The 40,952-nt window shown below is 59.2% G+C and carries 43 protein-coding genes and 2 rRNA genes (1 of these 45 only partly in view); 28 read left to right on the top strand and 17 right to left on the bottom strand.

The annotated features are described in order from the left end of the window. Positions 1-159 (top strand): 23S ribosomal RNA (locus RAE04_RS09450); the annotation flags it as partial. 141 nt (positions 160-300) lie between these two features. After that, positions 301-418: ribosomal RNA gene (gene rrf / locus RAE04_RS09445) — 5S ribosomal RNA — on the top strand. A 344-nt stretch (positions 419-762) separates the two neighbouring features. Here the strand turns inward: rrf and RAE04_RS09440 are convergent. After that, positions 763-1,773 (bottom strand): pseudouridine synthase, encoded by a 1,011-nt coding sequence (locus RAE04_RS09440; protein WP_408933169.1) that lies wholly within the window; start codon positions 1,771-1,773, stop codon positions 763-765. Between RAE04_RS09440 and RAE04_RS09435 the strand changes: the two genes are divergently transcribed. From RAE04_RS09435 to RAE04_RS09420, 4 genes are all read left to right on the top strand, one after another. Further along, complete coding sequence (locus RAE04_RS09435; protein ID WP_317027202.1) at positions 1,754-1,897, top strand: hypothetical protein; 144 nt, start codon at positions 1,754-1,756, stop codon at positions 1,895-1,897. The two genes, RAE04_RS09440 and RAE04_RS09435, sit on opposite strands and share 20 nt — an antisense overlap. Positions 1,898-1,938: 41 nt before the next feature. Further along, positions 1,939-2,838, top strand: coding sequence for a universal stress protein (locus RAE04_RS09430; RefSeq protein WP_049377497.1), 900 nt, complete (start codon positions 1,939-1,941; stop codon positions 2,836-2,838). Positions 2,839-2,957: 119 nt separating this feature from the next. Continuing rightward, positions 2,958-3,206 carry a GlsB/YeaQ/YmgE family stress response membrane protein gene (locus tag RAE04_RS09425; protein ID WP_049377498.1) on the top strand — a complete coding sequence of 83 codons (249 nt, stop codon included), beginning with the start codon at positions 2,958-2,960 and terminating at the stop codon, positions 3,204-3,206. Positions 3,207-3,284: 78 nt separating this feature from the next. Next, a complete protein-coding gene (locus RAE04_RS09420; RefSeq protein WP_049377499.1) occupies positions 3,285-3,893 on the top strand; it encodes a TetR/AcrR family transcriptional regulator in 609 nt (202 codons plus the stop codon). On the opposite strand, the gene yidC is transcribed toward RAE04_RS09420, so the two are convergent. After that, positions 3,850-4,794 carry a membrane protein insertase YidC gene (gene yidC / locus RAE04_RS09415; RefSeq protein WP_317027201.1) on the bottom strand — a complete coding sequence of 315 codons (945 nt, stop codon included), beginning with the start codon at positions 4,792-4,794 and terminating at the stop codon, positions 3,850-3,852. The two genes, RAE04_RS09420 and yidC, sit on opposite strands and share 44 nt — an antisense overlap. Positions 4,795-4,827: 33 nt before the next feature. Here yidC and RAE04_RS09410 point away from each other — a divergent pair, with 33 nt between their 5' ends. Both RAE04_RS09410 and RAE04_RS09405 read left to right on the top strand, forming a co-directional pair. Next, positions 4,828-5,490 carry a class E sortase gene (locus tag RAE04_RS09410; protein WP_317027200.1) on the top strand — a complete coding sequence of 221 codons (663 nt, stop codon included), beginning with the start codon at positions 4,828-4,830 and terminating at the stop codon, positions 5,488-5,490. Beyond that, complete coding sequence (locus tag RAE04_RS09405; RefSeq protein WP_269954033.1) at positions 5,490-5,642, top strand: hypothetical protein; 153 nt, start codon at positions 5,490-5,492, stop codon at positions 5,640-5,642. Before RAE04_RS09410 ends, RAE04_RS09405 begins: the two co-directional genes overlap by 1 nt. Here RAE04_RS09405 and RAE04_RS09400 read toward each other — a convergent pair. After that, the gene (locus RAE04_RS09400) at positions 5,639-6,175 is read right to left on the bottom strand and encodes a DUF2020 domain-containing protein (protein WP_317027199.1); all 537 of its coding nucleotides are present in this window, start codon (positions 6,173-6,175) and stop codon (positions 5,639-5,641) included. The genes RAE04_RS09405 and RAE04_RS09400 overlap by 4 nt on opposite strands. On the opposite strand from RAE04_RS09400, the gene RAE04_RS09395 reads away from it, so the two are divergent. After that, positions 6,174-7,337, top strand: a complete 1,164-nt coding sequence (locus tag RAE04_RS09395) for a sensor histidine kinase (protein WP_317027198.1) — start codon at positions 6,174-6,176, stop codon at positions 7,335-7,337. The two genes, RAE04_RS09400 and RAE04_RS09395, sit on opposite strands and share 2 nt — an antisense overlap. 37 nt (positions 7,338-7,374) lie before the next feature. Beyond that, the gene (locus RAE04_RS09390) at positions 7,375-8,013 is read left to right on the top strand and encodes a LuxR C-terminal-related transcriptional regulator (protein ID WP_040425341.1); all 639 of its coding nucleotides are present in this window, start codon (positions 7,375-7,377) and stop codon (positions 8,011-8,013) included. On the opposite strand, the gene RAE04_RS09385 is transcribed toward RAE04_RS09390, so the two are convergent. Continuing rightward, the gene (locus RAE04_RS09385) at positions 8,010-8,321 is read right to left on the bottom strand and encodes a histone-like nucleoid-structuring protein Lsr2 (RefSeq protein WP_049377504.1); all 312 of its coding nucleotides are present in this window, start codon (positions 8,319-8,321) and stop codon (positions 8,010-8,012) included. The genes RAE04_RS09390 and RAE04_RS09385 overlap by 4 nt on opposite strands. A gap of 188 nt (positions 8,322-8,509) precedes the next feature. Beyond that, positions 8,510-9,142 (bottom strand): DUF6474 family protein, encoded by a 633-nt coding sequence (locus RAE04_RS09380; protein ID WP_317027197.1) that lies wholly within the window; start codon positions 9,140-9,142, stop codon positions 8,510-8,512. Between the two features lie 69 nt (positions 9,143-9,211). On the opposite strand from RAE04_RS09380, the gene RAE04_RS09375 reads away from it, so the two are divergent. Continuing rightward, the gene (locus RAE04_RS09375; RefSeq protein WP_317027196.1) at positions 9,212-10,645 is read left to right on the top strand and encodes a TM0106 family RecB-like putative nuclease; all 1,434 of its coding nucleotides are present in this window, start codon (positions 9,212-9,214) and stop codon (positions 10,643-10,645) included. On the opposite strand, the gene RAE04_RS09370 is transcribed toward RAE04_RS09375, so the two are convergent. Further along, positions 10,632-11,930: a copper oxidase gene (locus RAE04_RS09370; protein ID WP_317027195.1), complete on the bottom strand. Its 1,299-nt coding sequence runs from the start codon at positions 11,928-11,930 to the stop codon at positions 10,632-10,634. The two genes, RAE04_RS09375 and RAE04_RS09370, sit on opposite strands and share 14 nt — an antisense overlap. 10 nt (positions 11,931-11,940) lie before the next feature. Beyond that, complete coding sequence (locus RAE04_RS09365) at positions 11,941-13,092, bottom strand: MFS transporter (protein WP_239274062.1); 1,152 nt, start codon at positions 13,090-13,092, stop codon at positions 11,941-11,943. 71 nt (positions 13,093-13,163) lie between these two features. On the opposite strand from RAE04_RS09365, the gene RAE04_RS09360 reads away from it, so the two are divergent. Further along, positions 13,164-14,018 carry a LysR family transcriptional regulator gene (locus RAE04_RS09360; RefSeq protein ID WP_317027194.1) on the top strand — a complete coding sequence of 285 codons (855 nt, stop codon included), beginning with the start codon at positions 13,164-13,166 and terminating at the stop codon, positions 14,016-14,018. A 42-nt stretch (positions 14,019-14,060) separates the two neighbouring features. Here RAE04_RS09360 and RAE04_RS09355 read toward each other — a convergent pair whose 3' ends face one another. After that, positions 14,061-14,663: a superoxide dismutase gene (locus tag RAE04_RS09355; protein WP_005325362.1), complete on the bottom strand. Its 603-nt coding sequence runs from the start codon at positions 14,661-14,663 to the stop codon at positions 14,061-14,063. Between the two features lie 164 nt (positions 14,664-14,827). On the opposite strand from RAE04_RS09355, the gene msrA reads away from it, so the two are divergent. Next, positions 14,828-15,475, top strand: coding sequence for a peptide-methionine (S)-S-oxide reductase MsrA (msrA, locus tag RAE04_RS09350; RefSeq protein WP_317027193.1), 648 nt, complete (start codon positions 14,828-14,830; stop codon positions 15,473-15,475). Here the strand turns inward: msrA and RAE04_RS09345 are convergent. Further along, entirely contained in the window at positions 15,472-17,214 is a 1,743-nt protein-coding gene (locus tag RAE04_RS09345) for an alpha/beta-hydrolase family protein (RefSeq protein ID WP_317027192.1), read from the bottom strand. The genes msrA and RAE04_RS09345 overlap by 4 nt on opposite strands. Positions 17,215-17,301: 87 nt before the next feature. Here RAE04_RS09345 and RAE04_RS09340 point away from each other — a divergent pair, with 87 nt between their 5' ends. From RAE04_RS09340 to RAE04_RS09330, 3 genes are read left to right on the top strand one after another with little or no spacing between them, the layout of a single operon-like run. Next, positions 17,302-18,249 carry an L-lactate dehydrogenase gene (locus RAE04_RS09340; RefSeq protein WP_198492210.1) on the top strand — a complete coding sequence of 316 codons (948 nt, stop codon included), beginning with the start codon at positions 17,302-17,304 and terminating at the stop codon, positions 18,247-18,249. Beyond that, complete coding sequence (locus RAE04_RS09335; RefSeq protein ID WP_317027191.1) at positions 18,249-18,953, top strand: glycerophosphodiester phosphodiesterase family protein; 705 nt, start codon at positions 18,249-18,251, stop codon at positions 18,951-18,953. Before RAE04_RS09340 ends, RAE04_RS09335 begins: the two co-directional genes overlap by 1 nt. 20 nt (positions 18,954-18,973) lie before the next feature. Continuing rightward, a complete protein-coding gene (locus RAE04_RS09330) occupies positions 18,974-19,894 on the top strand; it encodes a DUF5926 family protein (protein ID WP_179387160.1) in 921 nt (306 codons plus the stop codon). A gap of 48 nt (positions 19,895-19,942) precedes the next feature. Here the strand turns inward: RAE04_RS09330 and RAE04_RS09325 are convergent, their stop codons facing one another. The 3 genes from RAE04_RS09325 to RAE04_RS09315 all read right to left on the bottom strand — a co-directional run bounded on the left by RAE04_RS09325 (position 19,943) and on the right by RAE04_RS09315 (position 23,075). Continuing rightward, positions 19,943-21,181: an LCP family protein gene (locus RAE04_RS09325; protein WP_317027190.1), complete on the bottom strand. Its 1,239-nt coding sequence runs from the start codon at positions 21,179-21,181 to the stop codon at positions 19,943-19,945. Between the two features lie 62 nt (positions 21,182-21,243). Further along, positions 21,244-21,942, bottom strand: a complete 699-nt coding sequence (locus RAE04_RS09320; RefSeq protein ID WP_317027189.1) for a CPBP family intramembrane glutamic endopeptidase — start codon at positions 21,940-21,942, stop codon at positions 21,244-21,246. After that, positions 21,939-23,075, bottom strand: coding sequence for an amidase (locus RAE04_RS09315; RefSeq protein ID WP_317027188.1), 1,137 nt, complete (start codon positions 23,073-23,075; stop codon positions 21,939-21,941). Before RAE04_RS09315 ends, RAE04_RS09320 begins: the two co-directional genes overlap by 4 nt. 33 nt (positions 23,076-23,108) lie before the next feature. On the opposite strand from RAE04_RS09315, the gene pheA reads away from it, so the two are divergent. Together pheA and RAE04_RS09305 are read left to right on the top strand one after the other, a co-directional pair. Next, entirely contained in the window at positions 23,109-24,005 is an 897-nt protein-coding gene (gene pheA / locus RAE04_RS09310) for a prephenate dehydratase (RefSeq protein WP_284836941.1), read from the top strand. A 9-nt stretch (positions 24,006-24,014) separates the two neighbouring features. Beyond that, a complete protein-coding gene (locus RAE04_RS09305) occupies positions 24,015-24,668 on the top strand; it encodes a histidine phosphatase family protein (RefSeq protein WP_239274049.1) in 654 nt (217 codons plus the stop codon). Here RAE04_RS09305 and RAE04_RS09300 read toward each other — a convergent pair. The 3 genes from RAE04_RS09300 to RAE04_RS09290 are packed head-to-tail and all read right to left on the bottom strand — an operon-like array spanning position 24,665 to position 26,871. Continuing rightward, positions 24,665-25,012 (bottom strand): metallopeptidase family protein, encoded by a 348-nt coding sequence (locus RAE04_RS09300; RefSeq protein ID WP_049377520.1) that lies wholly within the window; start codon positions 25,010-25,012, stop codon positions 24,665-24,667. The two genes, RAE04_RS09305 and RAE04_RS09300, sit on opposite strands and share 4 nt — an antisense overlap. Further along, positions 25,012-26,085: a septum formation family protein gene (locus RAE04_RS09295; RefSeq protein ID WP_317027187.1), complete on the bottom strand. Its 1,074-nt coding sequence runs from the start codon at positions 26,083-26,085 to the stop codon at positions 25,012-25,014. The genes RAE04_RS09300 and RAE04_RS09295 overlap by 1 nt, the downstream gene beginning before the upstream one ends. Before the next feature lie 36 nt (positions 26,086-26,121). Beyond that, the gene (locus tag RAE04_RS09290) at positions 26,122-26,871 is read right to left on the bottom strand and encodes a GntR family transcriptional regulator (protein WP_225746288.1); all 750 of its coding nucleotides are present in this window, start codon (positions 26,869-26,871) and stop codon (positions 26,122-26,124) included. Positions 26,872-26,936: 65 nt separating this feature from the next. Between RAE04_RS09290 and serS the strand changes: the two genes are divergently transcribed. From serS to RAE04_RS09260, 6 genes are all read left to right on the top strand, one after another. Then, positions 26,937-28,193: a serine--tRNA ligase gene (gene serS / locus RAE04_RS09285; protein WP_301716219.1), complete on the top strand. Its 1,257-nt coding sequence runs from the start codon at positions 26,937-26,939 to the stop codon at positions 28,191-28,193. 101 nt (positions 28,194-28,294) lie between these two features. After that, the gene (locus RAE04_RS09280) at positions 28,295-29,830 is read left to right on the top strand and encodes a lysophospholipid acyltransferase family protein (protein ID WP_317027186.1); all 1,536 of its coding nucleotides are present in this window, start codon (positions 28,295-28,297) and stop codon (positions 29,828-29,830) included. A gap of 298 nt (positions 29,831-30,128) precedes the next feature. After that, complete coding sequence (locus RAE04_RS09275; RefSeq protein ID WP_239278608.1) at positions 30,129-31,853, top strand: glycerol-3-phosphate dehydrogenase/oxidase; 1,725 nt, start codon at positions 30,129-30,131, stop codon at positions 31,851-31,853. Between the two features lie 3 nt (positions 31,854-31,856). Then, entirely contained in the window at positions 31,857-32,594 is a 738-nt protein-coding gene (locus RAE04_RS09270) for an MIP/aquaporin family protein (protein WP_225746291.1), read from the top strand. 28 nt (positions 32,595-32,622) lie between these two features. Next, a complete protein-coding gene (gene glpK / locus RAE04_RS09265) occupies positions 32,623-34,170 on the top strand; it encodes a glycerol kinase GlpK (protein ID WP_317027185.1) in 1,548 nt (515 codons plus the stop codon). 22 nt (positions 34,171-34,192) lie between these two features. Beyond that, positions 34,193-35,023 (top strand): HAD family hydrolase, encoded by an 831-nt coding sequence (locus tag RAE04_RS09260; protein ID WP_317027184.1) that lies wholly within the window; start codon positions 34,193-34,195, stop codon positions 35,021-35,023. Here the strand turns inward: RAE04_RS09260 and RAE04_RS09255 are convergent. Continuing rightward, positions 35,020-36,918 carry an N-acetylmuramoyl-L-alanine amidase gene (locus RAE04_RS09255; RefSeq protein ID WP_317027183.1) on the bottom strand — a complete coding sequence of 633 codons (1,899 nt, stop codon included), beginning with the start codon at positions 36,916-36,918 and terminating at the stop codon, positions 35,020-35,022. The genes RAE04_RS09260 and RAE04_RS09255 overlap by 4 nt on opposite strands. Before the next feature lie 145 nt (positions 36,919-37,063). On the opposite strand from RAE04_RS09255, the gene glf reads away from it, so the two are divergent. The 3 genes from glf (at position 37,064) to RAE04_RS09240 (ending at position 39,153) form a co-directional block, all read left to right on the top strand. Beyond that, complete coding sequence (glf, locus tag RAE04_RS09250; protein WP_317027182.1) at positions 37,064-38,260, top strand: UDP-galactopyranose mutase; 1,197 nt, start codon at positions 37,064-37,066, stop codon at positions 38,258-38,260. Between the two features lie 40 nt (positions 38,261-38,300). Further along, entirely contained in the window at positions 38,301-38,489 is a 189-nt protein-coding gene (locus RAE04_RS09245; protein WP_239274028.1) for a DEAD/DEAH box helicase, read from the top strand. Positions 38,490-38,565: 76 nt separating this feature from the next. Next, positions 38,566-39,153: a three-helix bundle dimerization domain-containing protein gene (locus RAE04_RS09240; protein WP_317027181.1), complete on the top strand. Its 588-nt coding sequence runs from the start codon at positions 38,566-38,568 to the stop codon at positions 39,151-39,153. Here RAE04_RS09240 and RAE04_RS09235 read toward each other — a convergent pair. After that, positions 39,150-40,412, bottom strand: a complete 1,263-nt coding sequence (locus RAE04_RS09235) for a hypothetical protein (RefSeq protein ID WP_317027180.1) — start codon at positions 40,410-40,412, stop codon at positions 39,150-39,152. The genes RAE04_RS09240 and RAE04_RS09235 overlap by 4 nt on opposite strands. Before the next feature lie 106 nt (positions 40,413-40,518). Here RAE04_RS09235 and RAE04_RS09230 point away from each other — a divergent pair, with 106 nt between their 5' ends. Continuing rightward, positions 40,519-40,952 carry the 5' portion of a glycosyltransferase gene (locus tag RAE04_RS09230; RefSeq protein ID WP_317027179.1) on the top strand. It continues 1,519 nt past the right edge of the window, so the window shows 434 of its 1,953 coding nt (coding positions 1-434); it begins with the start codon at positions 40,519-40,521; the stop codon falls past the right edge of the window.

Here is a 40,952-nt window from a genome sequence, read left to right as displayed (position 1 = left end):
GTACGGAAGGGATAACCGCTGAAAGCATCTAAGCGGGAAGCCTGTTTTAAGATGAGGTTTCGTTAAGGTCCCCTAAAGACGATAGGGTAGATAGGCCAGACCTGGAAGCACTGCAAAGTGTGAAGGCTACTGGTACTAATTGACCACAACAAACACCAACACACAATGTGTGTACAGGCAAAAACAACAAAGAGAAGAAAAATAGTCACCGTCGTGACCGCGTCCACTATGCAGTATCTGACACAACACCCACCCTACGGGTGGGCACCCAAAAAGAAGGGGTTTGTGCTTTACATGTTTGTCGGTGGTCAATAGCTGCAGGGAAACGCCCGGTCCCATTCCGAACCCGGAAGCTAAGCCTGCACACGCTGATGGTACTGCAACCGGGAGGTTGTGGGAGAGTAAGTCACCGCCGACACCAAACAACAACAAACAACAAAATACAAAAAACAAGGAGAAGGAGACGGTCAACCACCGCCTCCTTCTCTTTTTACGTTTTTCCGTAACAGGCGCCACACGACGGAACTCGTGGCGAGCTGCATGTCGCCGCCCTTGGTAGTCGCTAAAACTTAAAGGAATTAGGCGCCCCAGGAGGACACTTTAGGACTCGCAACTGGTTGTGTCCCCGCTCCCGGCAGGCTCTTTCTGGGATCTACACACAAGGAATGGTCCGGCGACTTTCCCTTATCCACTGGTAAATAACGCCCGCTTTGGTTCTATCTTTCGCCACGTGACAGTTTCAAGGTCTACACAATATGAAGGCTATGTGTGGTCGATTAGGCGGTGCGTGTAGAGAGGAAGGGCGGACTCGAACTCCCGGTACTTCCCGCTGAGGGGGTCAGTAAATTCGATGTGGGTTGCTGTGAGATGCATTGGGATACGCATATCCTCCGCGTCTTCAGGATAGATTTCTGGATAGACGGGATCACCTAGGATGGGTATTCCAGCTTGCCACATGTGTAGACGCAATTGATGGGTCTTGCCCGTGGTGGGTTTAAGTGTGTATTTTCCTAATTGCGGCAGGGCACCGTGGATCCTTTCATATGGGGCGTTATCTATTAGTTCTACTGCGGCCAGAGTAGTAAAAGCGTTGGGGGCGCCATCACCTATTCGTCCTTGGATTTCGCCTGGGGTTTTGGTGAGGTGGGAGGCCCACTGGAGGGGCGTCGGAAAGCGGCGGTATTCGGCGATTGCCTGATAGGTCTTTTGTACCTTCTTTTCCGCAAAGAGGGTTTGGTAGGCGCCGCGAACCTCGCGATGTTTGGTGAATAGCAAAATTCCGGAGGTAAGTCTGTCTAGGCGGTGCGCCGGGGCGAGTTCGTTGTTTCCCGTCATTCGCCGTAGCTGGACTGTAGCGGTCTGTACGATGTGGCGTGCGCGTGGCATGGTTGCCATAAACGGTGGCTTATCTGCGACGAGGATATGTTCATCCTCGAAGAGGATGGGGACGTCGTAAGGCACCGGTGTTTCGGGCGCCGGCATGCGATAGAAAAAGACGTCCTCGTCGTTGCTTAATATGGAGTCGGGTCGAAGCTTGGTTTGATTGCGTAGTACTACCTCGCCGGAGTCGAAACGCGCCTGGAGTGCCGAGGCGTCGTCGTCGGGGTGTCGGTGGCGTTGTGCCGAAATGACTGCTCTAAGAAATTCCCAGGCCGTTATGCCTGCCTCGGAGGTGCGCACGCGCGTTGGATTCAGGCCGTCTTTAATCGGCAAAGGCGTGAAACCTTTTCGGCGATGTATTAGTGTTTTATCCATGGATTTTAACTCTCTCATTGAACCGGTTGTTGCCTTTTTCTCTGAAGGTATTGGCGCCGTAATTCGCAACGTCTTGGAGTTCGTGTACACCGTTATGTTCCCGTCGAATTCCGAGGCTGCAACCGTCAACCCTCGAGCCTAATCCGTACTACAATTAAGGTATAACCATCGAAAGGACACATCATGGCTAAGGAAGACATTGTAGTCGTTGCCGTTGACGGTTCGGATGCATCGAAGAATGCAGTACGTTGGGCCGCAAATACGGCTATGAAGCGCGAGATTCCACTGCGAATCGCATCCAGCTACACCATGCCACAGTTCCTGTACGCAGAGGGCATGGTTCCGCCAAAGGAGCTTTTCGACGACTTGCAGGCCGAAACGCTCGAGAAGATCGAGGAAGCTCGCGCCATCGCTCATGAGGTAGCCCCAGAGCTGAAGATTGGTCACACTGTGGCCGAGGGCTCCCCGATCGACATGCTGCTAGAAATGTCGCACGATGTCACCATGATCGTCATGGGCTCCCGCGGCATGGGTGGCCTGTCCGGCATGGTGATGGGTTCTGTCTCCGCTTCGGTTGTGTCCCACGCCTCTTGCCCGGTGGTCGTCGTTCGAGAGGATAATCATGTTACGGATTCCACCAAGTACGGCCCTGTCGTCGTTGGTGTGGATGGTTCCGAGGTATCGCAGAAAGCTACTTCTTACGCATTCCGAGAGGCACAGGCCCGCGGTGCTGCTTTGATTGCCGTGCATACTTGGATGGATATGCAGGTGCAGGCTTCCTTGGCGGGTCTGTCGGCCGCCCAGTCCGAGTGGGCTGATATTGAAAAGGAGCAGAGCGAGCTTCTGACCGAGAATCTGAAGGAGCCGCGTGAAGAATACCCAGAGGTTGAGGTAAAGAAGCTCATTACCCGTGACCGTCCAGTGAGCGCTTTGACCGAGGCTGCAGAAGGCGCGCAGCTATTGGTTGTTGGTTCGCACGGTCGTGGCGGCTTTAAAGGCATGCTCTTGGGCTCGACCTCTCGCGCACTGTTGCAGTCCGCACCGTGCCCGATGATGGTTGTCCGCCCAGATGAGGAAGACTAAAAGCTGCTGTTCATAGAGCGCTTCGCCCACAAGGGCGGAGCGCTCTTGTTGTGTGGAGCCGCCTTAGGTAGTGTGCCCTCGTGTACGCTAAGGTATACCCGCTATTTTAGGAGGATTGCATGAATTTGGGCCTGGGGCTTATTAGCTCGATTGTTATTGGTATCATTGCCGGCTGGCTGGCAGAGAAGATTATGAAGCGCGATCACGGCCTGCTGACCAACCTTATTGTTGGTGTGCTGGGTGGCGTCATCGGTGGCATGATTATCCACTTCCTGAACATTGAGGAAGGTGGATGGATCTTCTCCTTGATTGCCGCTACGGGTGGTGCTTGTATCCTGTTGTGGATCGTGGGGCTCATCAAGAAGTAGCCCGAATTTAATTCGCGTACAAACCGGTTTGTCTATAAAGTATAGATGAACCGGCTTTGTCGTTTTAGAGAGGAACCCATGGCAGAGAAGAAGTCGCGCCGTAATCGGCCCAGTCCGCGCAGCCGGCTGCTGGAATCGGCGACCAAGCTTTTTACCACCGAGGGCATTCGCGTTATCGGAATTGACCGCATCCTACGCGAGGCAGATGTGGCTAAAGCTTCTTTGTACTCCTTATTTGGTTCCAAAGATGCGCTCGTTATCGCTTATGTAGAAGCTTTGGATGAGAAGTTCCGCCAAGATTGGGAACAGCGTACCGCGGAGATGACGGACCCGGATCAAAAGATCCTGGCCTTTTTTGATAAGGCGATCGAGGAAGAACCCACGCAGGAATTCCGCGGCTCGCACTTCTTGAATGCGGCCGGAGAGTATCCGCGCCCCGAAACCGAGGCGGAACACGGTATCGTGGCTGCCTGCGTTGAACACCGTAATTGGGTGCATTCCACTCTGACGGCCTTGCTAACTGAGCGCAATGGTTACCCATCGTCCTCGCAGGCGAGCCAGCTGTTGATTCTCTTGGATGGCGGCCGTGCGGGTGCTCGGCTCACCAAGGAGATCGGGCCGCTGCAGACGGCCCGCGACCTGGCTACTCAGATGCTTTCTGCTCCCCCTGCTGATTATTCGATTTAAGGTACTTTCGCGCCTCCATACGTAGCTGGTTGACCCGCTTCTTCTCCTCCTTTGAGAGGGCGGGTTCTTTTTCGCGCTTGCGCCAGCGGCGAATGCTTTCGCGGCGCATAGCGTGGACATCCTCAGTAAGCGGGTAGTCGCGGTGCAAAATGATCTCAAAGATAGCGGTTTGGATCAGCGTGAAGAGATAGGCGCAGCCCCAGTAAAGAATGATTGCTACTGGGATAGGTCCGGTTTGGGCTAGGTGCCACAGGAAGAAAGGGATTACCAACAGCAAAAAGCCCATGAGTATGAAGACGCGGCGGTTGACCTCCTGATCAAATTGAGTGGTGCGGAAACTGCGCACGAGGGAAATGACGGAATTAGCCATGGTAAAGGCGATGGCGGCAATGAGGATGGGGTTGATGAGGTCGCCGTGCTCGCGGGCGAAATCCGTCAGCGGAGCGCCGTAGAAGGTGGTTTCGCGGAAGGCCGAAACATCGGAGGCATTCAACATGCCCACGGTGGTGGAGCCGCTCTCAATATTGGACATGCGCAGGAGCACTTGATAAAGGCCGATGAAGGCCGGAATCATGATGAGCGGGGGAAAACAACCAGCTGCGGGGTTGTAGTTATAACTCTTCATGAGGTTCTTTTCCTCTTGCATGAGCTCCGCCATCTCCTCGGTGGTGGTGGCGTTATTCATCTGCTTTTTGATGCGGTTATTCTCCGGGCGGATGAGTGCGCCGATACGGGCGGAGCGTACGGAAATCCAGTTCAGGGGAACAACGATGCCGCGCACGGTGATAACCAGCAAGATGATGGAAATCAGCCAGGCCGTAGATTCACCGACGAAGCTGCTGATGAGCCAGTGCCAGAACTTCATGATTCCGGAAACTGGGTACATGAAGACTTCGTACATGCTTAACCTTTCATGGGCAGTATGGTTTAAGGCATGACTAAAGTTCTTGGGGAACTCATGCTAACCATTGGCGTGGTTCTTTTACTCTTTGCATTCTATGAAGCCTATTGGACAAATGTAGAATCCGGTCAGCTGCAGGAGGAGGCGAGCGCCCACCTCGAAGAGCAATGGCGAAATCCCCGGCAGAAGCTAGAGCCGGAGTTGGGTGAGGCGTTCGCGCAGCTTTATATTCCCACGTTCGGTTCTGACTACCGCTTCGCCATTATTGAGGGCACTAATGAAGATGACCTGCTGCGCGGCCCGGGCCGCTACGTGGATTCCCAGATGCCGGGAGAGATGGGCAATTTTGCGGTTGCGGGCCACCGCGTGGGCAAGGGAGCTCCCTTTAATGACTTGGGCAAGCTAGAGACCTGCGATGACATCGTAGTGGAGACGCACAAGGAGCGAATTACCTATCGCGTATTGCCCATCGATGGCGAGCAGGTGGACTGTTTCAATGGAATTCCGCGGGAGTATTCCCATGTGGCTGGTCGGCATATTACGACGCCTGGCGACGTCTCGGTGACCAACCCCGTGCCAGAGTCGGACGCCAAACCGAGCCGCGAGATATTGACCTTGACCACGTGCCACCCGCAGTTTTCCAACGCGGAGCGCATGATTGTGCACGCTATGGAAGTAGAAAAAGAGGAGAAATAATGTATCGCGCTTTGTGGAATCTCTTGCCGGGGCCGACGCCGGTGAAGGTCGTCTTGGCCATTGCTATTGCGGTGGGAGTCTTCTTCCTACTTATGGAGGTTGTATTCCCGTGGCTGTCGCCGATGATGCCGTATAACGACGTCGCGGTTTAAAGGCCCAAGTTGGTGATCGCTTCGTGGGCGATTTGCTCTGACTTAACGGTTTGTTGCTGGTTGCTCCACACCAGCACCGCGTGCGTGTCCTTCTGTACGGCGTACACGGCGTGCTCATTGACCACGCCCCGGCCGCCTTCCCAGCCGTCGAAGGAGGCCGGTTCGGTGGCGTCGATAGGCGCGGCCCAATCCACTGCGGCGCGGGCGTCGTCGACCGTGGGCATATCGCGCACGATGACGGTGGCCTGTGGCTCGTCCTGGTAGGACCAAAAGACGCAGGCCGGGGTGGGAAAGCGCGTGTCGATGCCCTGCTTGGTCAGGCGCTGGCCGTTGGTTTCTTCGAGCCAGCCGGGGCCGATGTAAGGGCAATCGCTCCAGTCATTGACTTCCGCGGTTTGGGCGACGTTAACCTCCGGTGCCTCCGAAGCCTCCGGAGTGACCGTAGTAGTTGGTGCAGGGGTGGGTGCGGATGAATCGCAGCCGGCGATCCCAAAAGTGGCTAGGGCGAGTAGGGGAAGTAGGCTTTTGCGCATGAGCTCCACAATAGACCGGGATACCGATGCGTTGCGCACCGGCATCCATATCCTGACCGCTGGCCTGCTGGTGGTGGGCATTTTTACCTCCGCGCGGATGCCGCTTTCGCAAGCGATCATCAACCTGCTGCTTTTGGTGGGCTTTGCGGCCGTGTACTTCGCAGGCTCGGTATACGGGGAATATTGGGCCCAGCCTGTGCGTTACCTGTGGTTGTGCATACTCTCGGTGCTGTGGGTTGCGGATCTGTTCGTGGCCCCAGCGGCAATCTATCTGGTCTTCGCCATGTTCTTTTTGTACCTTACGGTGCTGGACATGGCGGCGGGCATCGCGTGCGTCATCGTTGCCTCGATCATCACCGTGGTGGTGCAGATTCCGCAGGGCCTGACCTTCGGCGGTGTCATGGGGCCGGCGGTCTCGGCGCTGGTGACGATAGCGATCACCTACGCCTTCCGGACGCTATCGCGGATGAATAAAGAGTTGATTGAAACCCGTTCGCAGCTGGCAGCCACGGAGCGCGATGCCGGCATGGTGGCCGAACGTCAGCGCATTGCGCACGAGATTCATGACACCCTTGCCCAGGGGCTGTCTTCCATTCAAATGCTCCTGCATTCGGCGGACCGTGATCTGGATAAGCAGGACGCGGGCAAAGCGCGAGAGCGCATCGAGCTGGCTCGCAGGACGGCCGCGGATAATTTGCACGAAGCGCGGGCAATGATTGCCGCTTTGCAGCCGCCGACGCTCAATGAGGCATCCCTTGAGGCCGCGTTGACCCGTATGGCGGAGAATTTCGGTGCTACCGAAGATATCCACGTCGAGGTGGAATCCGAAGGAGAGGTACAGCAGCTGCCCATGAAGGTAGAGGCGGCGCTGCTGCGGATTGCGCAGGGCGCTGTGGGCAACGTCGTCAAGCATGCAGAGGCAAGCCGCGCTCGGATCACGGTGACCTATGAGGGCGATGAGGTGCGCCTGGATGTGGTGGATAACGGCAAGGGCTTTGATCCGACCGCGGTGGAAAGTACCCCGGCTGGACTGGGGCATATTGGGCTGGCCGCAATTAGGCGCCGTGCACAAGAGCTAGGTGGGGAGGTCATTATTGAATCCGCGCCGGGGGAGGGCACTGCCGTGTCAGTTAGTATGCCCTTAGGCAACCGGGTAGATTAAACTTTTGGTTGACAATGACATCGATAGGAGGAATGTCGTGATTCGGGTCCTACTGGCAGATGACCACGAAATCGTCCGCCTGGGTCTGCGCTCCGTGCTTGAGGGCGCAGAGGATATCGACGTCGTAGGGGAGGTCGCTACGGCCGAAGCTGCGGTGTCGGCAGCGCAGGCGGGCGGCATCGATGTCATATTGATGGACCTGCGCTTCGGCGCGGGCGTGGAAGGGACCCGCGTTATGGGTGGCGCGGAGGCAACCGCGCAGATTCGCTCCGCGATGGCCACCCCGCCCAAGGTTCTCGTGGTTACCAACTATGACACTGATGCGGATATCCTCGGCGCTATCGAAGCCGGTGCCGTGGGCTATTTGCTCAAGGATGCACCACCGCACGAGCTGCTGTCCGCAGTGCGCTCGACTGCGGAGGGTGATTCGGCGCTATCTCCCATCGTGGCCGATAGGCTGATGACTCGCGTGCGTACGCCACGCACCTCCCTCACGCCGCGTGAGCTCGAGGTCTTGCAGCTGGTAGCAGCGGGGGCGTCGAACCGGCAGATTGGCCAAGACCTCATGCTGTCTGAGGCCACGGTAAAGTCCCACCTTGTGCACATTTATGACAAATTGGGTGTGCGCTCGCGCACCTCTGCGGTGGCAGCCGCCCGCGAGCAGGGCGTGCTTTAATTAGCGGCGTTATACGCCTCGATGACGTCCTGCGGGATTTTTCCGCGGTGCGCCACTGGTAGCCCTTGGGCGCGGGCCCATTCGCGGATCTGGCTGGGATTGGCGCGCTGTGCATTGATGTCCGGGGCAATGCGGGCGGCGTCCACGTAGGGGGCCAGAAGATTATGGAAGTGACGCGCGTTATCCACGGAGAGATCGATGAGGTAATTTTGACCGTTTACGCTGAAGCGAACGACTTCTAGCTGATCTTCGGGGATTAGGGTGTGGTCCAAGTCGTCGTAAAATTGGGTCACTTCACGGCGGGACATATTTCCTCCAATTTTAAAAATTGCACACCAAGCACAGAGAACATAAACGGTGTTAAAGGGGTAGGGCGGTTAGAAGAGTATCAGCAACTTTTTCTGGCCGAAAATACTTTTCCCGAAAAACCCGGATCTTTATAGAAAATAAATAAACGCCACCACCGAATAGGGGGCGGTGGCGGCGTGTAGCTCTTTTACTGGGCCAGGTGCTGCTGGATTTCCGCAGTAATGGAGTTAATTTCCGAGCTAATGGTCTTGTGAGCGCGGCGGCGCTGCTGCTCGGTCATGAACTCGGCATTATCGATGGCGGAGTCTACTTCTTGCAGGCGGTCACGCACATCGCGCTTGAAGCCGGCTGGAACGTCCGTGTTATCGAGGGAGTTGCGGATGCCGGCGGTGCGGGCCTTGAGCGGCGCACCGTAGCCGGAGAAGGAAGCCATCTGCTCCGAGCTCACGCCCGCCTTAGCGGCCTTGCGCTTTTCGCCTTCGGTCTTCAGGCCCACGTAGCCGCGGTAGAGGAGCGGTAGCAGCAGGGGTGCGGCGGTGCGCAGTGCACCGGCATAGCGCTTGACGTTATCGGAGTTAAAGCGGCCGGCCTTGAGCTTGGCTAGCTCGTTCTTGGCCATCTTCTCCTCGTGCTTGCGGCGCTTCTTGAGGCCCTTTTCCTCCGACTTAATGAGGCGTTTTTCCTGCTTGGCCAGGAGCTTTTGCTGGCGGCGGCGGTCCTTAGACTGGGCCTTTACCTCTGCCTTGGCGCGGGTCTTGGCGGCCTTTGCCTGTGCGCGTGCTTCTTGGCGGGCCTTTTTAACTTTCTTCAGAATGCTCATTAAATTTCCCTCACGTTTGATCGAGTCTGGATTCAACTTTACCTTGCCGTTCTATTAAGCTCACCCGGTGTGGAGGATGTGGTTGTTGCTTCGGACCTTGTGGGGTGCCGCTACCGCTTAGTACAGCGGCGCGCGCACCCCGAGATGCCGCGCACCCATGCCTCGATTGCCCGGGCGGAGCGCCACGCGGCTGCAGTGGAGGCCGTCATGGAGATGTTTCCCCGCAAGGGCTCTGGCAGGTTTCGCCGCATCGATCTGGAAGGCGAGGAGTGGGAGCGCTCCATGCGCACCCTTGAGGCCTTAGCTTCCGGGTATACGCACATCACCAACGCGGTCTTCGCCACCGAGGAGTGGATGGTGCGCGTAGATTTGCTTCTGCGCGAAGGCGATAAGTACACCCCGATTATCGTGTCCAACCACCGTGTGGCCCGCAAGAATGACACCAAGACGACGCCGGCGGTGCCTACCCATCGCTTGGGCCTGAGCGAGCCGCTCGAGGTGCCGTATAAGCTGCGCCATCATGCGGTAGATGGTTACCGCTTAGCGTTTGCCGCCCGTGCTTTGCGGGATCTCGGGCTCGATTCCGGCCGGGGCGGGGCCATCGGCCAGGACCGCACCCGGGCATTTTTTACGGAAACAGCCAAGTTTGATCTGGAACGCGCTTGGAATCAGCCGCTTCCTACCGCCCCGGTGCGAGTCAAGGAGTGTGCGAGCTGCCGCTTTTGGTCTTTGTGCGAGCAAGAGTTGGTGGCGGCGGATGATATTTCGCTCTTCCTATCCGGCGACCGCGCTAAGCCTTATCGCGAGCGCGGGATTACTACCGTGCAGGCGCTTATCGACGCCGACCTGGGCGAGCCCTCCCGCCTTGCTGCTGCCTGGCGCGCCGGGGAAGTGTTGCTGCGCCGCGGCGGCGTGCAGGTCCCGCGCGCAGACGTGGAGGTAGACGTGGATATGGAAGCCTACCTGGACCAGGGCGCGTATCTATGGGGAGCCTGGCACGACGGTAACTACGTCCCGTTTGTTACGTGGGAGCCGTTGGGCGGCCGCGCCGAGGCAGAGAACTTTGCGGCATTCTGGCGCTGGTTGATGGATGTGCGTGCGCAAGCCCATGCGGAGGGCAAAACCTTTGCTGCATATTGCTACTCGTCCCACGGTGAGAACCATTGGATGCGCATGTCCGCGCAGCGCTTCCGCGAGGTAGATGAGCGGGAAGTAGAAGAGTTTATCTCCTCACCGGAGTGGGTGGATATGTTCGCCCACGTCAAACGATCCTTCGCCGGCCCCTTCGGCCTAGGCCTGAAGGTAGTCGCCCCGGAAGCGGGTTTTGCCTGGCCAGAAGAAGACTTCGACGGCGAAGAATCGGTGAATGCGCGCCGCGAGGCGCTAGCCGGTGACTTCGTGGCGCGGCAGCGCTTGCTGGACTATAACTCCGGCGACGTCCAGGCCACCCGCGCGGTCCGCGAGTGGATGGATGCCGGCGCGCCGGGTACTACAGCGCTGTAAATAGGGCGTAGATGACCGCGAGGATCGCTATGCCCGCGTAAACTTGGTTCCACTCTGGCCCCGGCTTCGGATCCGGGCCCTCCGCCTTTTTCATCAGGACCTGCTTTTGGGCCTTCACCGCTCGGGCGATGAGCACGGGGTAGACCGCTAGGGGCAGGATGCACAGGAGGGAGGCGACCACCTTAAGCAGGGAAATATCGGTGCCGATCCAGATGAGCAGGCCACCATTGACGAAGGTGGCGCGCAGGAGGCCGAGTTTGTCGAGTTGTTGCAAGCCCGCCCGGACGGCAGCGGGACCGCCACCCATGGTGCTGGGCAAGAGGTAGCTCATCACGCCGATGAGCAGTTGACCGGCAAACCCCACCAGCAAGGCGAGGGTGGGCAGCGCCGGCTCGGGCATAAAGAAATGCTGCACCGTGTAGTACACCAAAGACAGCACCAGCCATAACGAGGCCATGAGCACGGAGAGCGAGGAAAAGGTGATGCGATCGCGCGGGTCCTTAGCCACCGTCAGCACATTAGTGAGCCACTGCTGCAAGCTCAGCGCCCAACCGCAGCAGTAGGCGATAAGTCCCAACTCGGGGAAGCCGAGGAAAGCGCCCACGATGGTGACAACCACACCGACTGCGAGCAGCACAAAGGAGGATTGCATGTGGCGATTAATACCTTGGGTGCGCCAGATGGAGGGGAAAAGGATGGTGAGAGAACCGGCCGCGGCCAAGCCGATGAATCCGCCGATATTGGCGGCGATATGGGCGAGTAGCAGCGTGGGATGGCCGGGATAGACGGCCAGCAGGCCGCCAAAGATGGCACCCACCGGCAGGCACAGGGCGGAAAATACATAAGCGCCCACCACGGGGCGGAAGCGCTTCTCTTTGGCACCGCGCCATTGCTGGAAAAGCGATGCCGCATGCCAGAGCATCATCAACGCAATGAGTGTGGCGCCCACCTGAGTAACAATCCAGTGCTGGGACCAGAACTCCATGAGGATTTGACCGATTAACGCGAGGATGATTCCGGCATTGAGGCCATAGATGCGGGCCAATTGGGCAGGTCGAGTGGATTCGGGGAGGCGCTGTTGGGTGAATTTCTCCGTTAGGTGCTGGGACCACACGATGATGCTATTGCTCACCAGTCCGAGGGTGAATAGGTGGATGAGTACCCACCGGTAGTTCGGGACCAAGGTATGCGTTGCCCCCACGAGGATGAAAACCATCATCCATAGGGATACGGGACGGGAGGCCTTGCGGTGCCATGTCCGCGCCGACCACTTATTCTCAGGCATAAAACCGATTTTAGTCGGATTTAATCTTGGTCCAAGTCAGCGCAGTAAGGGCGAGGGCTACGGCGGTGAAGAAGACAATGAAGAGGGGCCACGATAGGGCGTCGAAAAGCAGGCCGGCACATGCGCCCACCACAGAAGAGCCAAAGTAATAGCAGAACACATACATCGAAGAAGCCTCCGCGCGGTCGTGGGTGGCAATTTGGCCCACCCACCCGGAGGCGGTGGAGTGTACGGCGAAAAAGCCCACGGTAAAGGCGATCATGCCGAGAAGCGTCATCGGTAGGTTGCCGGCGCACAGCGCGATGCCAAGGGCAAAAAGCACGGCAGAGGCGAATAGGGTTTTCCCATGGCCTATGCGTGCGACAAGGGAACCTGCCCGTGCTGAGGACCATGTGCCGGTGAGGTAGAACAAAAAGGCCAAGCCGGCTAGCGAAGGGGCCAGACCAAAATCATCGATGAGCCGGAAGGTTAAGAAGTTATACATGGAGACAAACGTGCCCATGGACAGGAATGCGGTGAGAAAGAGCAAGGCCAAATCCCGGTTGGCCCAATGGCCCAAAAGCGCCCGGCTTTCGGCCTTGAGATGGATGGATTTAGGCCGGAAATTGCGTTGGGTAGGAAGTAGCAGCCAAGACGTAATGGCAAAGGCGAGTGAGACCAGCGCCGAGCCGAAGAGCGCCCAGCGCCACGTGGAAATCTCCACCAGTCCGGTGGGAATGAGGCGGCCGGTAAGGCCACCGACGGAGGTGCCTGCAATGTATAGGCCCATAGCCCGCGGCAGGGCTTTGTCATCGAGTTCTTCAGAAAGCCATGCCATTGCCGTGGCGGGGGCGCCGGAGAGCAGCGCACCCTGCAGGCCGCGTACCATGATGAGCTGCCACCCCTCCTGGGCGAGGGGAACAATGAGCCCCACGCCGGTCGCGGCAACGGCCGAAATGAGCAGGATACGTCCGCGGCCGAAACGCTCGGAGAGAATCGATGCGGGCACCACGCATAGGGCCAGCGCGCCCGTGGCGGCCGATACGGTCATGGCCGCTTCAGTGGAAGAAAGGCCCATGTTGTGTACCAGCGTGGGAAGAATGGCTTGGGTGGAATACAGGCTGGAGAATATAGCCAAGCCCACCAGGAGCATGGCTACCGTTGCGCGCCGCGTTCGAGTCATATCATTTAGCCTGCCCGGACATGCAGCATGTGTAAAATGTGGAAAAATACACTAAACGATGCGGAGCATGCATGAATGTGGAGGATGTCCGCGGCTTCCTCGCCGTGGTGGATCAAGGTCGCGTGGGTGCTGCGGCCGATGAACTGGGAATCTCCCAATCCGCGCTGATCCGCCGCGTACAGCGCGTAGAAGCTAGTCTTGGCGCCCGCCTTTTCGAGCGCACTGGGCGCACCCTGCACGTGAATTCGCGCGGGAGGGCCTTCGCTGCGGCTGGGCGGGAAATGCTCCGCGCCTACCAGGTAGGGCGGGACGATGTTGCCCGCCTCATGGATCCAGAACGCGGCACCGTGCGCCTAGATTTCATGCACTCGCTGGGCACCTGGCTAGTTCCGGACCTGCTCAAGAGCTATCGCGCGCAGCACCCGCACGTAGATATTCGCCTGCATCAAGGCGCGGCGCAGGAGCTGGTGAGCAGGGTGGAAAACGGCGAATCCGACCTTGCCCTCGTGGGCCCACGGCCTGATGCAGCCCTGGGCTGGCACCAGATTAAGGTGCAGCGACTAGGCCTTGCTGTGCCGGAAGACCACTGGGCGGCGAACCGGCGGGAGGTGAAACTAGCGGAATTCGCTGCAGACCCGTTCATCGGCATGCTCCCAGGCTATGGCACGCGCATGCTTCTCGATGCCCTTGCAGACGACGCTGGCTTTAGCCCCCATCTCGTCTTCGAATCGATGGAACTTACTACCGTTGCGGGGCTGGTAGCGGCAGGACTCGGAGTGGCGCTTTTGCCGCTGGATGATCCTTATTTACAGGTGGGGAGCCTGATCCCCCTTACGCCGCCAGCGTACCGCGAGCTCGGTTTAGTGTGGCGCGCCGGCGACGATGCGCCCCCAGTGCAGCAATTCCGGGAATTTATCCGGGCATAGAAAAAGCCGCCCCGAAGGGGCGGCCGAAGTAACTAAAAGGAGTTACTTGGTGGCTGCAGCGAAACGCTCAGCAACGTCATCCCAGTTGAAGACGTTCCATACGGCCTTAACGTAGTCCGCCTTAACGTTCTTGTACTGCAGGTAGAAAGCGTGCTCCCACATATCCAGCATCAGCAGCGGGGTGAAGTTGATGGAGGTATTACCCTGCTGGTCAGTCAGCTGCTCGATGATGAGGCGGCCAGCAATGTGGTCGTAGCCTAGAACCGCCCAGCCGGAGCCCTGCAGGGAGGTAGCAGCAGCGGAGAAGTGAGCCTTGAACTTCTCAAAGGAGCCGAAGTCGCGGTTGATGGCCTCTGCCAGCTCGCCGGTTGGCTCGCCGCCACCGTTCGGGGACAGGTTCTTCCAGAAGATGGAGTGGTTGGTGTGGCCACCCAGGTTAAACGCCAAGTTCTTGGAGAGGGCGCGGATGCGATCCGGGTTAGCCTCACCGTTGCGCTCTTCCTCGAGTGCCTCGAGTGCAGCGTTAGCGCCAGCAACGTAGGTTGCGTGGTGCTTATCGTGGTGGAGCTCCATGATCTCTGCGGAGATGTGTGGCTCCAGTGCGTCGAATGCGTATGGGAGGTCAGGAAGTTCGTAAACAGCCATTTGTTAAATCCTTTCTTCGGGTACGTGTCCCGATGATAGGCACGGTGGAAAGATTTCGCCATGATTAATTCGAATTGTGGAACTAGCGCGAATATTAACTGGCCGCGGAATAGCTTTTCGCAGTACAACGTTGGGAAGAAGGAATAAGGAAGGAGCTATACCTTATGTGGATGTTTAAGCCGGAGCCCAAACTTGTTACTGCAGATGAGGCTCTGTCGGGTCGATCGGAGCCGATCTTGGACCCCGCCCCGCACGCCGTTTTAGGAACACCGATTACCGGGCCGTGGAAGGACGGGCAGCGCTCCATTCTTATTGCGTTGGGATGTTTCTGGGGTGCGGAGAAGATGTTTTGGGAGACCGAAGGCGTGGAATCCACCTCGGTGGGCTATGCGGGCGGCACCACTCCAAATCCCACGTACTACGAGGTGTGCCGTGGGCTAACCAACCATGCCGAGGCGGTGGAGGTGGTCTATGACCCGCAGCGCATCAGCCTGCGCGATCTTGTCGTACAGGCCCTAGAAGCGCACGATCCCACGCAGGGCTTCCGCCAGGGCAACGATGTAGGAACGCAATACCGCTCTGCTTTCTACCCACGTACGGAGGACGAGCGCGCAGAAATCCAGGGCATCGTGGATTCCTATGCAGAGAAACTCAAGGAATTCGGATTCGGGGATACCACCACGGAGGTCAAACTCCTCTCCGAAACTGATTCTGGGGAGTACTACCTGGCTGAGGATGAGCATCAGCAGTACTTATATAAGGTGCCTAATGGGTATTGCCCGCACCACAGTACTGGGGTGAAATGCGACTAAGCGTCGCGCCGAATAAAGTGGGCAATCTTCTTGGCTAACTTCGGTGTGAGCGATTGGCGGGATTGGGATCCTAAGACCTCATCCCAATACCAGAGCATTTCTTCAAAATAGTTGTGTCCGTGCCCGCCAGGGACGTTGAGGGAATTGATCTGGTCCAAGCCAATTTGCCACCAGGTAATAAACGGAACCCAATGCAGCTGCCGGAAGGTATCCGCGTGCAGCGCTTCCGGCTGTGGTTCATGAATCCAGGTGGGCCTGCGTACGAGAAGGTTGAGATCCCACCACACGATGGCGTCGGAAGCATGCTGGGCAATGAGCATGCGGGGTCGGCGCCAGGTATGGGCGTAGTCATTGCCAAAGGCGTCGTGCAGCGTATGGTCAGGAGCCGCCGCGTAGCGCACATGCTTGCCGCCATCGATAACGGGCAGGCGTTCTAGGGAACCAATATCCCGGCGCAGGCGCTGAGTAAAGTGCGTCATGCGCGGGGGGCCGGAAAAAACTGCGCCATTACACGCGGAAAGTAGGTCTTCCACATTATGGTAGTTATCCATAATGGCGTAGGCACCAAGTGATTCACCTGCGAAATAAAGCTGCGGGCGGTTTTCTTTAGGCAGCTTATCTATTTCTTCTTGTATGACCCGAATCAATTCACGAGCCGCCTGCTTCGGTGCGTTCTTATCTACGAGGTAGGAAAAAACCGAAGGCAGGTAGGAGTACTGCATGGTGACGGTGACGCAATCACCGCCGGTCAAAAACTCATAAGAGCAAGCACCCCAATTATTGATCCACCCCGAGCCGGCGGGCATTTGGATGACGATAGTCTCTCGCCGCAGGGCACCGGTGCGTTCGAGTTCGGCGCGGATCTTTTCCGCCGATTGCTGGAAGGAGCGCCCTGGTATGTATCCGGCGTAGATACGGATGGGTTCCTTTGCATCGGTTCCCGTCACTGTGCGGATCTCGCGGGCGCGGGGGCCATTGGAGACAAACCGGCGTCCCTGCTGTCCCAACGCCGACCACGGCTCGAGCGACCACGGGCTGCCGGAGCGCTCCGGCTCCCACGGCATAGAGGTGCCGGGGAAAATCTGTTTATTAATTCGCTGCGCTTGGTGCGATAGTGAGCGCAGCCAGCGTCGAAAGACCACGCGATCAGAAAGTGCAAACGCCGTGAGACTCAGACCTGCGGTAACCACCGGCCAAGCGATGAGTGCAGGCACCCAGTGGCCTAGCTGGCGTGACAGTTTAGTGACGGCAAGCTGCGTGGCTTCCCCGATGAGTAGAAGAGCGCCGTAGCCCGCAGTGCCCGCGGCCAAGCCGATGGCCGCTGTGGCGGGCCCACGCACCAGTTGCTTATTGACCAACTCCGCCTGCTTTTTCTGGTTGCGCAGCGAAAGCACGGCATTAAATGCAGTCCCAGCGCCAATAGCAAGGTGCACAATTTGTCGATGTTGTGGTCCGAGGCGGTCCTGCGGGCGCTTGCCAATGCTATTGAGGACAAAGCTTGTCGACGCCGCCCCAAGATGCCCAATGCCCTGACCAATTGCCACGTTGGCGGCAGTCACCCACCACGGGCGGGGAAGTAAGGAGGGCGAAACAGCAGCCCACGTAGCTAATTCCGCACCCAAAATTCCAGCCGACATATTGGACGGTAAGGTTTGCCGGCTGGTCATACGGACGATGGGCGTGAGATCCGCGGCTACGCCAAGAGCGATTAGTGCAGCGCGGCGGAGAGCGCGTTTCATAATGTCCGATTATCCCAGATTTCGGTGGGAATTTCAGTGTGAGATTTAGCCCGTGCAAAAATCTCCACAAAGTTGCACAATAGGGTCATGGCAAATCATGTTGGAAACAAAGTAGTTCTCATCGGCGCCGGCGATGTGGGAGTCGCTTACGCTTTCGCTCTCATCAACCAAAGCATCGTTGACCACCTGGCAATCATCGACATCGATGAAAAGAAGCTAGAAGGCAACGTCATGGACCTCAACCACGGTGTTGTCTGGGCCCCGACCCGCACCCGCGTCACCAAGGGCACCTACGCCGATTGCGCAGACGCCGATATGGTCGTCATCTGCGCCGGTGCCGCACAGAAGCCGGGCGAGACCCGCCTGGACTTGGTGGGCAAGAACGTCAAGATCATGAACAGCATCGTCTCTGACGTCATGGCGAATGACTTTGATGGCATCTTCTTGGTTGCCTCCAACCCAGTGGATATCCTGACCTACGCTGTATGGAAGGCTTCCGGCCTGGACCACAAGCGCGTCATCGGCTCGGGCACCGTGCTGGACTCCGCTCGTTTCCGCTACATGCTGGGCGAGCTGGAAGATGTTGCACCGAAGTCCGTACACGCCTACATCGTGGGCGAGCACGGCGATTCCGAGCTGCCGGCCGTCTCCACCGCGAATATCGCTGGTGTCCCGTTGTCCAAGAAGCTGGACTCGGATCCGGAGTATGCAGAGCGCATCGAGAAGATCTTCGAAGACACTCGCGATGCCGCCTACTCCATCATTGACGCTAAGGGCTCTACTTCCTTTGGCATCGGCATGGGCCTGGCCCGTATCACCGCCGCCGTCATCCAGAATCAGGACGTGGCGCTGCCAGTATCTGCTTACCTGCAGGGTGAATACGGAGTAGAGGATCTCTACATCGGCACCGCTGCCATCATCAACCGGTCCGGCATCGTGCGCGCGATTGAGCTGGATCTCAATGAGCACGAAAAGGAGCGTTTCGATGCTTCTGCTAAGACCCTGAATGACATCAAGGAAGAGTTCTTCGGCTAGTGAAGATTGTCGCTCATAGGGGATACTCCGGAAAATATCCGGAGCTATCCCCTCTAGCTTTTGAAAAAGCCCTAGATTTGCCAATTCACGGCGTCGAGTGCGATGTGCGCTTGACGCGCGATGGAAAAGTAGTGGTTCAGCACGATCCCACGTTGGACCGCACCGCCGGGCGCCCCGGCCGCATTTCCAAGCTGGACTGGGAAGAATTGCGTGGCGTTGACATCGGTTCGGGCCAGCGCATGATGCTTCTCGACGAACTCTTGGAACTACTCGAGGGCACACCGCACCACCTTTATATCGAGACTAAGCACCCCTCCGGGCAGGGCGACATCCTGGAGGAGCAAACGGTGCTGCGCTTGCGTTATGCGGGGCTTTTTGACGACCCCCGGATCCACGTCATTTCCTTTTCCCACCACGCCATCCGCCGCATGCAGAATTTGGCGCCGCACATGGACCGGATTTATCTCCGCCGCGATTGGGAGCGCCACGTCAACCGTCCCGATCTAATGCTGTCCAAGCCCACCGCGCTCGGCGTATCGTTGCTGCGCGCGAAGCTGCAGCCGGCAATTATCGGCGCGCAGGGATTGCCCACCTACCTGTGGACCGTAGACAAGCCGGAGGATATGAAGTGGGCGTGGGCAAACGGGGTAGATATGCTCGCCACCAATCAGCCCGAAGTGGCCCTGCATGCCATTGAGCTCTAGTAAGCAGGTATCTTGGAGGCATGGCCAAGAAGAAAAAGAACAAGGAACAGCTGCCTGAGGGCATGTCCCGCCGCCAGGCAAAGCTCGCTGCCCGCGCCAAGGAGCGCGCCGCCCTGGAAAAGGATCCCCGCCCCTACGGCGGACTTGCTGCGGAGGCCTCCCTGGTCGCCATGCAGGAGTTCGTCCCCTCCGCTTTTGCCAAGCTTGATGTCAAAGGCTGCGATAAGAACGTGTATGTAGCCACCGTCCTGCCGGGTGCTTCTGCCGCGCTTATTCGGGACACTGAATTTGGCGGAGATGCTTTCGTAGGCCTGCAGGTACAGTCCCACACCCACAACCCAGGCCGCGACCTCGCTTTTGCTCTTAACTGGGTGAAGAATAACGAGCCGGGCGCCACCCTGGAATCCACCGCGGCCGACGGCTCGGAGCCGAAGCTGGAGGAGCTTATCGATGCCTCCGCTACCCTCGACGTGCAGGTTCACCAGGACTTCGAATGGTGGATTCCGGAGGGAGCACAGGTCACCCCGCAGATTGCGCAGTCGCTACGCGCAGCAAATGATTCCGTTATCGAGTCTCACCAGGTGGGCGAGAACATCACTGGTGCAGCCTTCTGGGCAAATGCCGGCGGCGGCAAGGCCCATATTCGTTGGGTCCGCCCCAATGACGATGAATCCGCATTCCTGAACGCACTAGCTCGCGTAGCCGCCCGCGGCGAGCTGAACTTGGGCGAGGGCACCAAGTTCGCCGGTGTTTTCCGCACCCACGGTCTCATCGCTCCGGTCTTCGACTTGGATCCAGAGGTTGACCATGCTTCCTATGAGGATCACCTCACCCGTGTGGACAAGGCCTTAGAGGAAGAAATCTCTAATGATGCCCAGCTGAGCGCCGATGAGCGCAAGCAACTAGAAAACATCAAGTCCCGCCAGGTGACCCTGCGCTAAAGACAAGAATATGGCCCTTCCCAGTAGAGGAAGGGCCATTTTTGATCGCTATTTGAGAGAATCCCACAACTCGGCGGCTGCTCCATCGTCCCAGAGGACTACGTTGCCTACCTCGGTATCTTGGAAACCGCCAATGGGGACGGTCTCGGTGTCTACACCGGAGCCCATGGCAAGTGCCACGCGGGCGAGGTGCCAAACGTGGTCGCCCTCGTCCACGATGAACGAGGAGGCGGTGTGGTTGACCAAGGAGAAGGCGCGGAATGGGTTAATCAGGGTGGCCGGGGAAGCAACCTTATCCAGCAATGCGGAGAAGAATTCGCGCTGTCGCTGCACGCGGTCAAGGTCACCCATAGCGGTGGCGCGGGTGCGCACGTACCCGAGAGCGTCGCGGCCCTTGAGCTTCTGGCAGCCATCTTGGAGATCAATGCCGGCCAGCGGGTCATTGATGGGTTCCTTCACGCATACGTCTACGCCGCCGACGGAGTCGACCACATTGGCTAGGCCGCCCATGCCGATCTCGGCGTAGTGGTCGATGCGCAGACCGGTCGTGCCCTCGACGGTTTGGACAAGGAGCTGCGGTCCACCGTAGGTAAAGGCAGCATTGATCTTGTCCATGCCAAAACCGGGGACTTCCACGTAGCTATCACGTGGGATGGAAACGAGCTTGGCCTTGCCGGTGCGTGGGATGTGCAGCAGCATGATGGTATCGGTGCGGCCCTCGCCCACATCACCACCGGTGCCCAGTTCAGCCTGCTGTTCCTCGCTGAGGCCTTGGCGGGAGTCAGAACCGACGAGCAACCAATTGGTGCCGGCGGTATTAGACACTTGTTCTTCTGGCAGCGCCTCCACGCGGGTGAGGCGGGCATCGGCCCAGAACATGAAGACGAGGTTGAATACCAGCAGGACGACGAGCGCCAAGCCAACGCACCCGAGGGCGCGCTTGGCCGGATTGACCTTTTTGCGACGGCTGTGCGGGCGCTGCCGGGGTGCAGGGCGCGGCGTGGTGCGACGAGGCGGGCGCTGCTGCGCGCGGTACTGGCTGGGGTAGCGGCTCGGTGTTGGCGGCGGAGTGCGGCGCGGGGGCTGTTGCTGTGGCTGTGGAGCGCGGAAGGATTGTTGCTCGGGTTCCACGCGCCGCGGTGCCGGGCGGGCGGAGGAACGGCGTCGAATGGGGCGGCCGTATCGATCCTTGAGGGGACGTCCATCGGCCCCAAGGACGAATTCAGTGGAGGAGTCGTCGCCGGCGCGGCGGGCCTCCCTATGCGGATCTCGTCCTGATTCAGTCATGCGCTATACCTTACAAGGAGCAGCGAGTAACGCCTGCTTCACGACGTCCCCCAAGGGCATTTTCACAGGAAGGAATAACCCACGAAAGCGACGGCGTCGATAAGAAAATGCGCTATGACCAAAGGCCATACCCGCCCCGTGCGGTGGTAGTAATAGCCGTAGATTAACCCCATGATGATATTGCCACATCCAGCGGAAATACCCTGGTAGAGGTGGTAAGAACCGCGGAGAATGGAGCTTGCGGCCAGCGTGGCAGGCAGCGACCAGCGGGCCTGGCGCAAGCGCGTCATAAGCCACATCACCACCACGGTTTCTTCCGCGAAGGCGTTGGCAGCGGCCTTGAGGAGGGAAACGGGGATTTCCACCCAGGCATTGGCGAAGTCGCCCGGGATGACTTCCTTGCTCCACCCAAATTGCACCGCCGCGAAATACAGGGCGAGCCCCGGGATGCCAATGAGGGCGGCAAGCCCTGCGCCTTCGAGCCAGTCGCGGGTGCGGTGGGGCCGGGGCACTATGTGATCCTTGGCCAGCAGGAAAAGCGCTAAGGCTCCATAGGAAAAGAGAACAGCGGCGGAGCACAGCTGCAGGCCCATATCCACCCAGGCAAGAGAGGACTGGCTGGAATTGAGCGTGACCGATTGCTCGTTGAGCCGGTGCGGGGAGGCCAGGGAATTAATGAGGTTTAATACCGCCCGCACCCCGGAAATACCGAAGGTGAGGGTGAGGACGATGAGCAGCTCGGCACGTAAAGACTTGGTCATGGGTGCAGGATGTGGGCGAGGCCGAGGAGGGCGGCGTCGGAAAGCGTAATGCCTCCCAGGTGTACGCCCACCGGCGGGTGATTGGGTACGGCGCACGGCACGGAAATAGCTGGCAGACGGGCCATGTTGAACAGGGAACCCCACGGCGACCACCGGGTCTGGGCCGCGAAATTCTCCGCATGGGGCAGGGACAGGAAAGAACCAATACGCGGCGGGTCCGTGGTCAGCATTGGGGTGAGGATGGCATCGACGCCCCATTCCTGGGCCAGCAAGCCGGGTAGTTGCCGGACATGCGCCCGCGCCGCGGCTAGCTCAGCGGCGCTAACGCGCCGGCCCTGCTGAGCAATCCATTCGGCGTAGCCCGCCGCCGGGTTGAGCCCCGCTAGGCGGGAGGTAAAAGTCGTGCGGAAATGCGCAAAGGTGGACCGGGCCTGCGGATACGGGGAAATGGGCACCACGGTGAAGCCGGCTGCCTGTAGTCGTTGGGCGGCCTCGCGGGTGGCGCGCAGATGGTGGGCATCGACGCTGGCATCACAAAACAGCGGCTCTACCAGCAGACCGATGCGGGCGCGCGGGGTGATCATGCGGTGGCCATGCAGAAAGGCATTATCGGCCACGGTCCGGGTGATAAAGCCCTGCACACCCAGTCCTTTTCCTGCCGGTTTAAAACCCACCACGCCGCAGGCCGCGGCCGGCACTCGGATGGAACCGCCGCCATCGCTGGCGTGCGCCGCGCGCAGCAACCCGCGCGCGACCTGTACCGCCGCACCGCCCGAGGAACCACCAGGGGTGCAGCCGGGATAAAGGGGATTATCGGGATGGGGCAGGCCCACCGGTTCCGTATCCACGCGCAGGCCCAACTCCGGCGTGGAGGACTTACCGATGATGCGCGCACCTTGCTTCTCCAAGGCCTCGATGAAGGCATCGCTGTGCTCGGGGTAATAGGTGCGATCGGTATTTCCCAAGGTCGTGGGCATGCCGCGGACATCGCAGAGATCCTTGGCGGAGAGGACCCAGCCGCTCAGCCGGCCGCGGCCGGAGGGCTCGCGGTTCACATCCAGGTAGGTGAAACCGTGCTCCTCGGGGGTAAGGCCGTGCAGATCCGCGCGGAGTTGTTCTACGGAAAAGTCCATGGGGCACCAGTTTAGTGGGCTAAGGTGACGTGCATGACTACCACCATCGCCTTCCTGGGGCCGGCCGGAACCTTTACGGAAGCGGCCGTGCATAAGTTTGCCGCGCACCTGCCGCAGGTAGAGACCCTGCCGGTTGGCTCGCCTTCGGAGGCCGTGGCCGCCGTGCGCGCCGGGCAAGCCGAGTACGCCTGCGTAGCCATTGAAAATTCCGTCGACGGCGCGGTCACCACGACCTTTGATGCGCTGGTTGAAGCCGAACCAGTGCAGATTTACCGCGAGGTGGATATCCCCGTGGCCTTTAGCATTATGACCCGGCAAGGCGCGGGCGACATTGCGCGGCTGAGCACCCACCCGGTGGCGTTCCAGCAAATCCGCGGCTGGGTAAAAGATAATCTGCCGAAGGTAGAGTTCGTGCCGGCCAGTTCCAATGCTGCCGCGGCCGAGGCTGTAGCCCGTGGGGAAGCGGATGCGGCCGCAGCGCCGGCGCGGGCCGCCGAGATCTTTGGGCTGGAGACCATCGCCCAGGGCGTGGCAGATGTTGAGGGCGCCGCAACGCGCTTTGTCCTGGTAGGGCGTCCGGGAAAACCCACTGCAAGGACTGGCCAGGACCGCACCAGCGTCATCTTCACCCTGCCAAATGAACCGGGCAGCCTGGTGGGGGCGTTGCAGGACTTTGCGCACCGCGGGGTGGACCTGTCCCGGATTGAGTCGCGCCCCACGCGGGAGGCCTTTGGCACGTACCGCTTCTACGTGGACCTTATCGGGCACATTGACGATCAGCCGGTGGCGGAGGCGCTGCGGGCCTTGTGGTTGCGGGCAGAGGACCTGCGTTTCCTCGGCTCCTGGCCGGCGGCAAACCGTGCGGGCAAGCCACCGCGCGATCTGGCAGCGGCGGATGATTGGGTAGCGCGGGCGCGCAGGGGCCAATAATCTAGAAGCATGCCCGGAAGAATTATCCTGCTGCGTCACGGCCAGACCTATTCCAATATTTCCCGCCTCCTCGATACCCGCCCGCCCGGGGCAGAGCTTACCGAGCGCGGGCGCGACCAAGCCACGGAGGTAGGCCGGGAGCTAGCGCAGTTGGTGGGCGAGCGCGAGGTGGAATTTAAATGCTCCATTGCCCTGCGCGCTCAGCAGACCGCGATGCTGGCGGCACGTGCCTTTGAGCAGGAGCGCGGTATGCCGGAATTCTCTCAGCGCGTTGACGTAATCTCCGGCGTGCACGAAATTTTCGCCGGTGACTGGGAGATGGACGGTAGCGAAGATGCCCATCGGTCGCACATGGTGGCTATGCGTGGCTGGTGCGATGGCGAGCGCGGCGCCGGGATGGAGGGCGGCGAGACCTTGGAGGATGTGCTGGCGCGCTACCAGCCGGTGCTGGAGGGCATTGCGAAGCAGCTTGGCGACGACCACGATGTCATTCTCGTCAGCCACGGCGCCGCTATCCGCGTGGTCACCAAACACGCCACGGGTGTTGATGCCGACTTTGCCTATACCGGCTACCTGGCCAATTGCCGCTTTATGGTGATGGAACCGCGCGGCAAGGACTTTGGTGAGTGGACGTTAACCCGGTGGGCGGATACGGAGCTCTAGCCCCAGCCCAAGCGGTGCAGCTCCTCTTCTTCGAGGCCAAAGTAATGGCCGAGTTCGTGGAATACGGTGACCTTAACCTGCTCTGCTAATTCTTCCTCGCTGCCGGACCAGCGCTGCAGCGTGTTCCGGTAAATGAAGATCGCATCGGGCAGGAAACCGGTGTGATCAAAGGTGCGGTGTGGCAGTGCGACGCCCTCGTAGAGCCCTAGCAGCATAGGGTTATCGGGATTTTCATCTTCAACCAAGATGACGAGGTTGCGCATGCGGCGCACGAATTCCTCGGGGACTTGATCCAGCGCCTCGTTGACCATCTCATCGAAGCGCTCTTCTGATACCTCGACCATTAGGGCGCTGGGGCCGGTGCGGGGGCGGCGGACTCGGGTGCCGGACTATTGTCCTTGTCCTCACGCAGTGGATTGCGCTCAGGGCGTTCCTCCGGCGGTTGACCGTCGATAGTCAGCGCTTGGCGACCACCGGTAGCGGAACCGGTGATGGCAGAGAAACCGCCGCCTTCGCGGGCATGCACAAGGGAGCAATTGACGGACTTGGTGCCGCCATTCCACGAGGCCTCGGTGATAGAGCCCCAGAATGGTTGCAGCGTGGACTGGTAGAGCTGCTCCTCGCCGCCTAGGTAGTCCTCAGTAGCGGCGGTACACGTATCGGACAGGAACTTGTCCATATCCTTGCCGTCCGGGTAGCCGTCAGGGAACTGCTTGCCCACATCGATGACGGAAACGGTCTCCATTTGGTGGGGCTTAGCGCAGTCGACGACGTGCGGAACTTGCTTGTCATCGATGGCCAAGCACTCGCCCGGCTTGGCGAGGTTTGCCTGCTCGGAGGCCTCAACGTTGCCGACAGTAAGCTGCGGTACGCCGTGATCATCGGTGGTTTGCAGGCCACACAGCAAGGTGCGGTCGCCGCGATCCCAGGCGGACTGCGGCGGCAGAATGGACGCCACATCGTACTTACCATTCGGATCCCACTTCCCGTGCAGATAGCCCACGGTGGCGGATTCGCACAGCTCATCGCGCAATTGGTGTTGGCGGGTAAGCGCTGGGCGGGTGGCATCAGGGCCGAATTCGCTGGTGGGGTAGACGCTCAGGTCTTCGGTCTTGGAAACCTCGAAGCGGTGCTGTTCGGAGCACGGTACTTCCTTGAACCCGGTGGCGGAGCCATCCTGGGCGATGTCCCACGTCAAGCAAGCGCCGGCGGCCGCAGCGGTGAAGGGCTCTGGCTTAGCGGCGGCAGTCTCAGAGTTATCTCCGCCATCGTGCTGCTGGGCAGCGGTAGTATCTTCGCCACCCGATTTGTGGGAGCTGATAACGCCATAGATGCCCATGAAAACGGCCGCCGCGATTGCCGCAATCAAGACAATCTGGACGGCCACAGCGGAACGCCACGCAGGTGATTTCTTCATAAGGCCCTTAATCTTACCTGTTAAGCAGGGTGCTGGCTAGATACTGTTCTCCCTAGCCACCCGGGTAGTCAGGCGGTAGCGGTCGGTGCGGTAGACGGAGGAACACCACTCCACCGGCCTATCACCCGAGCGGGAGTAGCGCACGATGTGCAGCAGTGGGGTGCCCACGGGGACGTCGAGAAGCGGGGCAGTGTCCGCATCGGCTGAAATCGCCGAGACCGTTTGATCCGCATCGGTGATGGGGACGTCAAAGACGGAGTCGAGGATGGCGTAGACCGAATTGTAGGTGTCATTTTCTAGCAGGCTGGGCGCATACGTGGAGTTATACCAGCCGTCATCAATGGAGTAGGGCTCGCCATCGCCCAAGCGCAGGCGGCGCAGATGAATATGTTCGGTTTGGGCAGGCGTATCAAAAAAGAGGGCGGCATCCTCCGGGGCGCTGCTGCGTCCGCTGGTAAGGATTTTGGAGGAGGCAGTGACGTCTTGTGCGCCCATCTCATCCGAGAATGAGGCTAGGTGGAGCCGGGAGACAAGGGGATTGGGCGCTACGAAGGTGCCCTTTCCGCGGACGCGCCGCAGTTTTCCGGCCGCGACAAGATCCCCGATGGCGCGGCGTACCGTGATCCGTGACACGCCATAGGTTTCTTCAAGAAGCCTCTCGCCGGGCAGGATATCGCCGGGTTTGAGGGTCGTGCGGCACAATTCTTCGAGGATATCGTGCAATTGGGTGTGTTTTGGAACGGGACCGTCCGTAATTGTGCGGGCGGGGAGCTGAACGGCGGACATAAAGCCATCATAATTCGCTGGTTATTACCACCGCAAGAGGTTGCCAATGCGCTAAGCTTACATTCGTGATTGATCTCAAGCTACTCCGCGAAAACCCTGACGTTGTCCGTGCTTCCCAGGTGAATCGAGGTGAGGATCCCTCCCTCGTAGACCAGCTCTTGGAAGCTGATGAGCAGCGCCGCGCTGCTATCCAAAAGGCCGACGAACTGCGCTCTGAGCAGAAGGCTTTTGGCAAGAAGATTGGCCAAGCCTCTCCAGAGGAGCGTCCGGCACTGCTGGAGGGCTCTAATGAGCTGAAGGCCAAGGTCAAGGAGGCGGAAGAGGCACAATCTGCCGCTGAGGCCAAGGTGGAAGAGCTGCAGTACAAGCTCGATAACGTGGTTGAAGGTGCCCCGGCCGGCGGCGAAGATGACTTCGTAGTGGTAGAAGAAGTAGGCCAGATTCCTGAGTTCGACTTCGAGCCAAAGGATCACCTTGAGTTGGGCGAGTCCCTCGGTCTCATTGACGTCAAGCGCGGCGCTAAGGTAGGCGGCGCTCGTTTCTACTACCTTACTGGCGATGGCGCCTTCCTACAGCTGGGAATGCTGATGCTCGCGGCGCAGAAGGCGCGCGAAGCCGGTTTCAAGCTGATGATCCCGCCAGTTCTGGTTCGCCCAGACATTATGTCCGGCACCGGTTTCTTGGGCCAGCACTCCGATGAGGTTTATTACCTACCGGCCGATGATATGTACCTGGTAGGAACCTCTGAGGTGGCCCTTGCCGGTTACCACAAGGATGAGATCATCGACCTCTCCAATGGCCCGCTGCAGTACGCCGGCTGGTCCTCCTGCTTCCGCCGTGAGGCTGGCTCCCACGGTAAGGACACTCGCGGCATCCTGCGCGTCCACCAATTCGACAAGCTGGAGATGTTTGTCTACTGCAAGCCGGAGGACGCGGAAGAAATGCACCAGCGCCTTCTGTCCATGGAAAAGGACATGCTTGCAGCCATGGAACTGCCCTACCGCACCATTGATATTGCTGGTGGCGACCTCGGTTCTTCGGCGGCCCGCAAGTTCGACAATGAGGCTTGGGTTCCTACCCAAGACACCTACCGTGAGCTGACCTCCACCTCGAACTGCACCACCTTCCAGGCTCGCCGCCTGTCCACCCGCTACCGCGACGAGAACGGCAAGACCCAGACCGCAGCTACCCTGAACGGCACGCTGGCGACTACCCGCTGGCTCGTTGCCATTCTGGAAAACCACCAGCAGGCTGACGGCTCCGTCGTTGTCCCTGAGGCTCTGCGCCCGTTCGTGGGCAAGGATGTCCTGACCCCGCAGTAAGTCCGCCGTCGTCCTGGAGAGTTATGAACGCTGCGACGAATTTCCTGTACCGCCAGATCACCCACATTGGCAGGGGGGTGACTCTGGCACAGGGGTTAAAAATGCGCCTTTCGGGGGAAGAAAATATCCCCGATAAGGGCGGCGCGGTGTTGGTCTGCAACCACACCGGCTACATGGATTTCCTTTTTGGCGCCTTTTTGGCCTATCGCAAGAAGCGTCTCGTACGCTTCCTGGCTAAAGCTGGAATCTTTAAAGCCCCAGTGGCAGGGCCGTTGTTGAAGGCCATGCACCACGTGCCAGTTGACCGTATCGATGGCAGCGCCTCCTTCCGCCAAGCGGTACAGCTGGCCAAGGACGGCGAACTCGTGGGCGTGTTTTCTGAAGGCACAATTTCCCGCAGCTTTGAAATCCGCAGCATGAAAAGTGGCGCCTCCCGCATTGCCTATGAGGCGGGGGTGCCGGTAATCCCACAGGTCATTTTTGGTTCGCAGCGCCTGTGGACCAAGGGGCACAAAAAGAACCTGGGACGGACCAAGACCCCTGTCTTTATTACCGCCCTCGAACCGTACTATCCCACCGGCGATGCGGAGGCTGATACCGCGGAGATTCGACGCCGTATGCAAGAGGCGTTGGAAGGACTATGGGAGCAGTACGAAGCCGAATTTGGGCCCATGCCTGCCGGTGAATACTGGGTGCCCGCCCGTAAAGGTGGAGGGGCTCCCACCCTTGAGGAGGCAGAAGCTCACGATGCTGAAGTGGAAACCGAACGCCACCGCGTACGCCGACTGCGCGACGATCTAGTGGGCCTCAAAGAACGCGTCTCCGTTACTACGGTTGACTTGGTGCGCAACCACATGGCCGCCACCAAGGGAACGGACGGGGAGGAGCCAAAGAATAAGGCGCGTACCGCCCCGGAGACCTTGGAGTGGATCAAGCACAACCTCAACGCCGTGGTTGAAGAGGCAACCCGCGGCTTGGATGAAGGTCGCGATAAGGTCGCGGATGTCATGGCGCAGCTGAAGTCGGATGTGGCGCAAACCCAAGCGTCCATCACGGCCAGCAGTAAGGAGATATGGGCCGGTTCCGTAGCAGAGCAGGGCCTGTTGGCGGCAGCTACCCAATCCCGGCTTATCGTCTCGCGCTTGCCGCACCGCATGAAGGCGCAATTCTCTTCCATCCCCCGCGTGGTAGTGGCGCACAGCAGCGCGCTGAATTGGGAAGATGGCGCGCTGACTCCGCGATTGCACAAGGCTTTGGCGGAGATCTACCCGGCGGCCGAAGTCCTGATCGTGATATCACCCGCCGGTGAGGTGGATGTTCCGCAGGCCGTGTGGAGCGTTGTCCTTGATGAGGATGCTGTGCAGCCGCGTCTCGATACCAATGCACTCTCCGTCACTGCCGCGACCGCGGCACAAGGCGTGGAGCGCATCCTCGAGGATCTGCAAGCTAAGCCGGAGGAGGCCCTGGTTTTTGCTAACGAGCCAGGAGATGAGGATTTCCTTGACTGGATGCCGGTGGTGGCTTTGGAAACTGCCCCTATTGAGGTGGTCAAGGGCGCCCAAGCGGTCACATATTCTGCGGAGAAAGCCGGAATGTCCGAAGTGCTTGAAGTGATGGCGCGGTTAGCGCAGAAATAGCGCGGGCTTTGCGTCTGCTTTGCACCCCCGCGAGGGGGTGCTTTTTCTTTTCGGGTGGCTAAGTATTTCAGGAAAAGTTACTGCTTACGGGCCTGAAACCTACGTGTGAGTAACCATCTGTGTAACTGACGTCGGTGACTCCTATCATAGGTTTAAGGAGATAAAATCTCTGCAGCCGCGGTGTGAATCTTTCCGCCGAAACCACAATTTAACTGCTCTTAGCTGTGCTTTTGCCATCTCATTCATGGATTTATGGCGCAGGCACATGCAAGCACCAAGGAAGGAGATGCGGTCAGCAATGACCCAGCAAAGCAACCAATCGTTTAACCCCGAATACTTTGAAAATCTATGGAATGGATACGCGGATGAGGACTATGACGTAGTCATCATCGGGGGCGGTTCCGTAGGCGCTGGTGCGGCAGCGGACGCCGCTACCCGTGGCCTCAAGACCGCCGTCATTGAGGCGCGCGACTTCGCCGCAGGTACCTCTTCTCGCTCCTCCAAAATGTTCCACGGTGGCCTGCGCTACCTAGCCATGTTTGACTTCCGCCTAGTGGCGGAGTCCCTCAAGGAGCGCGAGCTCAATATGTCTACCCTGGCACCCCACCTGGTGAAGCCACTGAAGTTCATCTTCCCGCTGACCCACCACGTATGGGAGCGCGTGATGATGTTCGGTGGCTTTACTCTTTATGACCTCATGGGCGGCTCGAAGAGTGTGCCAATGCAGAAGCACCTCACCCGCAAGGGAGTGCTGAAGGTGACCCCAGGCCTGAAGGACGATGCCATTGTGGGCGGCGTGCGCTACTACGACACTTTGGTTGATGACGCCCGCCACACCATGACCGTGCTGCGTACCGCCGCCGAGTATGGTGCCGATGTACGTACCAATACCGAGGTCATTGGCTTTGACAAGGACCGCGGCGGCCGCATCGTAGGCGCGAAGGTTCGCGATACCGCCACCGGCCGCGAGACCACCGTGCGCGGCAAGGTCTTTATCAACGCCACCGGCGTGTGGAATGACAAGATTCAAGAGATGGCCGGCGTGGAGGGCAAGTTCACCGTTCACGCATCCAAGGGCGTGCACATCGTTGTGCCCAAGGATGCGCTTGATGCAGAGGCAGCCCTGTGCTTCGTCACCGAAAAGTCCGTCCTCTTCGTTATCCCATGGGGCGAGTACTGGATCATCGGTACCACCGATACCGATTGGGAAAAGGGTCTCTCCTTGCCGGATCCGGCGCCGACCAAGTCCGATATTGACTACATTCTGGACCAGGTAAATCAGCGCGTACGCCGCCAGATCACCCGCGATGACATCGTGGGTGTCTACTCCGGCCTGCGCCCGCTGCTGTCCGGCAAGTCCGATTCCACCACTAACCTCTCCCGCAACCACGCCGTCGCACGCGTGGCCCCAGGCATGGTCTCTGTCGCCGGCGGTAAGTACACCACGTACCGCGTCATCGGTAAGGACGCCGTGGACCTAGCGGTGAAGGAACTGGGTACCAAGGTCCCAGAGTCCATCACCGAGCAAACTCCGATCCTGGGTGCCGCCGGCTATCACGCCTTGGCCAACCAGGTCCCGTCCTTGGCTCGTCGCTACAACCTGAGCGAGAAGTTCATTGAGCACCTGCTCGGCCGCTATGGCTCTTTGCTGGGCGAGGTCCTAGCGCCAGCTACTGAGGACGCCTCCCTGCTCGAGCCAGTGCCAGGTGCCGAGTCCTACCTGTGGGCCGAGGTCCGCTACGCCGTCACCCACGAGGGTGCATTGCACTTGGAAGACATCCTGTCCCGCCGACTGCGCATCGCCATCGAGTTCGGCGACCGCGGTGTGAACGCCGCCCCGGCCGTTGCTGATTTTGTAGCACCGCTGCTGGGCTGGAGCGACGCCGACAAGGAGCGCGAGGTATCCCAATTCAAGGCCCACACACAGGCCGAACTTGAAGCAGAAGCTGCGGTAACTGACCGTGAGGCCAATGACATTTTGGTACGCGCAGGATCCGCCCGACCTACCCAAAACGAGGTATAAGTTATGACCGGATTTGATGCATTCCTGTGGGAGTTTATCGGCACTGCGTTGCTGCTCCTTCTAGGTAACGGCGTATGTGCGCTGGTGAACCTGCGCACCTCTGGCGCACGCGGCTCCGACTGGGTCGTTATCGCCCTGGGTTGGGGTATGGGTGTCTTCGTCGGTGCCAGTGTGGCCGATCCCACGGGCGGGCACCTTAACCCCGCCGTCACCGTAATGTTGGCCGTCAATGGCTCGCTCGAGTGGTCTCTGGTGCCGTATTACCTCCTGGGCCAGATCCTCGGCGCTATCCTCGGTGCCATCCTGGCATGGGCTGCCTTCAAGCAGCTTTTCGACGCCAATAATTACGACGACGCCGGAAACGTCACCGGTGCCAATAAGGACACCAACGGTATCTTCTTTACCAAGCCGGCACATCCTAAGAACGGCTGGAATGCGGTGACGGAGTTCATCGCCACCTGCGTGCTGTTGATGTTCATCGCCTTCGGCCCCACCGGCGGCGAGCTTGGCCCAATGAGCTACTTTGCCGTTGCTTTCGTTGTGGTGTCGGTCGGCCTGTCCCTGGGTACCCCTACGGGTTATGCCATCAATCCGGTCCGTGACTTGGGCCCGCGAATTGCTTATGCATTCATCTTGCCCATCCAGGACAAAGGTAGCGCGAACTGGGGCTATGCTTGGGTTCCTATCGTGGCCCCATTGGTCGCGGCCGTAGCCGTTGGCCTGTTGTCCGTTGCGCTCTAATTCCATCTTCGTATAGGAGACTAGACACATGACTAACAAGAAATACGTCGCCGCTATCGACCAGGGAACCACGTCGACGCGCTGCATCATCTTTGACCACAACGGCGAGCAGGCTGCCGTTGGCCAGCTCGAGCACGAGCAGATCTTCCCGAAAAAAGGCTGGGTAGAACACGATCCGGAAGAAATCTGGAGCAATACCCGTCGCGCCGTCGGTGAGGCTCTTGCCAATGGCGACATCACCGTGGAAGACATTGACTCGGTAGGTATCACCAACCAGCGTGAGACCACCGTGGTGTGGGATAAGCACACCGGTAAGCCGGTCTACAACGCCATTGTCTGGCAAGATACCCGTACCACCGCCATCTGTAAGGAACTCTCGGGTGAGGAAGGACCAGAAAAGTGGCGCCGCCGCACCGGTCTGATCATCAACTCCTACCCGGCGGGACCGAAGGTGAAGTGGATCCTCGATAACGTCGAAGGTGCCCGCGAGCGTGCTGAGGCAGGCGACCTGCTCTTCGGCACCATCGATAGCTGGCTGCTGTGGAACCTCACCGGCGGCGCCGAGGGTGATGCCGGCCGCGAAGCACTGCACGCCACCGACGTCACCAACGCCTCCCGCACCCTGCTTATGGACATCGAAAATCTGGAGTGGGATGAGGAATTGTGTAAGGAAATGGGCATCCCGATGTCCATGCTGCCGGAGATTCGCCCGTCCCTGGGCGATTTCCGTACCGTGCGTGAGCGCGGCTCGCTTTCCGGCGTGCCTATCCGCGCCATCCTGGGTGACCAGCAGTCTGCGATGTTTGGCCAAGGCTGCTTCCGCGCTGGCTCTGCGAAGAATACCTACGGAACCGGCCTGTTCCTCCTGCTGAACACGGGTACCACCCCGAAGTTCTCCGAGAACGGCCTGCTGACCACCGTCTGCTTCCAGCGCGAGGGCGAGCGCCCCGTGTATGCCCTCGAGGGTTCTGTATCCATGGGCGGTTCCTTGGTGCAGTGGCTGCGCGATAACCTGCAGATCATCCCCAACGCTGCGTCCATCGAAAACCTCGCGCGCGAAGTTAAGGACAACGGCGGCGTTTATATCGTGCCGGCCTTCTCCGGACTCTTCGCTCCGTACTGGCGCCCAGATGCTCGCGGCGTCATCGTGGGCCTGACCCGCTTTGCTAACCGCAAGCACTTGGCTCGTGCCGTGCTCGAATCCACCGCGTACCAGACGCGCGATGTTGCCGACGCTATGGTGGCGGACTCCGGCGTGGAGATTACCGAGCTGCGCGTGGATGGTGGCATGACCATGAATGAACTGCTGATGCAGTTCCAGTCCGATATCCTCGGCGTGGAAGTACACCGCCCGAAGAATATCGAGACCACCGCCACCGGCGCGGCCTTCGCGGCAGGCTTGGACAATGGCTTCTGGGAGGACCTGAGCGTTTTGGGTAGCCAGGAAGGAGACATGAAGGTGTTTAAGCCGAAGCGCGAGAAGGAAGAGGTAGAGGCCCTCTACCGCGACTGGAAGCGCGCTATTAAACGTTCCTTGGACTGGGAGGATAATGAGGACGAGGACCTGAACATCTAAGTCCTGACGTAAACTCGCGGGTATGGAGAATTTCCCTGCCCGCGCTCCTCGCCTCATCGCGAGCGATATTGACGGCACCCTGCTGGACCGCAACCACCGTGTCCCGCGTCGCAACCGTGACGCAGTGGCGCGGGCGGTCCAACAGGGTGCCTATTTTGCGCTTTCTACCGGCCGTCCGTTCCGCTGGATTGCCCCGGTGCTGGAGCAGCTGCCCGCGCGGCCGGTATGCGTGACCTCGAACGGCGCTGTGTTGTATGACTCCGCGGAGGATCGGGTGATGTCCGCCCACGAGCTTTCGCCCGCCGCGTTGGCGGAAGTGGTGGATGTGGCCCAGACCGTACTGGGCACCGTGGGCTTTGGCGCGGAGCGGGCTGGAGGCTCGCTTGCCGACGCCGTCGAGGACCTCTTCGTAGTCGAGCGCCACTACTCCGAAAACGCCCTGTTTGAGGGCTTTGGCGTGGTCAGCATGGGTGAGCTAGTGGGGCAGCCGGCGGTGAAGTTCCTCATCCGCAACACGGACTACTCCGCCCCAGAGCTCTATGAGCTCATTGCGCCGCACATCGATCCGGAGCTCGCGCACCTGACGTATTCCATGCAAGAGGGAATTTTGGAGGTTGCCGCGCCCAATGTGACTAAGCGCCGCGGGGTGGAATGGCTGGCGCAACACACCGGCGTCGCTCAGCAGGAGACGATCGCATTTGGGGATATGCCCAACGATATCGAGATGCTGACGTGGGCTGGCTGCGGCGTGGCCATGGAAAACGCCCACCCAGAGGTTAAGGCGGCCGCGGATGCGGTCACCGTGGCTAACCACCAGGCGGGCGTCGCAAAGGTGCTAGAGCGCTGGTTCTAGTCGGTGAAGATGTCTACCTTTTCCGTTTCGGTGTTGTAGACAATCTCGCCACCCTGGAACTTCACGCGGATTTCCTTGCCATTCTTTTCCTCGTTGGAGACAGGCAGGCCGAGCTTGGAGGCATTATCGCCCTCGGACCACTTCTTGGCGATCTCACCCGTCAACGCCTTGGTGCCGGACTCCTTGGAGGAAAGCACCACGCCATTCTGGAAGAGCTGGTAGAGGATCTTGCCGCCATCGGTGGTATCCGGGCCGCCGACTGCTAGACCCAAGACCGGGCCGAAGGCATTGAGCACGGAGGTCCAGGATTCCTTCAAGCCCTCGTTGTTGGAGACTTGGACAACCTTGTTGACAATCTCCGGGATATCCCCGGTGGTCAAGTTGCCCGCCACCTTCTGATCGGTATCAGGCTTCTGCAGGCGGTCATTGGCGATGAGCACGCCGAAGACTGCGGCAGCGATTCCAGCGAGGGCGGAGATGGTCGAGACTGGGACCTCGACGTCGCCAAGCGAGGACATGATTTCTTCGCCCGCCTGCTGCGGGGTCTTGGGAGTATTAGACTCGGGAGCCTTCTGCCAATTCAGATCCGTACTGTTTTTACCGGACTTGACGGCGTCTGCCTTGCGCTTGGTGTTCTTACGGATTTCATCCCATTGGCGCGTGGTGTACTGGCCCGGGCAGGCCGTGTAGTGAAAATCATTATGGCCCGCGAACGCCGGCACGGTGGCCATGGTTCCTGCAGGGAACTTGGAGCCGTTGAATCCGCCGGAGTACAAGCTGGCCTTGCCCATTGGATCGATGCCAGAAATAGCGGCCTTCCAGCCAGCAATCTCGGCCACGGAGTTGAGCATCTCGCGGGAAGGCTCAGCCTGCTCGTAGTTGCCAATCATAGAAATGCCCCAGTTATTGGAATTGAAGCCACCCACGTGGGCACCTTGTACGGCCTTGTCCAAGCCGCCGTAGCGGCCTTCATAGATAGTACCGAACTTATCTACCAGTACGTTGTAGCCGATATCGCACCAGCCCAGGGTCTGCGCATGGTAGTCGTAGGCACCGCGTACCTGTGCCGCCGCCTGCGCACGGGTGTAGTTATTGGTACCCGCGGTGTGGTGCAGGGTCATGGCCTTGATGCCATCGTCATAGGTTGGCTGCTGGCAGCGCTTAGATTCGTCTGCTCCCCAGCCGGCGCGGGTGACTACCTTGGGCATGCCCGCGGTTTCTGCGGTGGGCTCGATGGCTTCGCCTTCTTGGGCGTTGCCGTCGATAAACACGGCGTCGAGATCCGCAACCTGGGTGCGCTCATCGGCCACGGGGGAGATATCGCCGACGTTGTACGCAAGCGGCGCGGGGCGGTTGGCATCAGCGCCCTTGGCGGCCTTGTCCAGGAGGGAGTCTTCCTTCTTGTCGAGGTTGGAACCGGTCACGAGGTCAACGTTGGCCATAGAAACCTGCACATCGTTGGTATCGCCCACGAAGATGAGTTCGGTGCCGTTCTTGCCCTCGGTGTAATTCATTGCATCCATGGGCAGCCACTCGCTCCAGGAACCGTCCTGCTGCTTGGAGCGGACGAAGGAGTTGATATCTCGCTTGCCCTCCCAGGTGACGGCGAACATGTTGAAGGTTTCGTCGCGGTGGAATTGCTTGACCGCGCGGCGGCTTTCGCCTTCGCCCTGAGCGGCTACGGCTGGGTCATCGACGACGATGGATTCGCCGTCACTGAAGCTAGAGGAGGAATTTTTGACCTCAATGGGACCGCCGTTGCCGGAGTCTTGGGTCTTGAGAACTTGCTGTCCGCCGAATGCGGCCGTCACGGCGAGCGCGATGGAGGTGACCGCCGCGATGACGGGGGTGGACCATTTTGACCTGGTGGGTACTAGTCGACGTCGTTGTTGCACTGTTATCTCCCTAGGGTTGTGCAGCTGTAAAAACCGTTGCCAAAGTTAAGAGTTGATAGTGATGGTACGTTTGTGACTTCTGTGAAATCTGTTGCGACACGCCGATGCACCGTGTCAGCTGCCGTAGTGCAATAAAGTGGAGGCCATGACTTCTTATGACCTCATCGTTGTTGGCTCTGGATTTTTTGGTCTAACGGTTGCCGAGCGCGCCGCTAGCCAGCTGGATAAGAAGGTGCTCATTGTGGAGCGCCGCAATCACCTCGGCGGCAATGCCTACTCCGAGGCCGAACCCACCACCGGAATCGAGGTGCACAAGTACGGCGCGCACCTCTTCCACACCTCTAATAAGCGCGTGTGGGATTACTGCAATAAGTTCACCGATTTCACCGACTACCAGCACCGCGTGTTTGCCATGCACGATGGCACCGCCTACCAATTCCCGATGGGTCTGGGTCTTATCAACCAGTTCTTCGGCCGCTATTACTCCCCGGATGAGGCCCGCCAGCTCATTAAGGATCAGGCCGGCGAATTCTCCCCGGAAGAGGCGCAAAACCTGGAGGAGAAGGCCATCTCGCTCATCGGTCGCCCGCTGTATGAGGCCTTCATCCGCGATTACACCGCGAAGCAGTGGCAGACCGATCCGAAGGAGCTGCCGGCCGCGAATATCACCCGCCTGCCGGTGCGCTATACCTTCAATAACCGCTACTTCAACGACACCTATGAGGGCCTGCCGGTCGACGGCTACGCGACATGGCTAGAAAACATGGCTGACCACGACAATATTGAGGTCCGCCTGGATACCGATTGGTTTGAGGTATGCGAAGAGCTGCGCGCCGAGTCCCCAGATGCGCCCGTGGTCTACACCGGCCCACTGGATCGCTACTTTGATTTTGCCGAGGGCGAGCTGGGTTGGCGCACCCTCGACTTTGACTTGGAGGTGCTGGATACCGGTGACTTCCAGGGCACCCCGGTGATGAACTACAACGATGCGGACGTGGACTATACCCGCATCCATGAGTTCCGCCACTTCCACCCGGAGCGCAAGGATAAGTACCCGAAGGATAAGACGGTCATCATGAAGGAGTATTCGCGCTTTGCCGATAAGGGCGATGAGCCGTACTACCCAATCAACACCCCAGAGGACCGCACCAAGCTGGAGGCCTACCGTAAGCTCGCCGCCCAGGAGTCGAAGGATAATAAGGTTCTCTTCGGTGGCCGCCTGGGCACCTACCAGTACCTGGATATGCACATGGCTATCGGTTCAGCGCTGTCCATGTTTGATAATAAGCTCGCGCCCTTCTGGAACGAGGGCAAGGCTATAGAGCAGGAGCGTGGCCACTAAGCGCTATGCTTGATCACCTCTGAGGAAAGGAGGTGACGGCATGGCTGACCGCCGCATGTGGAAAATGTCGCCGGAGCGGCTGCAGGAGCACCTGAAATTGCGTAGCCGCGCATCGCGCATTCCCGATAAAAAGAAGGAACAGTCCAAGAAGGCCTGCCGGAACTCCCGGCGGGCCTTTCCGCTTTTCGATGCAGAAAACTATTGGGTTATTCCCAACCGTTTGACTTAACCCAACGTTAACTGTTAAAGTTAACGACAGGTTAACAATTGGCAAACGGGCCAATAATCCGAGAAAGGGGATAACAATGAACCAGTTTGAAACCCTGCGCCAGGATCTGCACGAGAACTATGGCCACGAGTACACGGCCGCGGAAATCGATGCCAAGCTCGATGAGGTTATTGCCAAGCACACCAAAAAGGCGGAACTCGATGAATTCGTGCCGCTTTTGGTGGAGCGTGAGGTCCGTGACTATTTCGGTGCTCACCGCCTGCACGTTCGCTTTGCTGCCGGTACCAATAATGCGCTGGCCCAAGCCGCAGCGGAACTGACCCGCAAGCACGCCGGTGAAGCCCTCTTTGTAGATACCGCCGTTACTCACCCAGAAAACGAAGCGGAAGGTCACCTTGCCCACGTCATGAACGAGCGCGGCATGGGCGAGGCCCCGAATAAGTACCTCGATGAGGTGCGCACGGTAGCGATGCCAGATTACATCGTGTTCTTGGGCCGCGAGATCGAGCGCGATGAGGCAGGCAAGGACATCAAAATTTGGGATATTCCTGCCGCGGATACCGTGGAGGAGGCGCGCGAATTGGCTGATGACCTCGAAGCCCGCGTACTCTACATGCTCAATAAGCTGGGCATTGATCCGGTAGCCGAACCGGTCAACGCTTAGAAGCGATATGGGTTGGGCAGCTGGGAGGAGACGTTATTATTAGCTACCCAGAAGCCCGCAAACCTATAGGGCATGTAATGCGTGCCCATGCCGGGGCGCCATTCCGGCGTGCCCAGAAGCGGGGGAGTTTTACGGTCGCGTTGCGGATATAGCCTTTCTGGCAGCGCGCCCACCATGGGGTGGTAGTCCTCGAGGATGCGAGCGAAGGCGGAGTCGAAGTCTTCCCGCGACAGATCCCGGGACAGGTCATTAATGCGCTGCGTAATCTGGCGCAAGCTGGCGTTGTCGGGCTGGCGGGAGAGGGCCGCTTGGGCGTCGCCAAGCAGCCATTGCACCTCGCCCGCGCGCACTGCAGTATCGCCGGCGCAGAAATTTTCCAAGGAATCTATCTGCGCTGCGGCCGTATTGATCTGCTTGAGCGCTTTGTATGCCTCCTTAATGGAGGCAGCGTGCAGGGAATAGTCTTGGATGTTCTCCAGTGCCTTGAGCGTCGGTCGCGCATCAGTGTACTGATTGAACAGAGAGCGCCACTGTACCTTCAGGTAGTCGCCCGCCAAGGGGGAATGCAGGGCGTCAATCCGGGCCTCCGTGCGCTTGATGAGTTCCTCAGCCCTGTCGCGAGCGCCCTCAATATAATCGAAGCGCTTGCGCACTCGGGCGCGGCGGAGGAACAAGTAGGTAATGAGGCCGACCGCGCCCAGAACTACGAGCACCATAGTGGCTGCGATGAACACGGACCACGTGGGCGCATCCTGCGCATATTGCCGGCGCACGGTGGTATCCGCGGCGGCGCGCGTCGCCAAGATCATGCCGACGGTATAGTCATCGTCCGCCAGCGCCGGCCGCATCTGGTCCAAGATGCCGTCCATGCGGCCCTCGTCATAAATCTTGATGTCCTGGCACACCTCTGTGCCGCAGTGCACAGCCATACTATTGGGCTCAAAACCTACCGCGATGACGAGCACATTTTTCTGTAACTCACTTCCGCTGATGAAATGTGGATGCTCGCGGGCCAAGTCATGGAACAGAGTCCGGGAAAATTCCTCGCCCGAATTCGGATACGTAGCGTAGAGGACTTCGTGCACAGAATCCGGCAAATGCATGGACTGTGCTTGCGATTTGATGGCGTCTTCGTCCGAATTGCTGAGGATTTGGGCGTGGTCCAGAAACTCCACCGTGGGCTTTTCCTCTGCGATAGCGGCGGGCGCGCTGGCTACAGCGAGAAGACCTACTGCTGCCGCGCAAGGAACCCATCTCATGATGTTCCATCTTACGGGCTCCGCGTGTAAACCGTAGTACTTATGCAAAAGCAACTACGCTAAATCGCTGACGACTGTTTATACCGTTTGGAGAATCGAAGCTATCGTGACTGCCAACAACACCCAGGCCCATGAGCCCCTGCAGCGCATCCTGCTGCCTAAGCGTGGCGAGCCCTTTGATGTGCGGATGCTCTACCTCATTGAGGCCGAGCAAAACCGCGAACGCCTTAGCTGGTTTGACCGCACGTCCGTAACCATCCCTGCCGGCGAGGAAGCCTCTTTTGAGACCTACTTCAATGCCTTCCCGGCTTCTTATTGGCGCCGCTGGTCGCAGCTGCGCTCCGTTATTCTCAGCCTAGACATTGAGGGCCAGGCAAATATTTCCCTGTACCGGTCTAAGCAGGCTGGCCAGCGCATTTCCGTGGCCAACCACCTAGTGGGCTCCGGCCACCACGAGTTTGAGCTGCCGCTTAAAAACTTCGAGGACGGCGGCTGGCTGTGGTTCGATATCACCGCCGAGCAGGAAACCACGCTTGCCGA

This window comes from Corynebacterium sp. CTNIH16 (assembly GCF_032821655.1).
In the GTDB taxonomy this organism is placed as follows: domain Bacteria; phylum Actinomycetota; class Actinomycetes; order Mycobacteriales; family Mycobacteriaceae; genus Corynebacterium; species Corynebacterium marquesiae.
Note: the sequence above shows the minus strand (reverse complement) of the source record. Positions and strands in the feature narration are given on the sequence as shown.

Excerpts from the sequence above, each read along its gene's own strand:
- RAE04_RS09435 (WP_317027202.1), top strand. The coding sequence starts at position 1,754 with ATGGATTTTAACTCTCTCATTGAACCGGTTGTTGCCTTTTTCTCTGAA.
- RAE04_RS09440 (WP_408933169.1), bottom strand. The coding sequence starts at position 1,773 with ATGAGAGAGTTAAAATCCATGGATAAAACACTAATACATCGCCGAAAA.
- RAE04_RS09430 (WP_049377497.1), top strand. The coding sequence starts at position 1,939 with ATGGCTAAGGAAGACATTGTAGTCGTTGCCGTTGACGGTTCGGATGCA.
- RAE04_RS09425 (WP_049377498.1), top strand. The coding sequence starts at position 2,958 with ATGAATTTGGGCCTGGGGCTTATTAGCTCGATTGTTATTGGTATCATT.
- RAE04_RS09420 (WP_049377499.1), top strand. The coding sequence starts at position 3,285 with ATGGCAGAGAAGAAGTCGCGCCGTAATCGGCCCAGTCCGCGCAGCCGG.
- yidC (WP_317027201.1), bottom strand. The coding sequence starts at position 4,794 with ATGTACGAAGTCTTCATGTACCCAGTTTCCGGAATCATGAAGTTCTGG.
- RAE04_RS09410 (WP_317027200.1), top strand. The coding sequence starts at position 4,828 with ATGACTAAAGTTCTTGGGGAACTCATGCTAACCATTGGCGTGGTTCTT.
- RAE04_RS09405 (WP_269954033.1), top strand. The coding sequence starts at position 5,490 with ATGTATCGCGCTTTGTGGAATCTCTTGCCGGGGCCGACGCCGGTGAAG.
- RAE04_RS09395 (WP_317027198.1), top strand. The coding sequence starts at position 6,174 with ATGAGCTCCACAATAGACCGGGATACCGATGCGTTGCGCACCGGCATC.
- RAE04_RS09400 (WP_317027199.1), bottom strand. The coding sequence starts at position 6,175 with ATGCGCAAAAGCCTACTTCCCCTACTCGCCCTAGCCACTTTTGGGATC.
- RAE04_RS09385 (WP_049377504.1), bottom strand. The coding sequence starts at position 8,321 with ATGTCCCGCCGTGAAGTGACCCAATTTTACGACGACTTGGACCACACC.
- RAE04_RS09380 (WP_317027197.1), bottom strand. The coding sequence starts at position 9,142 with ATGAGCATTCTGAAGAAAGTTAAAAAGGCCCGCCAAGAAGCACGCGCA.
- RAE04_RS09370 (WP_317027195.1), bottom strand. The coding sequence starts at position 11,930 with ATGCCTGAGAATAAGTGGTCGGCGCGGACATGGCACCGCAAGGCCTCC.
- RAE04_RS09365 (WP_239274062.1), bottom strand. The coding sequence starts at position 13,092 with ATGACTCGAACGCGGCGCGCAACGGTAGCCATGCTCCTGGTGGGCTTG.
- RAE04_RS09360 (WP_317027194.1), top strand. The coding sequence starts at position 13,164 with ATGAATGTGGAGGATGTCCGCGGCTTCCTCGCCGTGGTGGATCAAGGT.
- RAE04_RS09355 (WP_005325362.1), bottom strand. The coding sequence starts at position 14,663 with ATGGCTGTTTACGAACTTCCTGACCTCCCATACGCATTCGACGCACTG.
- msrA (WP_317027193.1), top strand. The coding sequence starts at position 14,828 with ATGTGGATGTTTAAGCCGGAGCCCAAACTTGTTACTGCAGATGAGGCT.
- RAE04_RS09345 (WP_317027192.1), bottom strand. The coding sequence starts at position 17,214 with ATGAAACGCGCTCTCCGCCGCGCTGCACTAATCGCTCTTGGCGTAGCC.
- RAE04_RS09340 (WP_198492210.1), top strand. The coding sequence starts at position 17,302 with ATGGCAAATCATGTTGGAAACAAAGTAGTTCTCATCGGCGCCGGCGAT.
- RAE04_RS09330 (WP_179387160.1), top strand. The coding sequence starts at position 18,974 with ATGGCCAAGAAGAAAAAGAACAAGGAACAGCTGCCTGAGGGCATGTCC.
- RAE04_RS09325 (WP_317027190.1), bottom strand. The coding sequence starts at position 21,181 with ATGACTGAATCAGGACGAGATCCGCATAGGGAGGCCCGCCGCGCCGGC.
- RAE04_RS09320 (WP_317027189.1), bottom strand. The coding sequence starts at position 21,942 with ATGACCAAGTCTTTACGTGCCGAGCTGCTCATCGTCCTCACCCTCACC.
- RAE04_RS09315 (WP_317027188.1), bottom strand. The coding sequence starts at position 23,075 with ATGGACTTTTCCGTAGAACAACTCCGCGCGGATCTGCACGGCCTTACC.
- pheA (WP_284836941.1), top strand. The coding sequence starts at position 23,109 with ATGACTACCACCATCGCCTTCCTGGGGCCGGCCGGAACCTTTACGGAA.
- RAE04_RS09305 (WP_239274049.1), top strand. The coding sequence starts at position 24,015 with ATGCCCGGAAGAATTATCCTGCTGCGTCACGGCCAGACCTATTCCAAT.
- RAE04_RS09300 (WP_049377520.1), bottom strand. The coding sequence starts at position 25,012 with ATGGTCGAGGTATCAGAAGAGCGCTTCGATGAGATGGTCAACGAGGCG.
- RAE04_RS09295 (WP_317027187.1), bottom strand. The coding sequence starts at position 26,085 with ATGAAGAAATCACCTGCGTGGCGTTCCGCTGTGGCCGTCCAGATTGTC.
- RAE04_RS09290 (WP_225746288.1), bottom strand. The coding sequence starts at position 26,871 with ATGTCCGCCGTTCAGCTCCCCGCCCGCACAATTACGGACGGTCCCGTT.
- RAE04_RS09280 (WP_317027186.1), top strand. The coding sequence starts at position 28,295 with ATGCGCCTTTCGGGGGAAGAAAATATCCCCGATAAGGGCGGCGCGGTG.
- RAE04_RS09275 (WP_239278608.1), top strand. The coding sequence starts at position 30,129 with ATGACCCAGCAAAGCAACCAATCGTTTAACCCCGAATACTTTGAAAAT.
- RAE04_RS09270 (WP_225746291.1), top strand. The coding sequence starts at position 31,857 with ATGACCGGATTTGATGCATTCCTGTGGGAGTTTATCGGCACTGCGTTG.
- glpK (WP_317027185.1), top strand. The coding sequence starts at position 32,623 with ATGACTAACAAGAAATACGTCGCCGCTATCGACCAGGGAACCACGTCG.
- RAE04_RS09260 (WP_317027184.1), top strand. The coding sequence starts at position 34,193 with ATGGAGAATTTCCCTGCCCGCGCTCCTCGCCTCATCGCGAGCGATATT.
- glf (WP_317027182.1), top strand. The coding sequence starts at position 37,064 with ATGACTTCTTATGACCTCATCGTTGTTGGCTCTGGATTTTTTGGTCTA.
- RAE04_RS09245 (WP_239274028.1), top strand. The coding sequence starts at position 38,301 with ATGGCTGACCGCCGCATGTGGAAAATGTCGCCGGAGCGGCTGCAGGAG.
- RAE04_RS09240 (WP_317027181.1), top strand. The coding sequence starts at position 38,566 with ATGAACCAGTTTGAAACCCTGCGCCAGGATCTGCACGAGAACTATGGC.
- RAE04_RS09235 (WP_317027180.1), bottom strand. The coding sequence starts at position 40,412 with ATGAGATGGGTTCCTTGCGCGGCAGCAGTAGGTCTTCTCGCTGTAGCC.